The following is a 55,073-nucleotide window of genomic DNA, read 5'->3' as shown; positions in this document are numbered from 1 at the left end:
GTAGCGATCTCGATCATTGCCCACTCCCCCCCAATGCCAGGGGTACTTCCGCGCAGATCCGCCCGGATCAGGATCTGATGTTGCTCCTCTTCGGCTTGTCGCAGGGCCTGAAAGGATCCAACTGATCCAACCGTACGCTGCGCGTACTTTTTCCGCGTTACCGGCAGCTGGCTATCAGCAGGGGCCAGCTGACCGCACGATGCAGCCCCACGGGAACCTGCATTGCTGTTCGGTTGTCATACTGGCTTGTATGGCTGGCGAACTCAAGGCTTTTTGTCCGAAAGTCTAAGTGAATTTTCTCTTACTCCACGAAGGCTGGCTCTGGCCATTCGCTCGATCTCTTTTTTTCCATATCGCTATCGCTGCGGGCCGTGTCGTTCAGCATGGGACGATGCCTCGGCGTTGGCTGCACTGCGGCCGGCGGCAAGAGTGCCGGCCGCGTTGCATCGATCAGAGTCCTTCCGGCAGGCGCAGGCCTCCGTCCTCTATCGCGTAGGGAACGGCAGATTCGTTTGCCGCCTGATCCTGCGTGGTAGTTGCCACGGGGCAGCGATAGCGTTGCCGAATATCCAGCCGCTGGTCCGCCGTTCTGCAAGGTTCCCTGGTTGCCAAGGCAGCCAGATAGGCAGGCGATAGCCGGACAAAGTTGCTCTTGTCACGCCGGTTGCGATTGCTACCGTTACCGTCATCTCCACCGTCGTCGTCGCCTCCATTGCCGCCGGAGTTTTCGCTGCCGTCGGAGCCGCCGCCCGTGTTTCCGCTATCGTCGGAGCCGCCGTCAGCGCCGATGCCCCCGTCGCTCCCCACACCGCCGTCGCCATTGTCCGTAGCTGCAAGGATGGAGCCGGTGGCGGTTCGGTGGGTCACTTCGTAATTGTTTCCGCCGTTGCCATCGTCGATGGCCACCTCGTCGACCCGCAGGGTGCGTTCGCCGGCTTCGGCCGAATCGTATCGCTGAGTCGCCGTGAGCGTATCGCCGGTGGCGAGGCCGGCGACTCCGACCGTGCCGCTGGAAGCGACGGTGCCATCATAGGTCTTGCTGTCCGGACTGGCGCTCAGGATCAGCCGAGCCCTGTCGATGGTCAGGGTGCCGGGGAGGTAGCCGATGTCGTAACCGAGCTGGCTGGAGTAGAGGCCCGAGTCGATCGCATGGCTGCCGGCGTTGCGCGCCGGCTGGCTGGTGTTGATGGTGCCGTGGATCAGGTTGTGGTCGACTTTCGGAAAGCGGTGCCAGAAGTTCGGGGTTATCGAGCTGGCCGTGTAGCCGCTGCCTCCCGCCCAGACGCTACCGTCGTAGATGATGGTCACATCGTCGGCGACGACCGCCAGCGGTGTCATGAAGGCGCGCAGCAGGGGTGCGGTATGGCCTTCGTGGATGCGCCAGACTGCCGTGCTGCCGCCGCTGGCGGAGATGCTCCAGCCGGCGAAGCTGTCCTCGCGCATCATGTGTCCGTCGCTCAGGCCGCCGGCTCCGCCGGTGTCGCCAGTTCCGATACCGGGCAGGCCGCCAGCCGTTGTGGCGTTCCAGTAGCTCCTGGAAAGGCTGCCGCCGTTGTTGCCCAGCAAGGCGCCGACGTCGCGGCCAGTGGCGATGACAGCGCCGATCGCGTAGCTGGTGTCGATGCTGCCGCTGTTGTAGCCGACCAAGCCGCCGGCCTCGCTGGGGCCGGAGACGCTGCCGGAGGCGTAGGTGTTGGCGATCGAGCCTGAATTGGAGCCGGCCAGTCCGCCGCTGCGGGGGGCGGCGCCGATAACGCTGCCGAGCGCGAAGCTGTTTTCGATGTGGCCTGCATTGGCGCCCACCAGACCGCCGCCGTCGCCGCCGGAGGCGACATCGCCGGTGGCGTGGCTGGTATCGACATGCCCGACGTTATGGCCCACCAGACCGCCGACCCTGTCGACTCCGGCGACGCTGCCCGTGGCGTAGTTGGTCCTGAGCGTGCCGGCGTTGTAGCCCACCAGTCCGCCGGTGTTCTCCGCCCGGCCGGCGACATCGCCCGAGGCGCTGTTGCCGACGATCAGTCCGCTGCTGGTGCCCACCAATCCGCCGACATTGGCATTCCCATAGACGTTGGCGAAGTTGTGGCCGCCGACGACGATGCCGTTCGAGTTGAATCCCACCAGACCGCCGACGTTGACGTTTCCGCTGACGCTGCCGGGATGACTCGCGTAATCGCCCGGAATGCCGTCAATAGCGGCGCGGATATTGTCGAGCGACGCGAGCCCGCCGGGAACGACGATGCCGGGGCCGGTCGTGGCCAGCCTGCTGTCGACGAGTGTCCGCAGGCCGTCCAGGCTGTCGATGCCGGCGAGGCTGCCCAGACTGTAGCTGCCGGCGAAAAGCCTGCCGTCGTCGAATCCCGGCAGTCCCAGGCCGGTGGCCGTTTCCGCTAGGCCGCCGATGCTGTAACCGCCGGCGAACGAAGCGTGACCGTCGAGGCCGAGCAGGCTGGCCAGTTCCCCGGGCATGCTGATGCCGAAGCCGCCGCCCGCCACCAGGCCACCGAGATTGAGGCCTGCCAGGCCTCCGGTATCGACGTTTCCGCCGACCACGGCGTTGCTGTAGTTGGCGGCGATGAGACCGGCGAGATTGGCGCCTGCCAGACCGCCGACGCCGGTATTCCCGCCGACTTGTCCGAGGCTGTAGTTGCCCGCGACCATGCCGCCGTCGTTGCTCCCCACCAGGCCACCGACATGGGTGTCGCCCAGGGTGTCGCCGATGGCGAAGTTGCCCATAAGCACGCCCGAGTTGGAGCCTGCCAGTCCGCCGATGCTGGATGCCGTGCCGGTCACGCTGGCGCGGGCGAAGGTGCCGATGAGCTGGCCGCTGTTGCTGCCGACCAGCCCGCCCACGAAACTTTCGCCGCCGACAGCGCCGATGCCGTGGCTGTTGGCGATCAGGCCGCTGTTTTCCCCCACCAGTCCGCCGATGTACTGGTAACCGTTGACGTTGCCGATGGAATAGACCGAGTCGAGTGTGCTGGACGAGGCCTTGCCGACCAGGCCGCCAACGCGGCTCAGGCCCAGAATGCTGGTATCGGTCAGTCCCAACCGGCGTATGGTTGCGCCCTGTGTCGTGCCGAACAAGCCGACGTTGTCGCTCGTCGTCCGGTCGATGGTCAGTCCGGAAATCCTGTGTCCCAGTCCGTCGAAGATGCCGGTGAAGGGGGTTTCGCCGTTGCCGATCGGCTCGAAGCCGGCGCCGCCGTTCCAGGTACCGGTATCGCTGGCGGCGATGTCGTTGCCCAATGCGTAGCGGCCGCCCGGATCGCCGCCAGCGATGTCCTGCAGGGCCGCGAGATCCTGGATCAGGGTGTAGAGGTCGCCGTTCACGGAGAAGCGGGCGCCGTTGCCTGAAAGGGTGATGCTGGCGCCGTTGAACAGGCGGTAGCCGGCGTTGCCGCCGGGATTCAGCGCCAGGCCCGCGCCGTTGCCGGTGGCGTCGATATCGGCACGGATATCGATGTCGTTGTGCGCGGTGAGGGTCAGCGTGGTGACGGCACTCCAGCCGACGGCGGCATTGACCTCGATATCGCCGGGGCCGGTGCCGTCGTTGCCGCTCGCCACTTCGACGTTGGTGGCCGCCAGGTTGGCCGATAGCGTATCGGCGCCGATACTGCTGCCGGCCGGCGAGCCGCCGGCGCCGATGCTGAGGTCGCTCGGCTCGATGCGCCAGGTGCCGGTCTTGCCCGTGCCGGCCCTGGTGGTCACCCTGGCCGTGTCGGCGACCCGTACCGTGGCGCCGCTGGTTTCGATGAAGCCGCCGTCGCCCGTGTCCGGGGCCGAGGCGTCCAGGCTGCCACCGACCTGGACGATGCCCTGGCCCGTGTCGCCGAGCAGGGCGATCCTGCCGTTCCTGTTGCCCAGGGTCCGCGCCTCGATGACGCCTTCGTTGTTGACCACCGTCTTCAGCAGCGCATCGCCGCTCCCGGCGGTCATGACCACGCTGCCGCCATCGGCCGCGATCAGCTTGCCGTTGTGGGCCAGGGCATCGGCAGCGGCCCGGTCGACCTGGACATTGAGCAGGCCGTCGCCGGCGAAGTCGAGGGTTATCTGGTCGCCGGCGGCCAGGACCACGGTGCCCAGCTTCGCCTGGATGACTCCGTCATTGCCGACCTGGCCGCCGAGCAGGGCCACCGAGCCGCCGTCGCTGGCGGCGATGCTGCCCAGGTTATTGATGCCGGCCGGGCGGCCGTTGGCCTTGAAGCGGTAGCTGCCGGCCTCGAAGTCCTCGTTGCCGAGGTCCAGGGTCGAGGCGACCAGGCCGCCGACGTTCACGCTGGCGCCCTGGCCGAAGAGGATGCCGTTGGGGTTGATCAGAAATACCTGACCGTTCGCATCCAGCTTGCCGAGGATGGCGCTGCCATCGCTGCCGATCACCCGGTTCAGGGCGATAGCGCCGCTGTCCGGCTGCCGGAAGGTCACGCTCTTGTCCGCGCCGATGTCGAACCGCTGCCAGTCGATGGCCAGCTTCCGGCTGTTCTGCAGGATCTGCAGGTTGTTGCTCGCGGGTGTGCCGATGAGGCCGTCGCCCAGGACGATTTGTCCGCCTTCGGGCAGGTCGGCGGCCTGCAGGGGGAGTGGCGAAAGGCACAGGGCCAGGATCGGCAGGCGCAGCCTGCCGGGTTTGCCGCGCCTGACGGTGCGTTCGCTGGTGACGACCCAGGCGTTTTGCGCATGACTCCAGATGACGTCGAATATCCTGTTCATGGTGGCGTGTCCCCTTCCGATGGGCGTGCGTACGACTGTGGACATGATCGATGCGCCAGGGCCGTACTGCCTGCTCGGTGATGAGGCGCGCTCGCTTTAAAAATAGCGGACCAGTTGAGCCCAGAGGCGTGGCGTGCGATTGACATCGCTCTCGGTACGCTCGCTGCCGAGTTTCCAGGCGGAGACGACGCTGATCCGCCAGCCATGGTCGTTCCAACCGACGCCGACCCCGGCGCCGGAAAGCCTGCGGTGGTTGTCGCCGGCGTCCCAGGTGTCCTCGTTCAGATGCACCTCGCCGTGGTCGATGAAGGTGGAGAACTGCCAGGCCGGGGTCAGGGCGTAGCGCAGCTCGATGTTGGCCAGCCAGCCCTGGTCGCCGGTGGCTTCGCCCTGCGGATAGGCGCGCACGCCGTAGGGGCCGCCGAGCCAGAATTTTTCCGCGGAGTCGAGGTTGCCGTCGCTGAGCTGGGCCTGCAGGTGGATGTAGAGGCTGAGGCGTTCGGTCAGGCGTTGCAGGCGCAGGATGGCCGGGTTCCACTTGTTGAAGCTGCCCTGGGTGCGGGCGGTGGCCGCATCCAGCCGCTCCACGTCGCCGCTGTCGATGTTCAGATCGCCGTGGGTGTAGGTCAGGGCGAAACCGGTGACACCACCCAGGCTGTCCTGGGCGTTGCCGCTGAGGGTCGCGCTCCAGTTGCGCAGGCGCTTGTCGCTGCGGCTGGAGAACAGATCGATATCGTCTTCGAGGAATTTGTCCTCGAACTGCAGGTGGCCGTAGAGGTTGAAGGCGCGGCTGCGGATCAGCGGCTGCAGCACGAAGGCCGTGACGATGCGGGCATTGCCGTGAGCGTCCAGTTCGTCGAAGTCCTTGGACAGTTCGTAGTCCATGTCGGAGTAGGCCACACCGAGCTGGGTGCCGGCCGGACCGAGCGGTAGCTGATAGACGATGCGCCGGTAATTCTGGCCTTCGTCGGAGCGCATGCCGCGCAGGGTCAGCAGGTCGCCCAGACCCAGCGGACTGTTCAGGTTGAGAGTGAGGCCCAGGCGATTCTGGCCCATGAAGCGATTGCCATGGTTGTCCGCATCGAGGGAGCCGCTCAGCAGCGGGGCCGGGCGGGTCTCGACGATCAGGTCGGTGGTGCCGACGCTGGCGCCGGGACGCAGGGTGGACCTGACCTCGACGCCGGGGGTGTCCTGCAATAGCAGCAGGCTGCGCTCGAGCGCCTTGCCCTCGACCGCGGCCCCGCTTTCCAGGAGAGAGAGCGGCCTCGCGAGGACACGGTTGCCGACGTGCGAGCCGTTCTGCAGGCGGATCTGGCCGTAACGGCCTTCGAGCAGGGCGATCTCGACGATGCCCCGGTCGATCTCCTGGGGTGGCAGGTAGGCGCGGGCGAGCGGATAGCCGCGCTGGCGATAGTGGTTGGAGAGACGCCAGGCGGCCTGTTGCAACTCGGCAAGACCGAGGTCGCGGCCTTTCAGGTCATCGAGCAGGGGCAGGAGTTCGCTGCTCGGAATGGCCTGGTTGCCGCTGAGGCGAAATGCCTTGACCGACAGTTTCGGGCCGCCGGCGGTCACCTGCTCGTTGCCGCTTTCCGGCAGGGTCAGGTCGAGGCGCTGGGGCGTGGGGATGGACAGTGGCGTGGATTCTATGTCCTGGATCAGGCGGCCCGCATCGGGAAGTATGGCCGCGAGGACGCTACAGACAGGCAGGCACGTGCACAGGGCGAACAGAGGCCGCAGCGGATGGCGCATCGCTTGGATTCCTTTCCAAGAAGCTGGAGCATCCGGCCGACCTTCGGGAAGAACCGGATACGACTCGCTTCAATCCTTGAAGGTTGTGATTGCCCGGCCCGGGCTCTGTCAGCTTAAGAGCCCGCGGGCGACCGATCAAGGCGAGGTCGTCGGCATCGGACGGCCAGTGTGCCGGCCGGTGGGTTCAGGCCATTCGCAGATGGTTGTCCCAGAGGCCGGCCGGCAGTTCCAGGTGGCGGGTTTCGATCCGGGAGGCGCGGCAGTCGAACAGCCGGCAGCGGCTCTGTCCGGAACTGACGACGAAACCTTCGGCGACCGCGGCGACGCCGGCGCAGTCGGCCAGCGGCGTATCAAGGCGCAGCTCGGCGCTGTCCAGCTCCCAGATGAATACCCGGTTGCCCCGTGGTGCGGTCACGGCCACCAGGCGCAGGCCGTCGTGGATCGCCACGCTGGCGGTGTACTGGTTCATTGCCAGGCGCTGGGCCTCGCCGACGGGAAAGGCCTGGAAGGGCTGGCCGGGACGCTTGATCGCCAGTAGCGGCACGGCATCCTGCGGGTCGCCTTCGTATTGCTGGCCCGAAACCACGGTACCGTCGCCGGCCACGGCCAGATGGCGCACGCTGTTCATCGGCTCGGACAACCGTTCCTTGCCGAGCAGGACGCCGTCGCGGCGCAGCAGCACCAGGCTCGGCTCCATGGCTTCGAGGTTCATCTTCTCGCGGCTGTCGGCCTCGGTGCGAATGCCGCCGTTGGCCACCACCAGCGTTTCGCCGTCGGGCATCCACAGTAGCTGGTGCGGACCTATGCCATGGCTGGCGTGCTCGGCCACGCGCTGCAGGCGTTCCTCGCGCAGGCGATAGACGCCGATAACCCCGCGGCCGGGGTCGCGGGTATCGTTCTCGGTGCTGTAGAACCACTCGCCACCGGCGTGGAACACGCCGTGTCCGTAGAAATGCCGCTCGGCGGGGCTCGCCAGTGTCTGCAGCAGGCGGCCGTCGCGGGTGTCGACGAGGTAGCTCTCGCGGCTCGGCCGCCGGCCGACGAACAGCGCCAGCGGCAGGCGCGGGTGCGGTACCACGTCGTGGCAGCGCTCGTTCACCCGGGTGGCGAAGACCCGGCTACCGTCGAGCCGGTAGCCGGCCGCATGGTGATGGCCTTCGGCGTCGTCGCGGGCGGAGAGCAGCAGCGGCTGGCGGTCGCCGGACATCAGTCTCCAGCCGCCCAGGGTGGCGGCGGCGAGCAGGGCGCCGCCGCCGGCCAGCAGGTTGCGTCGTTTCATCGCCGTCCTCAGTCGCCGTCGTGGGCATTGAAGCCGAGCTGGATGTCGAGCGCCTTGGCCAGCTCGCGCTCGTGCAGACGGTGCAGGCGGTCGAAGCTGTCGTAGAGGGCGTTCAACTGGTCGCGTCCGGCCTTGTCGGCGAGCAGTTCGTCGAACGGACGCTGCAGGGCGGCGAGCCGCCCGCGGCTGTCGCCGAAAGCCCGGTCGAGGCGCTGGGCGAGTTCCGCCTGGTCCTCGTCGAGCAGGTTGCGGATGCCGTCCTGCTTGACGCCGAGCCACAGGCGCTCGGCCGTCGCCAGGCTGGCGGCGAGGTTCGAAAGCGTGGACTGGCTGCGCCAGGACTCGGCCTGCAACGGTTGCGGCACGCCCTTGCTCTGCCGGCCGAGCGGTGTGCCGAGCTTCTTCTTCAGGACATCGAGGGCGGTGACCTCTGCGCGCAGGATCTCGCCGATGGCTTCCTTGGCGTCGGCGTAGCGGCTGTTGGGAAAGCGTTTCAGGTGCACGGCCATGCCGGCGTCGCCCTGCCACTGCTGGAGGATTTCCGCGGAGAGGGTCTGCTGGTGTTTGCCGATGGCGGTCAGCAGCGGGCAGTAGCGCTGGCGCTGAGTGGCGTCGGTGAGGTCCAGGCCGTTGTCGAACAGCAGGTATTCGTAGGCGCTGAGGCCCTTGACCACCACGCTGGCCTGCTCCAGGTCGGCCTGGGTCAGTTGCGGTTTCTGCTGCAGCAGGTTTTCGACCTGGCGGGCGACCAGGTTTTTCTTGTCCGGCCAGAATTGTACCTGCCAGGCCAGGTTGCCCTCGGCCAGCGGCCCGAACAGCAGGGGTTGCAGGGCTGCCCAACTGTTCTGGGCGGTCAGGAAGATCTGCCGTGCCTGCTGCAGGTCCTCGTTGCCGGCGCAGAAGGAGAGGGCGCTGGCCGCCAGTTGGCGGTCGGCTTCGGCCCAGCCGCTGTAGGCCGGCAGCAGTACGCCGTCGCTCAGGGCGATGCTGGTCTGCTGAGCGGGCTCCTTGGGCGTGCAGGCCCCGAGCAGAAGGCCGGTCAGGGCGAGGAGGAGAGGAGTACTGCGGAACATGCTTCGGTTCCTTTTTCAGAGGGAGTTCAGAAAGGCCAGGAGTGCCGCACGCTGGCCTGCGTCGAAGGCCAGGACCCGATCCCGCGCCGCTTGCGCCTCGCCGCCGTGCCAGAGAATCGCTTCCAGCGGATTGCGTGCCCGGCCGTCGTGGAGGAGCTGGGTGTGGCCGCTCACCCGTCGCGTCAAACCGAGCCCCCATAGCGGCGGAGTCCGCCATTCGCGACCGCTGGCCTGGAATTCCGCACGATTGTCGGCCAGACCGTCGCCCATGTCATGCAGCAGAAGGTCGCTGTAGGGGTGGATCTTCTGGCTGGCCAGCGTCGCTTCGGCGGCGTCCGCGGCGGTGACGAAGGTCGGGGTGTGGCACCGCGCGCAGCCGGCGCCATGGAACAGCGCCTTGCCGGCCAGCACCTGCGGGTCGTCCACGGCGCGCCGGGCCGGTACGCCGAGGTGGCGGGTGTAGAACAGCACGCGGGCGAGCAGGTGGTCGTCGACCTCCGGCGTCCCGCCATCGGCAGCGGCCAGGCAGGCGCTCTGCGCCGGGGTGCAGTTGTTGCCGGGACGCAGGCGGCTGGAAAGTCCCAGATCGTTGAGGAAGGCCTCGGCGTTCTGCTGGCCGAGATTCGGCTGTCCGGCCTTCCAGCCGAAACGGCCGAGGGCGGTGTTCAGGGTGGCGTGGTCGCGAACCCGGTTGGGCCGGCCGGAGATGCCGTCGCCATCGGCGTCGTCGGGGTCGGCATTGGCGAGAAGGGCTGTGTCGGGAATCGCCTCCAGCAGGCCGAGGCCGATCATCGGTGGGGCGACGCGCAGGGAAAAGCGTGTGTCGGGATGCAGCGGACCGTAGCCCAACCGGTCTAGCTGCAGTCGTGGCCGGCGCAGCTCCACTGCGAAGCCGTCGGCGAAACGCAGGCTGTGGGTGTCGTAGCTCAGGCGCACCCGGGCCTCCGGGATCACGCCGGGCACCGCCATGTCCTGCAGTTGGGTGCCGTAGAGCGGTTCGGGAACCACGCCGAGGCGTGCGGCGATGGAGGCGGTTTCCGGCGTTTCCGGGATCGACAGGCGCAGCAGCAGGGACACGGCGTTGTCCGCCCGCGCCTCCGGTGGGTGGCCGCGGCCGTCGCGGATGTGGCAGTTCAGGCAGGCATTGGTGTTGAACAGCGGGCCGAGGCCGTCGCGGGCGGTGGTGCTGGACGGGGCGATCACCCAGGGCTTGCGGAAGAAGCTGTTGCCGACGGCGAAGTCCATGCGTTGCGAGGCCGTCAGGTTGGCCGCGGGCTGGGCGAAGGCGTCCCGGTCGCTGCGTCGGACGGTGGCGCTGCCGGCCGACAGGGCTTCGTCGGGTTCGGCCCGGCCGAAGTCCGGTGCCTGGCCGTCGCAGGCGCCGAGGCCGAGTGCCAGCAGCAGGGTGAGGCGGTGAAACGGTGACGGCATTGGCGGGGTTCCAGGCAAGGGCGCGGAGGGGGGATTCCGCACCCGGTGCGGCGGGGATCAGAAACTGTGGTCGGCACTGTCCGGATTCAGGTCGCCGATGCCCAGTCGAGCCGCGGCCTGCTCGATGGAGGAGGTCTGCTTGACCAGCGCGGCGATGGCGTCGCGCACCAGTTGCTGCCCGGCGGCGTTATCGGCGGCGATCAACTGGTCGAAGTGCTGATCCTTGGCGGCGTTGTCGACCAGCGCCTGCAGCCGGGCCTCGCTGGCCTCGAGATCGGCCTTCAGGGTGGCATCGGCCTGGGCGTCGGCCTTGGCGACCAGCGACGACAGGTTCGGGCCGCTCAGCAGGCTGCCGTCGAGCTTGCGGTATTCGCCCAGATAGACATTGCGGATGCCTTTGCCGTTGTAGAAGTGCGCGTTGTGGGTATTGTCGCTGAAGCAGTCCTGTTCATCCTCGGTGGAGTTGGCTTCCAGCGGCACCTTCATGCGCTCGCCGGCCAGTTCGCCGAGGGACAGGCTGCCCATGCCGAAAAGCATCTTGCGCAGGCCGTTGGCGGCCGGATCCTTTTCCAGGCTGGCGCGGTAGTTGTCGGCCACCTGGGGTTGCCACTGTTCGACCATGTATTGCAGGTCGCTGACCAGCAGGTCGGTGACTGCCTCGAGGTAGGCGCGGCGGCGCTCGCAATGGCCGCCGGTACAGGCCTCTCCGGCCTGGAAGTCGCTGGCCGGGCGTTGGCCGGCGCCGGGCGCGGTGCCGTTCAGGTCCTGACCCCAGAGCAGGAACTCGATGGCGTGGTAACCGGTGGCCACGTTGGCTTCCGAGCCGGCCAGTTCGTTGAGACTGGCCAGGGCTTCGCCGGTGATCTCGGTGACGTCGATCTTCTCCTCGCCCACCTGGATCTCGGTGTTGGCGATGATGTTGGCGGTGGCGCCGGGATTGCCGAGGGCGTGCTGGTAGTCGGCGGCGACATAGTCGATCAGCCCCTCGTCCAGCGGCCAGGCGTTGAGCTGGCCTTCCCATTCGTCGACCACCGGGTTGCCGAAGCGGAACACCTCGCTCTGCATGTAGGGGACGCGGGCCGCGATCCAGGCCTCGCGGGCGGCCTGCAGGGTATCGGCAGCCGGCTTGGCGAGCAGGGCGTCGATCGCCTGCTGCAGGGCCTTGGCCGTGCTCAGGGAGTCGCCGAACACCGCCAGCGCCAGGTCGGCATAGTGATTCACCACCGCCCTGGCGGCCGCTTCGTCGGCCAGTGGCGTGGCGGCGGGAGCGTTGGCTGCCGGGGTGGCGGTCTGGGCGGTGGTCCGTTCCTTGTTGTCGTCGCAACCGGCGAGCGAGATGGCGATGGCGAGCAGGCTGGCGGAGGCCAGGGAAATGCGGGGCATGCTGAAAGTCCTTGCGGCGGGCGCGATGCGCGGTCGCGGTTATAATGCGAAGGATTTGCATTTTTGAAAAGTGGACGATGGCCGGTTGCCTGCGCCGTGGCCGGCGGGAGTCAACTGACGGGGGCCTGGCGAAGCTGCAGCCGCCGGATGAAGGCGGCCAGCTCCATGGGCGGCAGAGGCTTGCTGTACAGGTAGCCCTGTCCCTCGTGGCAGTCCTGGCTCACCAGGTAGGCCTCCTGCGCGGCGGTTTCCACGCCTTCGGCGGTCACCTGCTTGCCCAGGCTGCGGGCCAACTGGATGATGGTGCGGACGATGGTGCCGGCGTCGTGATCGTCGTCGTTGAGCAGGTCCAGGACAAAGCTCTTGTCGATCTTGATCTTGTCCAGCGGCAGACTCTTCAGGTAGCTCAGCGAGGAGTAGCCGGTGCCGAAGTCGTCGATGGCGATCCGTGCGCCACAGCGGCGCAGACTGCGCAGATGCCGGGCGGCGACCTGGATGTCTTCCATCAGGCTGGTTTCGGTGACTTCCAGTTCCAGGCTGCCGGCCGGCAGCCGGTAGGTGCGCAGCAGCCGGTCGATCAGACGCGGCAGGCCGTCGTGGTGCAGTTGCACGGCGGACAGGTTGACCGCCATGTGCAGTTCGCAGAAGCCCTGGTCGTGCCACTCGCGCAGTTGCCGGCAGGCCTGTTCGAGAACCCATTCGCCGATGGGGATGATGCTGCCGCTGTGCTCGGCCAGCAGCACGAACTGGTCCGGCGGCACCAGGCCGTGGCGCGGATGGCGCCAGCGCAGCAGGGCCTCGACGCCTTCCACCCGCTGGTTCCGGTAGTTCAGTTGCGGCTGGTAGAGCAGTTGCAGCTCGCCGCGCGCCAGGGCCTCGTGCAGATCCTTCTCCAGTTCGCGCCGATGGCGCATTTCCCGATCGACGCTGGCGATGTAGAACTGGTAGCGGCCGTGCGAGCGCTTGGCCAGGGCCATGGTCTGCTCGGCCTTCTGCAACAGCTTCTCGGGAGAGCGGCCGTCCTCGGGGTAGAGGGTGATGCCGATGCTGGCATGCAGGTGGACGTCCTGCTGCTCCTGGCGGAAGGGGACCACCAGATCGTCGAGAATGCCCTGGGCCAGCTCGGCGGCCATGTAGGGCTCGTCGATATCGGCGCGGACCAGCACGAAACGGTCGCCGCCCAGGCGCGCCAGGGCCCCGGGGGCGGTGTCGTGGCTGCGCAGGCGGTCGGCCAGGGCGAGCAGCAGTTCGTCGCCGAAGTGGTAACAGAACTGCTCGTTGATCGACTTGAAATCGTCCAGGCCGACGCAGAGCACGGCGACCCGTCGCTTGTGGCGCCGCGCATCCAGCAGGATCTGGCCGAGCAGGCGCAATAAATGCTGGCGGTTGGGCAGGCCAGTAAGGACGTCGTAGTAGGCCATGCGCTGCAGGCTGTGCTCCGCCTCGTGGCGCAGGCGCGTGTTGCGCTCGATGGAGGCGAGCAACTGGTTGGCGGTGCGAATCCACAGGCCCAACTCGTCCTTTTCGTTGCCCTCCAGCATCGGCAATTGCCGGGCACCGGGATATTCCGGATCGATCTGCGCCAGATTGGCGATGATCCTGTCCAGGGGATTGCTCAGCAGCCGCTGATAGATCAGGTAGAGCAGCATCGCCAGGATGACGGCATGCAACAGGCCGGAGAAGAAGATGAGCTGTGCGCGAACCAGGAAGTCATGACCATGGGCGGCGGTATCCAGCGTGAGGTACAGCTCGCCGTCCGGTGGCCGGCCGGACAGGGGAATGCCGAAACGCCGCTCGCGGCCGAGCAGCACGTCGGTCAGGACTCGGGAAGGGAGGGCCTGTGGCTCGCGGGAGCCTTCGGCCAGGGCGGCTCCGGAGGTCGGGATTATGCCGGCCGAGGTGACCGCCCCGTACTGCAACAGGCCTGCGACGACCTGCAGGCCCCTGTCCCGGTCCAGGTCGTCGAGCGCCTGGGACGAGGGAGCACGGAACATGGCGAGGATCCGTTGCGCCTCGAGATCGATCTGCTGGCGGGTCTTCTGCAACTCGAAGGCGATCTGGGCGCAACTGAACAGCAGTCCGAGCAGAAGGGCGCAGAGCAGTACGACACGGAGCAGTTTTAGGGACAGGCTGTTGCGCAGAGCCGGCTTCACATGGGTGTCCTGGTGGAGTACCGCCTCGGTCAAGTATTGGCACGCTTGGAGAAGACGTCAAAAAACGCTTTTTTTGCAGTGCGGGATGGTTTTTCGCCGCCAAAAACGAGAAAACCCGACCGGAGTCGGGTTTTCCACGGCAGCCCGAATGGGCTCAGGCGGCGTAGTTGGCGGCCACGAAATCCCAGTTCACCAGGTTCCAGAATGCCTCGACGTACTTCGGACGCAGGTTGCGGTAGTCGATGTAGTAGGCGTGTTCCCAGACATCGCAGGTCAGCAGCGGCGTGTCGCCGGAAGTCAGCGGGTTGCCGGCGCCGATGGTGCTGGCCAGGGCCAGGGAACCGTCGGCCTTCTTCACCAGCCAGGCCCAGCCGGAGCCGAAGGTGCCGATGGCGACCTTGGTGAACTCTTCCTTGAACTTGTCGAAGGAACCGAAGGCCGCGTTGATGGCATCGGCCAGGGGGCCGGTCGGCTGACCGCCGCCCTGCGGCTTCAGGCCGTTCCAGTAGAAGGTGTGGTTCCATACCTGGGCCGCGTTGTTGAAGATGCCGCCGGAAGAGGTCTTGACGATGTCTTCCAGGCTCTTGCCTTCGAACTCGGTACCAGGGATCAGGTTGTTCAGGTTCACCACATAGGTGTTGTGGTGCTTGCCGTAGTGGTATTCCAGGGTCTCGGTGGAAATGTACGGCTCGAGGGCGTTTTTCTCGTACGGCAGCGGCGGCAGTTCAAAAGCCATGATTCAACTCTCCATTTTCATCAGGTCGTAGGACACGCGACATGGGCGCGGCCGGTTCGGGTGCTGCTTGGAGCGGGGCGCGAGGCGCCGTAGGTCAGGGATCATAGCACCGGGATTGCGACATATCCACGCAGCACGCATGTGGAAAAGCCCATGCTAGAGCCTCGTTCCGCAGGGGATGGCAACCCCCCTGCGCAAGTCCGAATCGCTATACTGCAGATCCCGTCGGCAGCGCCTTTGCGAAGATTCCCCATGCGCAACGATTCCTTCGATGAAGTGGAGCATATTCCCAGCCTGCGAACGGAGATTCGCGATCCGGCCGTACGCCATGCGGCGGTCGAGGAGACACGGCCGGCACGGCGTGCCGGCAATGGCTTCCTATGGGCGCTGATCGGCGCCTTGAGTCTCTCCCTGGCCGGGCTCGGCTGGTGGAGCCAGCAGCGTCTCGCGCTGATGGAGCAGCAACTGGTGGCGACCCAGGAGAGCTTCGCGCGGATCAGCGAGGATGCGGCGCTGCGTATCCAGAACATCAGCGGCAAGGTGGTGGCCGCCGAGTCCAGCGCGACCACCGGCAGCGAAGCCCTCAGAGTGCAGATCCGCCAGTTGGAGGAACGCCTGGCCGAGCGGGAAAGGCGCGAGCAGGCGCTGCAGGCCCGCCAGGAGGAGCAGGATCTGCGCCTCGGGCAACTGGCCGGCGAACTGCAGAAGCAGCAGGGGGTGACCGTGGAACTGCTGACCCGGCTCGACGAGCGGCTGCAGGCACTCGCCGGCGAGCAGGCGGCACTGAAGGGGCTGCAGGCCGAGCAGGAGCAGCGGCTGGCCGAACGATTGGGCGGCCTCGCCGGGGAGGTGGCGGCGCTGAAGGACCAGCAGGCCGGGCAGGAGCAGCGGCTGGCCATACGCTTGAGTGGCCTGGACGGGGAGGTGGCGGCGTTGAAGAAGCGTACCGATCCGGCCCAGGCCATCGGCCGTCTGGAACAGGAACTGCTGGTGCTGCGCAGCGAGCTGGAAAACCGGCCGCGCCCGCGTGGCGGTGTCGCCGACATCGCCGAGTTCGACGCCTTCCGCGCACAGACCACGCGCAGCTTCACCGCCCTGCAGAGCCAGATGCGCAGCCTGCAGCAGCAGTTGAACGGACGCTGAGACGAAGCGCCCCGGCCAGGCCGGGGCGCCGGTGGCGGACTACAGGGTCGGATAGTCCAGGTAGCCCTGCGGGCCGGAACTGTAGAAGGTTTCCGGATGCGCCTCGTTGAGCGGCGCATCGGCCGCCAAGCGCGCCGGCAGATCGGGATTGGCGATGAAGGGGACGCCGAAGGCCACGGCGTCGGCCTTGCTCTCGGCCAGCCAGCGGTCGGCCTGCTCCTTGGTGAAACGTTCGTTGGCGATCACCGCGCCGCCGAAGGCTTGCTTGATCTGTGGGGTCAGGCTGTCGGCGTCTTCCTTCTCGCGGGTGCAGATGAAGGCGATGCCGCGCTTGCCCAGTTCGCGGGCTACGTGGCTGAAGGTCTCGGCACGGTTGGAGTCGCCCATGTCGTGCAGGTCGGCGCGCGGCGCCAGATGCACGCCGACCCGGCCGGCGCCCCATACCGAGATCGCCGCGTCGGTCACCTCGAGCAGCAGGCGGGCGCGGTTTTCCAGGCTGCCGCCGTAGCGGTCGGTGCGCCGGTTGGTGCTGTCCTGGAGGAACTGGTCGAGCAGGTAACCGTTGGCCGCATGGATCTCCACGCCGTCGAAGCCGGCCTTCCTGGCGTTCTCGGCACCCTGGCGGTAGGCCTCGACGAGGCCGGGGATCTCGTCGGTTTCCAGGGCGCGCGGGGTCTCGAAGGCTTTCTGCGGGCGGACCAGGCTGACATGACCCTTGGGCTGGATGGCGCTCGGCGCCACCGGCAGTTCTCCGTTCAAATAGAGCGGATCGGAGATCCGGCCCACGTGCCAGAGCTGCAGGACGATGCGCCCGCCGGCGGCGTGCACCGCCTGGGTGACGTTCTTCCAGCCGGCGACCTGCTCATCCGACCAGATGCCGGGCGTGTCGGGGTAGCCGACACCCGTCGGGCAGACCGAAGTGGCTTCGCTGATGATCAGGCCGGCGCTGGCGCGCTGCACGTAGTATTCGGCCATCAGCGCGCCGGGCACGCGGCCGGGCTCGGCGCGGCAGCGGGTCAGCGGAGCCATGACGATACGGTTGGGCAGTTGGAGATCGCCGATCTCGATGGGGTCGAAGAGTGTGCTCATTGAGGGGTCTCTCTATAGGGTCGATCGGTGGGACAAGGCCGTCAGCCGGAGCTGTACTGCCGGCGGAAACGAATGGCCGCGCCTTACAGCGCGTCGTGCAACTGCTCGAGAAAGGCCTGGATGGCCGCTTCGTTGCGCTTGAAGAAGCACCACTGGCCGACCTTGCGCACGCTGACCAGCCCGGCACGCTGCAGTGTCGCCAGGTGGGCCGAAACGGTGGACTGGGACAGCCCGGCGCGCTGGTCGATCTGCCCGGCGCAAACGCCGAGTTCCAGGGAGTGCTGCTGATCGGGGAAGTTGCGCTCGGGCTCCTTCAGCCAGTGCAGGATCTGCCGGCGCACGGGATGGGCAAGGGCCTTGTAGATCTCGTCGAAGTCGTCGAGCATGGAGCGGGCCTGTCGGGGTGAATCGTGTTGGGGCGAAGCTTATATCTGTGTATCGCGATATATCAATGCTGGCGTTCGGCTGTCTTGGTTGCGCTCGGCGATCGGGACTAAAGTGTCGTCATGAACTATCTCGCCCATCTCCATCTGGGCGGCCCGCGACCGGCCGACCTGCTCGGCAGCCTTTACGGCGATTTCGTCAAAGGGCCCCTGCAGGGGCACTGGCCGGCGGATATCGAGGCCGCCATCCGCCTGCACCGGCGCATCGATGCCTTCACCGACAGCCATCCCCTGGTGCTGCGGGCCCGGTCGCGCTTTCCCGGGGCGCGGCGCCGTTATGCCGGCATCCTCCTCGATCTGTTCTTCGATCACTGCCTGGCCCGCTCCTGGGCGGATTATGTACAGGAGCCGTTGCCGACCTTCAGCGCGCGGGTCTATGCGCTGCTCGCCGGCGAGGCGCGGTTGCCGGGCCGGCTGGCCGAGCTGGCGCCGCGCATGGCGCAGCAGGACTGGCTGGGCAGCTACCGCGACTTCGCTGTGCTGGAACGGGTGGTGGCGGGGATGCAGCGGCGTCTGTCGCGTCCCGAAGGACTGGATGGCGCCCTGGACGAGTTGGAGCGGCTCTACGAGCCGCTGAGCGAGGATTTCCAGGCCTTCTATCCGCTACTGCAGGATTTCGCCCGCACGCGCGGGCGCGAATCCTGAGCCTTCAGGCGGCGACCGGCAGGGCGCTTCTGTCGCCGAACAGGCATCGAGCGATCGCCGTGTGCGCCTGGCGGCCCAGCTCGGTGCGGCTGAGGCCCTGGCTGTCCAGCGGCGGCAGCAGATGGATTTCCACTTCGCTGCGTTCGCTGCGCAGCAGACGCAGCAGATGCGAGAGCAGGTCGTCGTCGCCGATGAAGGGGGCGACCGGATCGGTCGCCCCGTCGCGCAAATAGCGGATCGCCACCGGCTGTACCGGCACCCGCGATTCCACCGCGCTGGCCAGCAGGCGGCTGTGGAAGCCGCGCAAGCTGCGCCCGTCGGTGGTGGTGCCCTCGGGGAAGATCAGTAGATCGTGGCCGTTGTGCAGGTGGCGCAGCAACTGGTTGCGGACCAGGCCGCTGTCGCCCGCGCCGCGGCGGATGAACAGTGTACCGGCCTTGTGTGCCAGCCAGCCGGCCAGCGGCCAGCTGCGCACCTCGGCCTTGGACAGAAAGGACAACGGGACGAGCCCGCCGAGCAGGGGGATATCGGTCCAGGAAACATGGTTGCTGACCCACAGCATGGGCCGATCCGGCAGCTTGCCGTGCAGGCTCAGGCGAAAGGGCAGGGCGGCAGCCAACTGGACGAGAAAGCGGCGGGTCAGTCGCTGGCGCAGGGCCATCAGATCGTCGCGCCTGAAGCGCTCCAGCAGGCTGACCCCGCCGGCCATGACCAGGCCGAAGGCGAGCACCACCAGCAGGCGGTAAAGGCGTATGTGGAAGTGGAGTTTCTTCATGGGCTCTCGCAAGGGCAGGGCCTCGACGGACAGGGCGCGGAAAAGGATGCGTTCCAGCCGTCGGGAAGAGTCAGACGGCCGCCTTGAAATGGCGGGCATAGCGCGGGCACAGCTCGTCGCGCTTGAGCAGGATGAACACGTCGGCCACCTGGAAGTCCGGGTCCCAGCAAGGTTCGCCGCAGACCTTGGCGCCCAGGCGCATGTAGGCCTTGAGCAACGGCGGCAGCTCGGCGGTGACGTTGCCGGGCAGTTCCAGGCGCGGCAGCGGGGTCTTGGGCTCGGCGCGCAACTGCTCGGTGCACAGGTAGCGTTCGCGCAGGCGCTGCATGACCGCCTGGGCCTGGATGCCGCCGTCCTTCATGGGGATGCTGGCGCAGCCCATCAGATAGCGGTAGCCGCCCTCGTTGAGTACCTCGGCCAGTTCGCTCCAGAGCACGGCGATGGTGGCGCCGTTGCGATAGCCGGGAGCGACGCAGGTGCGGCCGATCTCCAGCAGCGGCCCCCGCAGGCGGGCCAGGCCGTGCAGGCTGAATTCCTCTTCGCTGTAGAAGCGGCCGAGACCGGCGGCGGCCTGGTGGTCGAGCAGCCGGGTGGTGGCGACCAACTCGCCGCTGGCGAGGTCGCGCACGCCGATGTGGCTGCAATGCGGGTCGTAGTCGTCCATGTCCAGTCCCAGTTCGGCGCCTTTGAGTTTGGCGCCGAATTCCGTGCTGAACACACGAAAGCGCAGGGCTTGGGCCTCGCGCAGCGCGTGCGTGCCGAGCAGGCGCTCGGCACGCAGGTGGCGTTCTGGGGTCTTGCGTTCGGAGGTAATGGCACTGTGGGTCATAGGGGGTCTCCGTGAGCCGCCTGAAGCGCTTCGGCAGGAGCCGCGCGAGGCGGCGCGCTCCTGTCCGGCTGCTGACGTTGTGGGGTCGGATCGACTTGGTCGGGTACGCTCAAACTAGGCGGGGGCGGTGTCACGTCCGTGACGTTTGAGTGATCCTTGCGTGACAGGCCATGGCGAAAATGGCGGCAGAAAAGCGCTTGATATGTGTCACTGATAGGGCGCGGGTGACGGAGTATTCCGGCGGGTCTTCGTATCCGGCGAGGTATCCATGCGACGCGAGCCCCATGTGCCGTTCGGCGACGGCACCCATCGATGCCTGCTTTTCGACGATCCGCTCAGGGGGCGAAGGCCGCTTCCCGATCACCGTCACGGCCAGTCCCTGCTGCTCGGCCCGGGCGGCGACCCGATCCGCACGCCGCTGAGCCGCCGAAGCGCATCCCGCTGCGGGAACTGGCCTATATCTTCGCCTCGCACCAGGCCCCGGACAGCATCTCCTCCTTGGGCACGTGGCTGCTGCACACCAGGGCCAAAGTGCTCTGCTCGAGGTGCGCGGCATGCGGGGGGACATGAGAGTGCCGCAGCACGACCGTCCCTCCGTCGGCAAGGAGATGATCGAGGCCCGCCTCGGCTGGATCGAGCATCCGGAGTACGGTATCGATCTTCCGGGACCGGGCGATTACCAAGCGCCGAAATAGGCCGTTCCTTCACGTCCGGAGCATGTCCATTTCGTCATCCGGCCCATGCTAGGCTTCGCGCTCTGCCTGTCGCGAGGTCGATACATGTCCGCCATTGCTTTTTCCGTCCGCTTCCTGCTGGCCGGTCTGACGGCTGCCGTGCTCGTCGCCGGCCGGGCCGTCGCCGAGGACTGGCCGGGCGCCGACTGGACCCGCCGGCCCGTCGCTCCGGGGCCGGCGCTCGCGGCCTTCGAGGCCTATGCCTTCCCGCCGCGGGACGACGAGCGCAGCGGCGTGCGCAGCGACGCCGTGGTGGCGATCCGCGACGGTGTGCTGGTCTATGAGCGCTATGCCGCGCCGACCACCGCGGACACGCCGCATCTGGTCTGGTCGGTGAGCAAGAGCCTGCTCGCCTGCCTGCTCGGCGTCGCCTACGGAGAGGGACGCTTCGGGCTCGACGATCCGGCGGCGCGCTACTATCCGCCGCTCGCCGCCCATCCCGCCCTGCATATGCGCCACCTGCTCAACTGGACCTCCGGCCTGGCCTGGGAAGAGGACTACGAGTACTCGCCGCTGACCTCCTCGGTCATCGCCATGCTCTACACTCGCGGCCATGCCGATATGGGCCGTTTCGTCGCCCAGCACCAGGCGGGTGCCGCACCCGGTACGCACTTCAGCTATTCCAGCGGCGACAGTCTCTTGCTCGCGGCGGTGCTGAAGGGCATGCTCCCGGCCGAGCAGTATGCGGACTACCCCTGGGCGGTGCTGTTCGAGCCGCTTGGTATCGGCTCGGCGGTCTGGGAGCGGGATGCGACCGGCACCTTCGTCGGCGCCTCCTATGCCTACCTGAACGCCCGCGACCTGGCCCGGGTCGGCCTGCTGATGCTGCGCGACGGCCGCTGGGGCGAGCATCGCCTGCTGCCGGAGGATTGGGTCGCTTTCAACCGCTCGCCGGTACCCGGCTACCGGCCCCGTGCGGAGAGCCTGGTTCCGGGGGGACACTGGTGGCTGAACCTGCCGTTGGAGGGGGCGCCGCCGCCCTGGCCCGACGTGCCGGAGGACACCTTCGCCGCTCTGGGCCACTGGGGCCAGGCGCTTTACGTGCTGCCGAAGGAGAAGTTGGTGATCGTTCGCTTCGCCGACGACCGCGATGCGAGCTATCGGCACAACGACTTCCTGCGACTGGCCCGTGCGGCCTTCGTTGTCGGAGAGGCTCCCTGATGCGTCGTCGTCATGCCCTGCTGCTGGGCTCGGCCGTGCTGCTGGCGGTCGCCGTGGTCTGGCCGAACCGTGCGCACCTGGCCGCCTTCCCCGACATCATCGGTGCCTACAGCGCCAAGGAATACTGTTCCTGCCGTTACGTGAGCGGCAACCCGGCGGATTATTGCCAGGTCTATATCCGGCAATACATTCCGATCGACCTGTTGCACGATGAGCCGGCCAGTCGGACAGTGACCGCCCGCGGTCTGGGACGGACCCACAGCGCCGCCTGGCTCGGTCCGCGCGAGGGCTGCCGGTTGCTGGGGGAGACGCCGTCCGCGCCCTGAGCCCTCGCTCCGGAGCGCGTCGGCAAGCTTTCGGTTACGGCCCGGAGCGGTTATCGTCCTGCGCCGATCTTCAAGCGAGAGGTCGCATGGCTCAACCCTTTATCCATCTGGCGTCCATACGATTGCCGCCGGCCGGGGGGCGTTTTTTCCCGACGGGGGCATCGGTCGTTTCTGCTTCTCCTTCGGGCCCGGAGCCGTGATGCAGAGCGGTGCGGTCTTTCCCTGGCGGGGCGGCAATCGCTTCAGCCTGCTGGTCGATGGCGATGCCTTCTTTCCGCGCATGCTGGAGGCCATCGCCGGGGCCAGATGGCGGGTCGATCTCGAACTGTATCTGGTCGAGGATGGCCGCTGCGCCGGCCTGCTGGTGGATGCGCTGGTCGCCGCGGCCCGGCGCGGCGTGCAGGTGCGTTGCCTGTTCGATGGCTTCGGGGCGCTCGGTTTCGGTGCCGCCCTGCGCGTCCGCCTGACCGGGGCGGGTGTCGCCTTGGTGTTGTTCAATCCTCTGCGCTGGCATTTCGGCTTGCACAATCTGCATCGCGATCATCGCAAGATGCTACTGGTGGACGATCGCCTGGGCTATGTCGGCGGTACGGGCGCCACCGACGAGTTCTGGGACCCGCAAAATACCAGCGGCCTGTGGCATGAGGTCATGGTGGAAATCGCCGGGCCGCTGCTGGCCGACTGGCGGACGCTGTTCGATCATCAGTGGATGCTCTGCCACGAGTGGGGCCGCTGGCGCTCGCAGCGGCCGCCGAAGCCCCCGCGCATCCCGCCGAGTCCTTTGCGTCGCGAGGGTTCGGGCCGGCTCGCCTATGCCGAGGCGCATCAGCACCGCGATGTCCTGCAATCGCTGATCCGCAGTCTGCACCGCGCGAACCGGCGTATCTGGCTGGCCACTCCCTATTTCCTGCCGACCTGGAAGGTACGCCGCGCCCTGCTCAAGGCGGCCCGGCGCGGCGTGGAGGTGCGCCTGCTGCTGGCCGGACGCAATACCGACCATCCGCCGGTGCGCTATGCCGGCCAGCGCTATTATCGCCGCCTGCTGCAGGCCGGCGTACGCATCTTCGAATACCAGCCGCGCTTCCTGCACCTGAAGATGGTGCTGGTCGACGACTGGGTCAGCGTCGGCTCCTGCAATTTCGATCACTGGAACCTGCGCCTGAATCTGGAGGCCAATCTCGAAACGCGCGATCCGCGCTTCATCGCCGAGGCCGTCGAATGCTTCCTCGCCGACTTCCAGGTCAGCCATGAGGTCGACCGGCGACAGTGGCAGGCCCGTCCCTGGTATCGCCGGCTGCGTCAGCGGCTGTGGGGCTGGCTGGACCGGCTGGTGGTCGATCTGCTGGATCGCGGCGGTTGAATGGCCGGCGGCGGGTCGACGGCCGGGAAGCGGCAGGGTAGGGTGGGCCTCTCTGACGCACAGCCCTCCCGGTCCGGAGAGGTTCGTGCGCTTTTCTCGTCCCGTTCAGGAGTTTCCCATGTCCGCCAAGAAGATCCTCATGCTGGTCGGCGACTATGCTGAAGACTACGAAACCATGGTGCCGTTCCAGGCACTGCTGATGGTCGGCCATACGGTGCATGCCGTGTGCCCGGGCAAGCAGACCGGGCAGAGCGTGCGAACCGCCATCCACGATTTCGAGGGCGACCAGACCTACAGCGAAAAGCCCGGACACAACTTCGCCCTGAATTTCGATTTCGCCCAGGTGCGCGCCGAAGACTACGACGCACTGCTGGTCCCGGGGGGCCGGGCGCCCGAATACCTGCGCCTCGACGAGCGCGTGCTGGAACTGGTGAGGAACTTCGCCACGGCGAACAAGCCGATCGCCGCCGTTTGCCACGGCGCCCAATTGCTGGCGGCGGCCGGCGTGCTCGCGGGACGTTCGTGCAGCGCCTACCCGGCCTGCGCCCCGGAGGTGCGACTGGCCGGTGGCGAATATGTGGATGTTCCGCTGGATCAGGCCCACGTCGACGGCAACCTGGTCACGGCGCCGGCCTGGCCGGCGCATCCTGCCTGGCTGGCAAGGTTCCTCGAACTGCTGGGCACCCGGATCGTTCATGAAGGCTAAGGGGACCGCGAGGTACCGGCCGGGCCTGTGCCCGGCGTCGAGGTGCGCTCGGAATGCCTGTCGCGGGTAATTCAGGGTGGGTGTTGCATTTTTTTGGTGCGCGATGGATCTTGCTCGGCGAGCAGGGGGCCGTTTTGGTGCATGGGCTTCCCGGCTCCGTCACCTCCTGTGCGTGATATGGACGCTGAACGCTATGACGGGATCGCCTGGCGCGGTGGATATCGACCGAACGGCGGCACGGAGAGGCGCCGGGTGGGTACCGCTGCCGCTTCCGATCCGTCGCCGCTACCGCTGGCGTGTCTCCAAGCCATTGATAGAAATAGGAACTTGGCAACTGGCATGAGCTTTGCGAATTTCTTTTATGCACAGCCGAGGAGCATGCATGGATCGCCAATCTTTTGACGAAATGTACGATGCGAACGGCGTCTGCCGGCCGCATTACCGGGGCTTCGCCAACTGGCTGGAGAACACTTCCCAGGAGGTGCTGGCCCAGCGTCGGCGCGAGGCCGATCTTCTGTTTCACCGGGCGGGCATCACTTTCACCCTGTACGGCGACGCGCAGGGCACCGAGCGCCTGATCCCCTTCGACACCATCCCGCGCAGCATTCCCGCCAGCGAGTGGCGCGGGATCGAGGCCGGCTGCATTCAGCGGGTCCAGGCACTGAACCTGTTTCTCGCCGACATCTATCACGATCAGCGCATCCTCAAGGCCGGCATCATTCCTCCGGAGCAGGTGCTGTCCAACAGCGGCTACCAGCAGGTGATGCACGGGCTCGACCTGCATCGCGACATCTATGCGCACATCGCCGGGGTCGATCTGGTGCGCGACGGGGACGGCACCTTCTACGTGCTGGAGGACAACCTGCGCACGCCGAGCGGTGTCAGCTACATGCTGGAAGATCGCAAGATGATGATGCGACTGTTCCCCGAACTGTTCGCCGCCCAGCGCATCGCCCCCATCGACCACTATCCGAACCTGTTGCTGGAAGCCCTGAAGAGTTCCAGTCCGCTGGATAACCCCAGCGTGGTGGTGCTGACGCCGGGACGCTACAACAGCGCCTATTTCGAACACGCTTTCCTGGCCCGCGAGATGGGCGTGGAACTGGTGGAAGGGGCCGACCTGTTCGTCCGCGACGAACGGGTGTTCATGCGCACCACCGCCGGCGCCAGGCCGGTGGACGTCATCTACCGGCGGCTGGACGATGCCTTCCTCGATCCGCTGGCATTCAATCCCGAATCGGTGCTGGGTGTGCCGGGGCTGCTTTCGGCCTATCGCCGCGGCAGCGTGGTGCTGGCCAACGCCATCGGTACCGGGGTGGCCGACGACAAGTCGATCTATCCCTATGTCACCGACATGATCCGCTTCTATCTGGGCGAGGAGCCGATCCTGCAGAACGTGCCGACCTGGCAATGCCGCAAGCCGCAGGACCTGTCCCATGTCCTGGCCCATCTGCCCGAACTTGTGGTCAAGGAGACCCAGGGCTCCGGCGGTTATGGCATGCTGGTGGGACCGGCGGCCACCAAGGCCGAGATCGAGGCCTTCCGCGAGCGTCTCAAGGCGCGCCCCGAGGCCTACATCGCCCAGCCGACCCTGAGCCTGTCGACCTGCCCGACCTTCGTCGAAAACGGCATCGCGCCGCGGCACATCGATCTGCGGCCCTTCGTCCTGAGTGGCCGCGAAACCCGCCTGGTGCCTGGGGGACTGACCCGCGTGGCGCTGCGGGAAGGCTCGCTGGTGGTCAACTCGTCCCAGGGCGGCGGGACCAAGGATACCTGGGTCGTTGAGGATTGAAGGAATTATCGAGCATGTTAAGTAGAACCGCCGCCGATCTGTACTGGATGTCGCGCTATCTGGAGCGTGCCGAGAATCTCGCGCGGATGCTCGACGTCAGCTACTCCTTGTCCCTGATGCCGCAGGACGATCGCGGCAATGGCCTCGACGAACTGGCCATGCCGCTGCTGATCACCGGCACCCTCGAGGATTACCTGCAGCGCCACGGCGAACTGCACGCCGAGCGCATGCTGCATTTCTTCGCCCTCGACGCGAGCAACCCGGCCAGCCTGTTCAACTGCCTGGCCGCGGCGCGCAGCAACGCCCATGCGGTACGCGGGCGGATCACCGCGGACATGTGGGAGAACATCAACGCCACCTGGCTGGCCTTGCTCGATCTTGCCGAGCAGGGGCTGAGCGGCTACGGCATCAGCCGTTTCTGCGAGTGGGTCAAGGAGCGTTCGCACCTGTTCCGCGGCGCCACCTACAGCACCCTGATGCGCGGCGACGTGTACAGCTTCATCCTCCTGGGGACTTTCATCGAACGGGCCGACAACACCCTGCGTCTGCTCGACGCCCGTTACGAACTGCTCGGTGCGGACAGCGAGGACCCCAACGACCGCTCGGCCCGCGCCTACTACCAGTGGAGCGCGCTGCTCCGCGCGCTGAGCGCCTTCGAGGCCTTCGCCGAGATCTATCGCGGCTCGCCGCGGGCCGGCAAGGTAGCCGAGCTGCTGCTGCTGCGGGCGGAGGTACCGCGCTCGCTGCGGGCCTGCCTGACCGAGTTGCAGCATACGCTCGCCGACCTGCCTGGCGACAACGGTCGTCCGGCGCAGCGCCTGGCCGCCGAACTGGAGGCGCGGCTACGCTACACGGCGATCGAGGAAGTCCTGGAAACCGGAATGCACGCCTGGATCACCGAGTACATCGAACAAGTCCAGCAACTGGGCGACGCCATTCACAAGTGCTATCTGGAGGTGGCCTGAGCGGGCGCGCGCAAGCGCAGGGGCCTCTTCCCGTCCATCGCCAAAAAGAGGCTGGCGGGCGTTCGCCGGCCTCCTCAATGGCAATCGCCAGCCTCGGCCTGGCGGTATTCGATGATTTCGCTGACCCGGAAGCTGCCCGGGAAGTCCTGGCAGCCCCGGCAATCGAGCTGTGGTCCAGGGGTGCCGCGCAGGACCGCGAAGGCTTCCTCGTAGGGCTCGCTGACCAGGCTCGTGTACTGGGCCTCGAGACGGTGGCCGGTGGCGGCATCCGCGACCAGCCAGAGGGGCGCTTCCGCATTGCAGGGAACGAAGATGTGCATCTCCGGGAGCATGACCAGATGGCCCTGGTAACGTGCGGCCGACGACAGGCCGCCGTTCCCGGTCGCGGGGCCGCCTGCACAGCCGGCGAGCGACAGGGCGCCGGCGAGAAGGAAGAAAATCCGGTGCATAAGCCTCCTTGGAACTGATTTGATGCGCGTTAGCCTGATTGGGGAGGCTGCTACCCGCTTCAGGCGAGGTCAAGGGTTGGCGGGAAAGACCGGCGTCGTTTCCCTGTGGAGCGCGCCGGCCCGTAAGGGCGGATCGGCGCGCGAACTCGGGCGTCAGAGGGTTTCGGCCCAGAGATCGTACTCATCGGCATCGGTGACGCGCACGCGCACCTTGTCACCGGGTTTGAGCACCTGTGCACTGTCGACGTAGACATTGCCGTCGATCTCCGGGGCGTCGGCCCAGGAGCGGCCGACGGCACCCTGCTCGTCGACCTCGTCGATCAGCACCTCGATCTCCTGGCCGATCCGGCGTTGCAGGCGCGCCGCGCTGATCGCCTGCTGGTGGGCCATGAAGCGCTCCCAGCGTTCCTGCTTGACCTCTTCCGCTACCGCGCCTTCCAGTTCGTTGGCCGGTGCGCCATCCACCGCCGAATACTGGAAGCAGCCGACGCGGTCGAGCTGGGCCTCGCTCAGCCAGTCGAGCAGGTACTGGAAGTCCTCCTCGGTCTCGCCGGGGAAGCCGACGATGAAGGTCGAGCGGATGGTCAGCTCCGGACAGATCTCCCGCCATTTCCTGATGCGCGCGAGGGTCTGGTCCTCGAAGGCCGGACGTTTCATCGCCTTGAGGATCTTCGGGCTGGCGTGCTGGAGGGGGATGTCCAGGTAGGGCAGTATCTTGCCGGCGGCCATCAGCGGGATCAGCTCGTCGACGCTGGGGTAGGGGTAGACGTAGTGCAGACGCACCCAGACGCCCATCCTGCCGAGTTCCTCGCACAGTTCGAGCAGACGCGTCTTCACCGGCCGGCCGTTCCAGAAGTCGGTCCGGTACCTGAGGTCGACGCCGTAGGCGCTGGTGTCCTGGGCGATCACCAGGAGCTCCTGGACGCCGGCCCCGACCAGACGCTCGGCCTCGCCCAGCACCTCGCCCGCCGGGCGGCTGACCAGTTTGCCGCGCATGGACGGGATGATGCAGAAGGCGCAACTGTGGTTGCAGCCTTCGGATATCTTCAGGTAGGCGTAGTGGCGCGGGGTCAGCCTGATGCCCTGCGGCGGCACCAGATCGACGAAGGGATCGTGGTCGGCCTTCGGCGGCGCCACCTCGTGCACGGCGCTGACCACCTGCTCGTACTGCTGCGGGCCGGTGACCGCCAGCACGCTGGGATGCACGTTGCGGATGGCTTCCTCGGATACGCCCATGCAGCCGGTGACGATCACCTTGCCATTTTCCGCCAGGGCCTCGCCGATGGCATCGAGGGACTCGGCCTTGGCGCTGTCGATGAAGCCGCAGGTGTTGACCACCACCACGTCGGCCTCCTCGTAGGACGGTACGATCCGGTAACCCTCCGTGCGCAACTGGGTGAGGATGCGTTCGGAGTCGACGGTGGCCTTCGGGCACCCGAGCGACACCCAACCTATGCTAGGAACTTCTTTTGACATGAGTGCACCTCGGGGGCGGGATCGCGGTGAAAAAATGGGGGCGAGAGTATACAGCGATCCGTGGTTTTCCAATCCCCATCGCGTCGGTTCGGCGGGTCGGCTCCGGAACTGACCGGAAGTAGAGAATCGCCAGGAAACCGCGATGCGGCCGGCGATGGGCGGCGGTCCCGTGCCGGGCAGGGTGTGCTGTTCCATGTCAGGCTCGATGGGTGTGGCCGGCCACCGGGACTGAGCGCGGCGGATGCCGGTGGGGCGCCTATGCTCAGAGGTTGAGCGAATCCAGGCTCGCCCGCGTCCGACGCCCATTCAAGGAGGAATCCATGAAGCTGGAGCAGCCCCGCGAATCCATTGTTCGCAATGGTGGTGTCGTATGGAGACGTCCTGCATGACCAGGTCCTCCCTTTTCATTGCCGTGCTCGCGGCCTTGCTCGTCTGGCTGTTATCCCGCGAGACGGACGCATTGCGCGCCGAGCTGAAGCTCGCGACCGAGAGCGCCGAGCAGGCCATGCGACTGGCCGATCGTCGCCAGGCCGATATCGAGCACCTGAACGCCGCGCTCGGCAGCGAGCGCAGCGTTCAGGAGCGGTTGCGCCGGGAACAGGGCGACCTGCATACCCTGCTGGCCGGCCATCAGCGACAACTCGAAGCGTTGAGGGATGAAAATCGACGACTGCGCGACTGGGCCGCCAAGTTTCTACCTGCCGCCCAGCGGCCGGGCGAGCAGCCGGCCCCCGGCGATGCCGATGCCTATGACGAAGGACTATCCGGCAATTCCGCCAGACCGGCGACTGCCGTCGATTCGGCCGGGCATTAGCTGAGCCGGATCATGTGAAAGGTATCTGGAGGGAGGTACCGGCCATGTCTGGTGTGGTACCTATGGGGGAGAGGGGCGCAAGCTCTGCCGGAAGCGATATGAAACCCGACTCCACAGCAATCGGCCCGGGTTGCGTGAGCAACCCGGGCCGATCGTCGTATTTGGTTGCGGGGGCCCGCTTTGTACGTTATCGATACGCTTCAGATAGCCCCTTGAATGAGACGAAGAGCCCGCGAGTATGCGGGCTTTTTTGTGCGCGCAGATATGTATGCGGGCGACCTGACGGACACCCCTGCCGGCTACTTCCTGAATTTTCAGTTTGGCATCGGAAAAGGGTTAGAAAGGTAAGTATCAGAATGAAAACGCCTGAAAGGCCTGAATGACGTGGCTTGTAGCGATTCTGCAAAAGGTTGGAAACGGGTAAGAAATAGGTTGGACATTACCTTTTAGAAAGGTTAGAAACTCATTTATATGATTCTTTATAAATCAATGGCTTAGAGAAAAATTACCTGTCTTCCAACCATTTCTAACCGTCTGTCGGTAATGGCTGCAGCCTTAGTGCCATGCGGGTTTCAGCCATGCTGAGTGGATTTTCCAACCATCTAACCCGTTTCCGATGCCGTCCTGAAAAATGGCTGTCTGCTGGCTCCTCCCGTTTTCTGCCTTGAGCCTCCAGCCCTTACCCGTGAAGGGATCTGAAGGCTTTCCAGGCCCCTGATAACCCCCGCACAGCGCCCAGCCTGTCTGTCCTGCGCCCTGCTGAAGGCCTGAAGAAAAAGCGACACGTTTAGCCCGCAGGTGTCGTGGGGGGACAACTGCGCGCGCCGGGCCCTGCCCACCCAAGCTAGAGGGATACGCTCTCCAAGTCAGGGGGGTGTAGGCGGTAAGAGGACGGACGTTGTGTACTGATGAGAAAATAAAGAAAAGCCGCCACGAGGGCGGCTTGCATGAGATGAGAGTAAAGCCTTATTTCGTAAGCTTACTTTCTATGGGATTCGCTAACGCCAAGCTTTAGTCGACCATAGAGAATACAGCAAGTTACTGGTAGGCTAGAAGCGATTATTGAGCATCATGCTTGTGTAGGTAAATCTGCTAGTTCCAGCAGGTCCGCCCGATTCTGGTTTGCCAGCCAAATTAGAAAGCCACGATCGACTACATTGAGCTTCAAGTTGGTTTGGTCGTAGTCAAGGACAATTGGTTTGATTTCCTTTTTCACTTGAAGTGATGCGGTCGATTGCAGAGCCTGTGTCAAGTTTCCAATGTTCAAGGCTTGACCCTCTGGGTGGTGTTGGCGGAGAACATCGCGGATATGTCGATAAGTAAGACCAGACTCTAATAACTGGTTGTCAGCACTGAGCACTGGATATAGCAGCCACTTATACATTTGAAGTGCGGTTTCCTGAAAGCCGCCTGCAAATAGCGTAATAAACGAGTTATACCGTCCGGTCTGTTGATTGACGACTTCCCTGATGAGTGTGGGAACATCAATTGTGGAGCCAACATCAACACGTGTGCTCGACTGCGTGAGATTAATACCTTCTCGGGTGCATGCTTGATAGCATGCCTCTTGAACAATATAAACGCTATCGAGAGAGTTGGCGATAACGGTATCCTTGAACGATTGCGCAAAGCAAATGTTGAGCATGGCCTCCCCAGCTGAAATGACCTCATGAAGCTCTTCATGTGTCCAGCGGTCGGCATTGACGCCAATAATTCTTCCGGTGAGGTCACCATTGTAGACAGTTAGACGCCCTTCCTCGAGCCAGACACCAACTATGATAAAGCAAAGTGATGATTGCTCATGAAATGCCTTTAGTGCTACAGAAAAGTCCTTTTGCGTATCAATCGGTAGATAATGGAAATCTTCAAGAACAATAAACTTCTTGAAGCCCTTTAGTGCAGAGATTATGTCGTTAACATCCTCTGGATCAAGCTCTAATGGAGCGCTCGTTACCGATGTAGTATTTGTCTCCTCCTTATCTCCACCTGTCTCAGCCCCGACACCGAAAACAGACGCCTTGAAGGAGGCTACGATTTTATTTCGTCCTGCAGTGGTCCGAGTCGATGACTGGGTAACTTCGTAGCCAGCCCGCTTCAAAATGGCTGAATTAAGTTCAGCAATACCCCATTTGTTAGAGCAATGAACGACAATGTAATCCTCATCTTTGAGGCAGTGTTTTCGCAGCGAGGTTTTCCCCTGCTTGGAACTGCCATAGATAATAACGTGTCTATCGCGAGTCAGATTCGCAACAAAAAATTCGTCCACCTCATTCCGGGTAACGTAGTTCAATGGCAACTCGCGTCCAATACCATAGACGTCCGAAGCGCGATTCACAATTTCTGGCTTCATGTTATCTCCTAGAAACAACTGATTAGCTTGCCGCGAGCGGTAATTATGAGGCTCAAACACAAATAGACACCGGTTGGGGAATCCAATCGACAAATATGGTAGGTAACGTTATGAGGAACAGTACACTCCGCCACTTTTAGGGCTGTGTCCAGGAAGAGAGGAAATGTAAGGTAGTTATGTACTATGACGGCAACTCCATATGCGTACAGCGTTCAATTGGCAACAAGGGTAACCTAGCGCATGGAGGAAAAACAATCTGAGCAGCGACCACAGTCGCGCGCTTAGGATAAGAAAAGAGGAAGTCTGTTCTGGCCGATCTCTGCCTGTTTTGATCGGCCTTGTTTCCTGCATTTGACTATTTGTCAGTACGCGCGTCCTCTTAATACGAAGGAATAAGCTCAAGCCTGAGCGGCTAACTCATAAGGCCTGAACCTGATCACCTCCTCACCAACCCACTCATTCACCGCCAGCATGCGCGCCTGGATCGGCTCCAGCTCGTTGGCCGCGTATACCAGGGCCGCATCCTTCACCGAGCCGAAGCCGCCGGCGTTCTGCGGCACCACGCCCATCAACTGTGGCGGGATGCGCAGCCCGGCCAGCATGTCGTCGCGAGTGATGTTCTTGATGTTGCCGAACTCGTCCTTGGCCGCCACCTCGCTGACCGGGATGACTTGAATTCCGTCTTTCTTGCCGCTCGGTGAGTAGAGGAACAGGTTGCGGAAGTTCCCCGGCCCCTTGGCGCTGCGCAGTGCCTCGCGCAGGGCATTGACGTCCTTCTCGTTCTGCGCCGCGTCGCTCATGTAGAGGATGAACCCGGCATGCGAGCCGTTCAGGTAGTAGCGCCGGCGGAATAGGGTGGCCGACTCGTTGAGCAGCGCCGACTGCAGCGCCGCCAGCCATTCCGGCAGGCCATACACCTCTTGGTTGATATCGGCCTCGCGGATGTGACAGATGGTCCCTGCCTCGAACTCGTGCTCGTCCTGCCAGCCCCTGACCATGAAATAGCGGTCCAGGTCCTGGCCGCGGCGCATGTACTTTGCCAGCGCCGGCTGCAGCGACAGCGTGCCGCCCAGCCGGTTGCGGCGCCGCTCCAGGTAGGCATTGCCGCACCACAACCAGTCCAACGCGAACTGCTCGAACGCCTCCCGGTCCAGCAGCCGGTGGGGGATGAATGTGCGGCTGAGCATGTTGCGCTTGAAAGTCAGCCCGGACTGCAGGTAGACGCTCGCCCGGGTCGAGCGGGCCAGGCCGTCAAGGTTAATCGGCGGCTCGTACCAGCGGCCGTTGAACCAGCACTCCAGGTAGTCGAGGATCTCGCCGCCATCGAGGACCGGCGTCGGATCGCCGAAGGTGAAGGCCTCGACCCCGCCGGCCGGAGCGGCAGGCTTGCTGGGCGCGGGCGCGCGGAAAATCTGAGCCAGGCGGCTAAGTGCGTTCATCTCAACAAATCTCCATGATGCTGGTATTGGCGGCGGTCTGCCCCTCCAGCGGCTCGTTGTGCAGGGCGTGCATGAGGGCCCAGGCCAGGTCGGCGTGGCCGGTTGCGTCGGTGCGGCCGGCGACGTAGGTCATCTGCCGGCCGCTGGCGGTCATGGTCTTGCGGATCGCCATCATTGAACTGGTGAGGTCGGTCCAGCCGGCGTCGTACTCCAGCCGGCCGTTGTGGACCACGTCCCACGCCTTCATCACCAGGCGGGCCTTCACCTCTGGGCTGTACGAGAACGTGGTCAGGTTCGGGAAGAACGACCTCACCAGTTGGGCTACGCCGGTGCCCATGCCGGTGGTGTCGAGGCCGATGTAGGTCACCCAATAGCGCCGGGTCACTTGGCGGATGAACTCGGCCTGCGCGGCGAAATCCATGCCGCGGAACTGGTGCCGCTCGAGCACGCGGAACTTGCCGCCCGGCACCAGTGGCGGGGCGACCACCACCAGGCCGGCGCTGTCGCCTGTCTCGGCCGGGTCGTAACCGACCCACACCTGGCGATCGCCGAACGGGCGGGCGGCGAACGGCTTGAAGTCCTCGGCCCACTCGACCCAGCTGTCGACCTGGCATGGCTGCAGCATCGCCAGCGGGAAGATGCTCGCCCCGTCGTCGACGAACTCGCACATCAGCAGGTTGGCGAACTGCTCGGCGTTGTACTCGAAGCGCAGCTCCTCGAGGTCGAACAGGTCGCAGCCACGCCGCTCGGCGTCGAGGATGGTCACGATCTGCCGCCAGATCTTGTCCTCGCTCAGCCGACCCATGGCCAGGGCGTCGTGGCCGACGTCGAGCGTGAGGTGCTGCGCGGTCGGCTTGCCCTCGTTGAGTCGCTCGCCGGTCCACCAGCGGTAGGCCGGGTGCCCCTTGCTCGATGGCGTCGAGAAGTAGGTCTTGCGCCATTTCTTGTGCAGGGCCATGCCCGAGGCGACCTTGTTCAGCTCGTCGAAGCCGTGAACCCAGAAGAACTCGTCGAAGTAGAAGTTGCCGGAGCGGCCCTGCGCGGTGCGGTAGTTGGTGCCGAGAAAATGCAGCTCGGCGCCGTTCCACAGCACGATGGGGTCGCCGGTCAGTTGCCGGCCGAGCACTTCCTGGATGAAGGCCTGCATGTAGTTCTTGAACTGGTGGGCCTGCGCCTTGCTGGCCGACAGGAAGATCTGGTTGCGGCCGGTCAGCAGTGCATCGATCAGCGCCTCGCGGGCGAAATAGTAGGTCGCGCCGATCTGGCGAGACTTCAGCAGCATGCGCGTGCGCTGGTTGCCGGCCCGATACCAGTCGAGCTGGTACTCGAAACAGCCGTCGATGAACGCATCGCGAAGCTGTTCGATCTCCTCCTCGCCGAACTCGTTGCGCTTCGGTGGCGTCTTCGGCCCCTCGTTGCGCTTGGCGAGTTTCGGATTCAGGTCGGTTTCGGTACCGCCGCCCTGGTAGCGCTGGATGCGCGCCTGCCGCTCGAGCTGGCGGTGCAGCAGGTCGATTTCCTTGAAGTCGCCGCCGGTCTTGTTGTCCTTCAGGATCAACTGCACAAGCCGCGCCTCCAGGGCGCCGCCGATGCGCTCGACGCTGTCCGCGCGGTCCCACTCGTCGCGCGACTTCCAGGTGTGCAGGGTCTTTTCGTTCTCGCCGGTGGCTTCGGCGATCTCGCAGATACGCCAGCCCATCCAGTAAAGGAATTTGGCCTGGCGGCGAGTATCGAGGGGGAGGGGGGCGATGGCTGTCATGCGCCGATGCTGCCCGCGCGCGGGCGCCTGAGCAGTCGGCCGTCCCTGTAGCGCGCCGCGCTACAACCCCGTCTCGTTGCCGCTCCGGCGGGGCCTCCCGACTATGCCCTCACTGCATTGCCGCTACCGGCCCGCACTGAGGACAACCCCGCATGAAGAAATTTCGCTCCAAGTGGTTCCGCGTCGCCGTCGAGGGCGCGACCACCGACGGCCGCAACATCGAACGCGCCTGGATCGAGGACATGGCCGCCACTTACGACCGCGCCAAATACGGCGCGCGGATCTGGATGGAGCACTACCGCAGCGCCCTGCCGGACAGCCCGTTCCGCGCCTACGGCGATGTCCTGGCGGTCAAGGCCGAAGAGGTCGAGATCGACGGCGAGAAGCGCCTGGCCCTGTTCGCGCAGATCGAGCCGACCGACGACCTGGTCAACCTGGTCAACAAGCTGAAACAGAAGATTTTCACCAGCATCGAGGTCCTGGAGAAGTTCGCGGGCACCGGCAAGGCCTACCTGATGGGCCTGGCCGTCACCGACTCCCCGGCCAGCATCGGCACCGAGATGCTCGCCTTCGCGCAGCAGCATCCGGACGCCAACCCGCTCAAGGGCCGCAAGCAGAACGCCGACTCCCTGTTCAGCGTGGCCACCGAGACGCTGCTGGAGTTCGAGGAGATTGAGGACAAGCCCAGCGTCGGCGCCGCCTTGTTCGGCCGCGTGCAGGAACTGCTCAAGGGCAAGCAGGTGCGGGACGACGGCGAATTCGCCCAGATCGGCAAGGCCGTCGAGGCCCTCGCCGAGCACTTCAAAGAACAGGCCGAAATTTTCGCCGACGAGCAGCGGAACACCGCCGAGCTGACCACCACGGTGCAGCAGCTCTCCGCAGACCTGGCCGCCCTCAAGACAACGCTCGGCACCACCCAGGACCACCGCCAGCAGCAACGCCCGACCGCCAGCGGCGGCAACGGCCGCATCACCACCGACTGCTGATCCCCGTTTTCACCGGAGTACCCCATGCGCAACGAAACCCGCGAACTGTTCGACGCCTACCTGGGCCAGATTGCCCAGCTCAACGGCGTGGCGGACGTCAGCCGCAAATTCACCGCCACCCCGACGGTCGCCCAGCGGCTGGAAACCCGTATCCAGGAATCCAGCGAATTCCTGGGGCGGATCAACATGATCGGCGTGGCCGAGCAGAGCGGCGAGAAAATCGGCCTCGGCGTGTCCGGCCCGGTGGCCAGCACCACCAACACCGCCACCACCGACCGCGCTACCACGGACCTGTCCACGCTCGACGACCGCGGTTACACCTGCAGCCAGACCAACTTCGACACCCACCTGACCTACGCCCGGCTGGATGCTTGGGCCAAGTTCCCGGATTTCCAGGCGCGCGTGCGCGACGCCATCGTCAAGCGCCAGGCCCTGGACCGGATCATGATCGGTTGGAACGGCATTTCCCGCGCCGCCACCTCCAACCCGGCCACCAACCAACTGCGCCAGGACGTCAACATCGGTTGGCTGCAGAAGATGCGCACCGAGAACGCCGCCCGTGTGCTCGCCGAAGTGGTTGCGGACAGCGACGAGATCACCATCGGCGCGACCGGCGACTACAAGAACATCGACGCCCTGGTGTTCGACCTGGTCGCCGACATGCTCGAGCCCTGGTACCAGGAAGACACCGACCTGGTGGTCATCTGCGGCCGCCAACTGCTGGCGGACAAGTATTTCCCGATCATCAACCAGAACCACGCGCCGACCGAGCAACTGGCCGCCGACGTGGTCACCAGCCAGAAGCGCATCGGCAACCTGCCGGCCGTGCGTGTGCCCTATTTCCCGCCCAAGGCCCTGCTGGTCACCCGCCTGGACAACCTGTCCATCTACTGGCAGGAGGGCACCCGGCGCCGCCAGGTCGTCGACAACGCCAAGCGGGACCGCATCGAAAACTACGAATCGGTCAACGATGCCTATGTCATCGAAGACCTTGGCGGCGCGGCCCTGGCCGAAAACATCGTGCTCGTCTGAGGTGAACCATGACCAGCCCGTGCCGCCGTCATTTCCAGAAGGTCCGCGCCGCCCAGGCGGCCGCGACCACCGAACCCGCCCAATCCATGGCCGGCGCGACCGCCTACGAGTTGCAACTGCTGCAGCTCACCACGGACCGCGCCCGGCTCAAACAGATCCAGTCCGAACAGGGCAAGGCGGAGCTGAAGCGCGAACTGCTGCCGGCGTACCAGCCCTACGTCGAGGGCGTGCTGTCGGCCGGGCAGGGCGCCCAAGACGAAGTGCTGACAACCGTCATGGTCTGGCGCATGGATGCCGGCGACTACACCGGCGCCCTTGACATCGCCGACTACGTGCTCCGCCACGGGCTGGTCATGCCCGACCGTTTCGCCCGCACCACCGGCTGCCTGGTCGCCGAGGAGATCGCCAATGCGGCGCTCAAGGCGCAGAAGGCCGGCGGCGCCTTCGACCTGGCAGTGCTCGAGCGTACTCAAACACTCACCCAAGAGCAGGACATGCCCGACGAGGCCCGCGCCAAGCTGCTGCTTGCCACCGCCCGCGCCACCCTCGAAGGCGAAGCGCCGGGGCAGCCGCGCCTGCAGATCGGCATCGACCTCCTCAAGCGCGCCATCGACCTGCACGGCAGTTGCGGCGGCAAGAAAGACCTGGAGCGCGCCGAGCGGCTCCTCAAGAACATCGCGGCCCCGGCCGCGGACTGAGCGTCCCCACGCGAACCCGGCGGCGGGGGACCGATCCAGGCAGCACGCTGCCCCGGTGACGTCCCCCCCACCGCCGACCCGGGAGAACCCCCATGAGCGGATTCATCGCCAACGGCGGCACCGTCGAGCCATTCGTCCTGGACAATGACGGCTGGTTTCCGGACATCGACGCCGAACACCTGCGCGCTGCGGTCCGCATGGACGGCAGCATCACCAACGCCCGCCTGGAAGTAGCCGCGGTCGCCGCCATGCTCAGCGTCAACCGCGAACTGGCCGCCTACAAGGCCGCCGAACTGGCCAACGGTTACGCGGCCCTGGCCGACGTGCCGGCCGTGGCCATCGACGGCGAGAGCGAGCGCGTCCACCTCTACCGCCGCGCCGTCTACTGCAGCGCCGGCGCCGAGCTGGCCGAGCGCTATCGCAGCTACGACGCCACCGCCGCCGGCAACCAGCGCGCCGACGACCTCACCCCCAGCATCGACGAGTTCCGCCGCGACGCCCGCTGGGCGATCCGCGACCTGCTCGGCGTCACCCACACCACCGTGGAGCTGATCTGATGGCCACCGTCATCGCCCACCAGGGCGACACCCTCGACGCCCTTTGCTGGCGGCATTACGGCCGCACCGCCAGCGTCGTCGAGGCCGTGCTCGAAGCCAACCCCGGCCTGGCCGACCTCGGCCCGATCCTGCCCCACGGCCAGCGCGTGACCCTGCCCGAACAGGCCCCGCAGCCGCAGCGGCAGGGCCTCGTCAACCTCTGGGACTGACCCCCATGAACAGGATGAAACACATGCCCGACAAACCGGAAACCTGGGCCTGGCTCGCCGCCTGGGTGCAAAGCAACTGGCCGGGGATCTACGCGGGCGTGCTCGCCTTCGTCATCGCCGTCTTCCGCATCGCCTACACCGGAGGACGCCTGCGGCAGCTCGTGCTGGAGGCCCCTCTGTGCGGCTTCATCGGCCTGGGCGTCAGCTACAGCACCGAGCTGCTCGGCGTCTCGCCCAGCGCCGGCGCCTTCTTCGGCTCGATGGTCGGCCTGATCGGCGTCGAAACCGTCCGGGCCACCGCCCGCCGGCTGCTGGAAAAGAAGGTGGAACAGGCATGACGACGCTCCGCCTCGACGACCGCAACCTGGCGGTCCTGACCCTGCAGAAACAGCTCAACGCCCTGGGCGCCGGCCTCTACCCCGACGGCCACTATGGCGAGCAGACCGAACAGGCCGTGCGCGACTACCAGCGCCGCACCGGCCTGGTCGTCGACGGCATCGCCGGCCCGAAGACGATGGCCGCCCTGGCCGGGCAGGACATCGGCCACCTGCTCAAGCAACGCGATCTCGAACGGGCCGCCGAACGCCTCGGCGTGCCGCTGGCCAGCGTCCTGGCCATCAATCTGGTGGAGAGCAAGGGCAACGGTTTCCTGGACAACGGGCGCCCGGAGATCCTGTTCGAGCGCCACGTCATGCGCGAACGGCTGCTCGAGCACGGCTACATCCTGCCCAGTCTCGGCACCCCCGAGGCCACCGCCGCCGCCCTGGCCGAGCGCTACCCCGGCATCGTCAACGCCACGCCTGGCGGCTATGCCGGCGGCGCCGCCGAACATCAGCGCCTGGCCCAGGCCCGCCAGATCCACGACAGCGCCGGGCTGGAGTCGGCGAGCTGGGGACTGTTCCAGATCATGGGCTACCACTGGCAGCGCATCGGCTACGCCAGCGTCCAGGAATTCGCCCACTGCATGGCAGAGAACGAGGCGCAACAGTTGGGGGCATTCGTCCGCTTCATCGAAGCCGACCAGGCCCTGCACAAGGCTCTCAAGGCCCGGAAGTGGGCCGAGTTCGCCCGGCGCTACAACGGCGCGGCCTACGCTCGCAACCTCTACGACGTGAAGCTCACCCGTGCCTACGAGCAGTTCGCCTGGCTGCAGGAGGCCGCATGATCGCCCGTCTCCTGCAATGGGCTGGCCCGGTCTGCCTCCTCGCCGCCAGCCTCATCGTCTTCAGCGTCAGCCTGCAACGTGACCGCGCCGAGGCCACCGCCCAGCAGGCCATCGAACAGCGCGACCAGATCATCCGCCACGCAAACAGCTTGGCCGACGAGTTGGCAAAGGAGCGCACCGCCCAGGCCAAGCTGCGCACCACCCAGAACGCCCTGCGCAACGAACTGGCCCGCCGCCGCACCCAGATCGAGGAACTCAAGCATGAAAACCAGGAACTGCGCGAGTGGGCTGCTCAGCCTCTGCCTGCTGCTGCTCGCCGGCTGCGCGAGCGACCGGCCCTCACCGGCGCCGACGCTTACCGTGACTGGCTGTCCGGCCGTGGTGCCGTGCCGCCTGCCGGCGACGGCGCCGAGCGATAACGGCGACCTGCTCGACGACACCGAACGCCTCGAAGCCGCCTGGGCAGAATGCGCCGCCCAGGTCGACATGCTCTACCGCCACCAACAGACCACCCCATGAGATCCGCCATGGACCAGATCGCCGAAAACATCGACCGCCTCGAGGACCTGATCGCCGCGCTGCACACCCCGATGCCGCATCGCCTGCACATCCGCTGCCTGTGCGAGGCCTTGCCCGAAGTGGTCGCCGGCCTGCGCGCCGGCTACCTGGCCGCCGGCGGCGACAACCACTGGCATCAGGAGTCCCTATGAACAAACCCGAATCCCTGCGCGCCCACCTGCTGGCCGCCGTGCCCGAGCTGCGCCACGACCCCGACCGCCTGCTGATCGTCATCGACAAGGGCCGCATCCGCAGCACCGCCGCGCCGGGCCTGAGCTTCGAGTACAGCTACACCCTCAACCTGCTGCTCACAGACTTCGCGGGCCACCCGGACGCCATCGCCATCCCGCTGCTGGCCTGGCTGCAGGTCAACCAGTCGGAGCTGCTGGTCAACCTGGAGAAGGGCAAGGAAGCCATCCAGTTCGAGGCCGAGGTCCTGGCCAACGACAAGGTGGACCTGTCGATCACCCTGCCGCTCACCGAGCGGGTCATCGTGAAGCGGCAGCCCGACGGCACCCTGCAGGTCACCCACGCCGCTGAGCCGCAGTACACCGAGCAGTTGGAAAGCACCCACCTGCAGGTCTACGCCGACGGCGAGCTGATCGCCGAGTGGGACACCCCGGAGCCGACCGGCGTCGCCCTGGCCACCCCGCACCCGGGGCCGACCCGCTATGCCTGACGACCTGCGTGCCCTCGAAGACTGGGCCGGCGCCCTGCTGGCCCGGCTCGACGCCGGCGAGCGCCGCAAACTCACCCGGGCCATTGCCCGCGACCTGCGCCGCAATCAGCAGCAGCGCATCGCCGCGCAACGCGACCCGGACGGCACGCCCTATGCGCCGCGCAAGCCGCGCAAGGACCTGCGCGGTCAGGTCGGCCGCGTGCGCCGGCGGATGTTCGCCAAGCTCCGTCAGGCCAAGCACCTCAAGCTGCAGAGCACGGCGGACAGCATCGCCATCGGCTTCGTCGGCCGCGTCGCGCGCCTGGCCCGCGTCCACCAGTACGGCCTGCGCGATCGCGTCGAGCGCGGCGGCCCCGAGGTCCAGTACGACCCGCGGCAACTGCTCGGCCTGACCGACGCCGACCTGGAGCTGATCCGCGACCGCCTCCTCGAGCACCTGGCCGGCTGACCGCACCCTGTAGCGTGCCACGCTACAACCCCCGCCACGCGACAGCCGCGCCCACGCGCGGCCAGCATGGCGGCCATGAATACCGCCGACCTGACCCGCCGCCTCGAAAACTTGATCCGCCTCGGCACCGTCGCCGAGGTTGATCCGGACGTCGCTCGCTGCCGTGTGCAAACCGGTGGGCTGCTCACTGGCTGGCTGCCCTGGCTCGCCGAGCGTGCCGGCTTCGACCGTACCTGGAACCCGCCCAGCACCGGCGAGCAATGCCTGCTGCTGTCGCCCTCCGGCGACCCGGCCACCGGCATCGTGCTGCTCGGCCTGTACTCGACCGCCAGCCCCGCGCCCGACGACAGCCTGACCCGCCACCGCCGCACCTACCGCGACGGCGCGGTGATCGAGTACGACACCGAGAGCCACACCCTGCGCGCCACGCTGCCGGACGGTGGTCAGGCCGACATCGTCGCCCCGGGCGGCGTGACCATCCTCGGCAACGTGACCATCACCGGCCTGGTCACCGTGACCGAGGACGTGATCGCCGCCGGCATCAGCCTGGTCCAGCACGTCCACGGCGGCGTCATGCCGGGCGGCGCCACCACGGGAGGTCCGCAATGAGCGGCATGTCCCGCACCACCGGCCAGACCATCGGTGACCTCGAGCACCTGCGTCAGTCCATCGCCGACATCCTCGGCACGCCGATCGGCTCGCGCGTCATGCGTCGCGACTACGGCAGCCTGCTCCCCGAACTGATTGACCAGCCGCTCAACGGCGCGACCGTGACGCGCTTGTACGCCGCCATCGCCACGGCGCTGATCCGCTGGGAGCCACGCCTGCGCCTGACCCGCGTCCAGCTCAGCCCCGGCAGCACATCCGGCAGCGCGGCGATCGACCTCACCGGCACTCACGTCGACGACAACGCGCCGCTCAGCCTGCGTGTGCCGCTTTCCATGGGAGCCAGCGCATGAGCAACTTCGTCGCCATCGACTTGTCGCAGATCCCCGCGCCAGAGGTCGTCGAAACCCTCGACTTCGAGGCCATCCTCGCAGACCGCAAGGCCCGCTTGGTCAGCTATTACCCGGCCGGCGAGCAGGCCGCCGTCGCCGCCGAGCTGGAGCTGGAGTCCGACCCGCGCACCAAGATGCTGCAGGAGAGCGCCTACCGGGAAATCCTCCTGCGCGCCCGCATCAACGACGCGGCCCAGGCCGTCATGCTGGCCTACGCCACCGGCACCGACCTGGACCAGCTCGGCGCCTTGTTCGGCGTGCAGCGCCTGACTGTCACCGAGGCAGACCCTGACGCCGTGCCGCCGGTTGCCGCCGTCTACGAGGGCGACAGCGAGTTCCGCTACCGCATCCAGTTGTCGCTCGAAGGGCTGAGCGTGGCCGGGCCCGAGGGGGCCTACATCTTCCACGCCCTGAGTGCCAGCGGCCAGGTGCTCGACGCATCGGTGACCAGCCCGACGCCTGGCGTGGTGGTGGTTACCGTGCTGTCCCGCGAGGGCGACGGTACCGCCAGCAACGAACTGCTCGCCACCGTCGGGAGTGCGCTCACCGACGAGAACGTACGCCCGCTCACCGACTTCGTCGAAGTGCAGGACGCCATCATCGTTTCGTACCAGATCGAGGCGACGCTGTACTTCCTCTCCGGCCCGGACCGCACCGTGGTCATGGCCGCGGCCCAGGCGGCCATCGAGGCCTACACCGAGGGCCAGCACCGCCTCGGCCTCGACGTGACTCTGTCCGGCATCTATGCCGCCCTGCACCAGCCCGGCGTGCAGCGCGTCGACCTGGCCAGCCCGGTCGCCAACCTGGTGGTCGACCGGCAGAGCGCCTCCTACTGTACGGCCATCACCCTGACCGATGGAGGCCTGGATGAGTAACGTCCCCAGCCTGCTGCCGCCCAACGCCACGGCCCTGGAGCGTGGCCTCGTGCAGGCCTCGGCGCCGCTGGGCGAACTCCCGGTGCCGCTGCGCGAGTTGTGGAACCCGGACACCTGCCCCGAGCACCTGCTGCCCTGGCTGGCCTGGTCGCTGTCGGTCGACGAATGGGACGGCGCCTGGACGGTTGCAGCTCAGCGGCGCGTGATCGCCGCCAGCGTCGAAATTCATCGCAGGAAGGGGAGCGCTGCAGCGGTGCTCCAGGCACTCGGAGCCCTGGGACATCAGGGCCGTCTCGTCGAGTGGTGGCAGGAGACTCCGCCCGCCGCACCGCACACGTTCCGCGCAGAGGTCGAGATCGACGAGCGGGGCATCGACGAGGACCTCGCGCGCTCGATCGAGCGACAGGTCGCGATGACCAAACCGGTTCGCAGCCATTTCATCCTGCGCCTGATCGCCATCGGCCGGGCGGAGGTGCATGTGGCCTGCGCGGCCATCCATGGCGAGCGGACCACCGTCGTCCCGCCCATCGTCTCCGAGCTGCAGGCTGGCAGCCCGCAGTACCAGGCGGCCAGCCTGGTCACAGGCGAGTCGACCACCATCATGCCCCCCCTCGCCGCCGGGCTGCAGGCCAGTGTGCAGCAGTACCACGGGGCCGGGATGGTCGCCGGCGAGCTGACCACGGTTTACCCACCCCTCGCCACCGGGTTGCCGGTGGGTGGCCAGCAGTACCGCGCCGCCGGCATGGCCACCGGCGAAACCACCATCGTCCACCCCCATGGAGCCGCACTATGAGCGACCCGCAGGACTACTACGTTCTCGTTACCCAGACCGGCCTGGCCCTGGAGGGTGCCAGCCATGGCAACCAACAGCCGCTACGACTGGCCGAAATGGCCGTCGGCGACGGCCTGGATGCCGCCGCTATCGCGGATGGCGCCCTCTATTACGCCGAATACGATCCCGATGGCAGTGAAACCGCCCTGCGCCATGAGCGCTGGCGGGGGCCGCTGACCAAGATCGAGCAACACCCCACAAACCCGAGCTGGTGGATCGCCGAGGTGGCCATCCCCGACGAGGTCGGCGGCTGGTACGTCTCCGAGGCCGCGCTGTATACCGAGGATGGCGAGCTGTACGCCATCGCCAAATATCCGCCCTCGCTCAAACCGTTATGGACCAGCGGCGCCGGCCGGCAGATCTATGTGCGCCTGATTTTCCAGGTCACCCAGGTGGCCGAGGTCACGGTCGTCGTCGATCCGGCCGTCGTCTATGTCTCCCGCGGCTATGTCGACGATGCGCTGGCCGCGCTCGAACTGCGCACGCTGACAGCGCCGGCGACCGGCCAGCCCGGCCAGGTGCCCGTGCGCGCCGCCGAGCCCGGCTCGGGCAACCCCATCGCCTGGGTCGCGCCGGGCGCGATTGCGGGGGCGGCGCTGCGCAAAGACGCGGGATTCACTGCTGCGGTCGGTGCCCGCTATTACCTGGCGGACTCGATCGTCGTGACCCTACCGCAAGGTTCCGGGCTGCAGGCGGGGGACTCCATCGCTTTCGTCAAATCCATCGGCGCCGCGCCCCTGATTCAGGCACAGGTCGGCGACAACATTCGGCACGGCGAGCAGATCGACAGCGCCGTCACGTTCGACATCCAGTCCGAGATCATTTTCGTCTGGTCCGGCACTACCTGGGAGGTTTAGATGCCAATTTCACTGCTCACACAGTCCGGTCAGGAGTCGGGCTGGGTCCTGGGGGAAACCCGCAGAATTGCGGCCGCCGCCGATCTGATCGATGTGGGGGAGTCGGGAAAGGCGGTCAAGCGCGATGTCGCGCGCGCCATCCTGGCCAGCGAGTACCCCGATTTCTACAACCTGGCCGTCGATACCACCACAACCAAATTTTTCGCGACGCGCACGGCAACGGGCCTGACCGGCGTGAACGGCATCAACACCAGTGGCGCGGGAGTGTGGATCGCGACCGGGCCGGCCGGCGGTATCTCGCGGAGTACCAACGGCGGCGTGACCTGGACGGCGGTGACCAGTGGTGTCACGGCCACCCTCGGCCAGCCCAGCTACGGCGGCGGGAAATGGGTCATCCCCTACGCCACCAACAAGGTGCTGATCTCGGCCGACGATGGCGCGAGCTGGACGGATACGACCGTACAGGGGTCGTTCAGTTTCAGCGCTACCGGTAAAACGGCATACCTGAACGGCGCGTTCGTCTATAGCGACCTGAGCACGAAACTGTATCGGTCGACGGACGGGGTGAACTGGAGCGATGTGGGCGATACCGCCCGAGGGGGCGGGACATATATCAGATCGCTCGCGGTCGGCCAGGGGCTGCACGTCATCCTGGTCGACGGCAATCTGCCCCGCTACAGCAGCGACGGCGGGGTGAGCTGGAGCAGCGGCGCCAGTCGCGGCATCACGGACCCCGGCGGAGGGCTGTACTGGACCGGCCAATACTGGGTTTCCGGCGGATCATTAGTCGCCGCGGGGCCCATTACTGAGCCGGCCCCGTCCGCCGCTGGCTATGCATTTTCGCTTTCCGAGGCGCTGACCGGCCCGGTGCAGCGGCTCCATGTGTCGTTCACCGCAACGGGTCAGTCGGGGGCTAACTGGACCGAGAGCTATCACGCCGAGGTCATCTGTGCGGATGGCGCCGCCGGGGCGGTGCTCAAGTACGGCGGCTATGGCACTGGTACACGCTACCTGAGCAACGCCGATCTGCTCAAGCTGCTGAGCGGCCAGTCTCCAACGCGGGTGGCCGTATCGGGCGGTCCATCCTCGGTTTCCACATACGGCGTGACCGAAGAGGGCTCGCTGTATGCCCTCCTGTCGTCATCCAACCAGTTAGGACTGAGAACGCCGGGCTCGGTCGTGGAGATGACCTTGGATGCGTATGCCTATACAGCCAACCAGGTGACGAATGCCAACTGGTACACGCGAATCAAATAGATGGGGGAACCATGATGCTCGCATATCCGATCAAGCCCGATTTGACGCCTGGAGATCCTGTCGAACTGATCGATGGCGCGCCCGTATCGGCTACTGAGATGACGCTTTCCGTGCCGCCGGCAGTGCCGGAGGGGGTTGGCGTCTATTACGACCGCGCGACGAGACAATGGATCGTCTCGGCCGAACCGCTGGTCGAGGAGCCGGCGGATTACGGAACCATCGTCACCGTCCTGGCCTTCCGTCAGCGCTTCAGCCTGGCCGAGCGGCAGGCCATCGAGATGGGGGCGCTCGACGATCCAGCCGGTACGGTCGAGGAGCGCGCCCGGGCTGCCGCGCTGCGTGTCCACCAGGCAGACCTCGCCGCGGCGGCCTTCGTCGATCTGGGGGCAGTCGAAACCCGAGCCGGCGTGCAGCAGATGGAGGCGTTTGGCCTGCTTGCCGCGGGGCGTGCCGCCGAGATCCTGGACACACCCGTGCAAACGCATGAGCTGCCGTAGATGGCCAGCAAACTCGACCTTTATCGCCCCGACCACGGCCGCCGGCCGTATTGGCTCGGCCTGCTGATCGCGCTCGACCAGTTCGTCAACGCGGCGCTGGGCGGCTACGTCGACGAGACGCTGAGCAGCCGGGCGCATCGCGAGGGCTGGGTCCTGGCCGAGCGCCTGATCGACCGCCTGTTCTGGTGGGACCGTCAGGGCGAGATCCACCATTGCGAGCTGGCGTTCTATGGCGAGCTGGCCCGCGAGCATTTCCCGCCGGCGGTAGAGCCCGAGCCACTACCGGTCCGCCTCCTGTAGCGCGCCACGCTACAAGTCCCGCCGCTACCCGATCCGCATCACCCACGCCACCCTGCGCAGGACCACCCGCCTGCGCAGGAGCCCCCCATGCCCGGTGACTACCACCACGGGATACGAACCGTCGAACTCACCGACGGCACGCGCCCGATCCGTACCGTTTCCACTGCCGTCATCGGCATCGTCTGCACCGGCAGCGATGCCGATGCCGCGGCATTTCCGCTCGACACCCCGGTGCTGCTGACCGACGTCCAGACTGCCATCGGCAAGGCCGGCGACCTGGGCACCCTGGCCCCGAGCCTGGACGCCATCGCCGATCAGACCAACGCCGTCACCGTGGTGGTGCGCGTGGCCGACGGCGAGGGCGCAGACGCTGCCGCCCAGGCGGCCGACCAGGTCAGCAAGATCGTTGGCACCACCACGGCCCAAGGCCAGATGACCGGCCTCAAGGCCTTGCTGGCCAGCCAGGCCCGGCTCGGCGTCAAACCGCGCCTCCTCGGCGTGCCGGGCCTCGACAGCCTGCCGGTGGCCACCGAGCTGGCCAGCATCGCCCAGAAGCTGCGCGCCATGTCCTATGTCTCGGCCTGGGACTGCGCCACCAAGGAGGAGGCGGTAGCCTACCGCGACGGCCTCGGCGCCCGCGAAACCATGCTCATCTGGCCCGACTTTCTGGCCTGGGACACCGTCACCAGCAGCACCCTGGCGGCCCCGGCCGTCGCCCGTGCGCTCGGCTTGCGCGCCAAGATCGACAACGAGGTGGGCTGGCACAAGACCCTCTCCAACGTCCCGGTCAACGGCGTGACCGGCATCAGCGCGGACGTGTTCTGGGACCTGCAGGACCCGGCCACCGACGCCGGGTACCTGAACGAAAACGAGGTCACTACGCTCATCAGGCGCGACGGCTTCCGCTTTTGGGGCTCGCGCACCTGCAGCGCCGACCCGCTGTTCGCCTTCGAGAGCGCCGTCCGCACCGCCCAGGTACTGGCCGACACCATCGCCGAGGGGCTCTTCTGGGCATCCGACAAGCCCCTGCACCCGAGCCTGGTGCGCGACATCCTGGAAACCATCAACGCCAAATTCCGCGAGCTGACACGCCTCGGTTATCTCATCGGTGCCGAGGCTTGGTACGACCCGGCCCTCAACGACCAGACCACTCTGAAGGCCGGCAAGTTGTACATCGACTACGACTACACCCCGGTCCCGCCGCTGGAAGACCTGACGCTCCAGCAGCGCATCACCGATCGCTATTTCGCGGACTTCGCCAGCCGCATCACCGCCTGATAGGAGAGCGCCATGGCACTGCCCCGGAAACTGAAAAACCTGAATCTGTTCAACGACGGCAACAGCTACCTCGGCGTCGCGCGCACCATCACTTTGCCGCCCCTGGCCCGCAAGATGGAAAGTTACAGGGGCGGCGGCATGAACGGCCCGGTCAAGGTCGACCAGGGCATGAGCGACGATGGTATCCAGCTCGAATGGACGCTGGGCGGCCTCGACCTGGTCGTGCTGCGCCAGTTCGGCGCCACCACCGCGGATGCGGTGCTGCTGCGCTTCGCTGGCTCCTACCAGCGCGACGATACCGCCGAGATCAGCGCCGTCGAGGTCGTCGTCCGTGGCCGCCATGAGGAGATCAACCTGGGCGACGCCGAGCCCGGCGAAGACACCGAGGTCAGCATCGTCACGACCTGCAGCTACTACAAACTGATCGTCGACGGAAACACGGAAATCGAGATCGACCTGCTCAACATGATCGAGATCGTCAATGGCGTCGACATGCTCGCCGCCCAGCGCGCCGCCATCGGTATGTAACGCATGCCCGGCCACCATCCGCCGGCGCGCTCGCCGGCACCACTCAGGAGCACTGTCATGACCAGCACCACCAAGACCATCACCCTCGACACCCCCATCCAGCGCGGCGAGCAGATCATCACCAGCGTCGAGCTGCGCAAGCCCGACGCCGGCAGCCTGCGCGGCGTCAGCCTCACCGATGTGCTGCGGATGGACGTCAATGCCCTGATCACCGTGCTGCCGCGTATCAGCACGCCGGCGCTCACCCAGCCGGAACTGATGCGCCTGGACCCGGCGGACCTAGTCCAGTTGGGCAGCGAGGTCGCCGCTTTTTTGCTGCCGAAGTCCGCGCAGGTGGATGTCTCCCCCGGCATGTAGAGGACGCCATGGCGGACATCGCGGTGGTTTTCCACTGGGCGCCGGCGGACCTGGACCCGCTGAGCCTCACCGAACTGATGGAGTGGCGCGAACGCGCCCGCCAGCGTAGCGAGACAGGGCAGAAACATGGCGCGTGATCTGAGTTTGCAAGTCCGCCTGAGCGCGATAGACCGGATCACCGCGCCGTTGCGCCGCATCGTCCAGGGTAGCGGCGCCCTGGCCCAGGCGATGAAGGCCAGCCAGGACCAGCTCAAGGCCTTGAATCAGCAGCAGCGCGACTTGAGCGGCTATCGCCAGACGAATGTCGAGATCGCCCGGCAGACCAAGGCTATCCAGGCACTGCAGGCCAGGACCCGCGAGCACACCCAACTGCTGGAAAAGCAGCGGGCCGTGCATGTCAACCTCAAGGGCAACCTGAAGGCGGCCCAGACGCAGTACAACAAGCTGGCCAAGGCACTGATCGAGGGCAAGGGCGAGACGGCCAGCTTCCACTTCGAGCTGGAGAAGGCCCAGATCAAGCTGCAATCCGCCCAGCAGGCCTTCAACCGCTCGTCCAGCACGATCAAGACCTACAAGGACCGTATTCGCCAGGCTGACAGTCAGCTTGCCCAACTCGGCAGCCAGCAGCAGAACAGCCAGGAACGTCTGGCCGGCTACAAGCGGCGGCTCGACGAGGCCGGCATCGGGACGGAGCGCCTGGGCAGTCGGGCCCGGCAACTGCGCGGCGAACAGGAACGCCTCAACGCCGTGCTCGAGGCGCAGAAAGCCCGGCTCGCTGCCGTCACCGCGCAGCAGGAGCGGCTGACCAAGGCACAGAAGAGCTACGAACGCGCCCAGGCCGTGGCCGGCAAGATCGCCATCGGCGGGGCTGCCAGCTTGGCGAACGGCTACGCGCTGTCCCGCCCGCTGTCTGCCGTGATGGACGCCTACGCGCCAGCCGAGGACGCCGCAGCCCAGTTGCGCGCTTCGATGATGGGTGCCGATGGCAGCGTCTCGGCGGACTTCGAAAAGATCAGCGCCTTGGCCACCCGCTTGGGCGACCGCCTGCCCGGGACCACCGCGCAGTTCCAGGAAATGATGACCATGTTGCGCCGGCAGGGCATCAGCGCACAGTCGATCCTCGGCGGTACCGGCGAGGCGGCGGCCTACCTGGCGGTCCAGCTCAAGATGGGCAGCAGCGAGGCGGCCGAGTTCGCGGCCAAGATGCAGGACTCCACGCGCACGACTGAGGCTGACATGATGGGGCTGATGGACACGATCCAGCGCACCTTCTATCTCGGCGTCGATCCGACCAACATGCTCCAAGGGTTCGCCTCGATCTCGCCAGCGCTGTCGATGATCCGCAAAAGTGGGCTGGAGGCAGCCAACACCCTGGCCCCGCTACTGGTCATGATGGATCAGGCCGGTATGTCCGGAGAGTCGGCCGGCAACGCCCTGCGCAACGTGTTCCAGTCTGGATTCAAGACTGACAAGGTTGCCAAGGCCAACAAGATGCTGAAGAAGCTCGGCATCAGCCTCGACTTCACGGACGGAAAAGGCGAGTTCGGCGGACTGGAGAAGCTGTTCGCCCAGTTGCAGAAGCTCCAGAAGCTGACCACGGAAAAGCGCACCGCCGTCATCAGCGAGATATTCGGCGACGACTCGCAGAACCTGCAGGTGCTCAATACCTTGATTGACAAGGGCCTGGATGGCTACCGCGAAGTCGAGGCCAAGATGAAGGCCCAGGCCGACCTGCGCAAGCGCGTCGACGACCAGCTCAAGACCCTGACCAATGTCATCGACGCAGCCCAAGGCAGTTGGACCAACGCCATGGCTGAGTTCGGCGCAGCCGTGGCTCCGGAACTGAAGGGCTTGATCCAGTGGCTCGGCAACGTCGCCAGTGGCATTGGCGCCTGGGCGCGGGAAAATCCGCAACTGGCCGGGACGCTGGTCAAGGTGACAGCAGGCATCGGGGCTCTGGCGGCGGCTGGTGGTGCGCTGGCCATCGGCATGGCCGGGTTGATCGGGCCGTTCGCCATGGCCAAGCTCGGCCTCAGCGTCTTCGGCATCCAGGCCGGTAGCGCCATGGCGAGCACGGGGCTGTTGGGCAAGGCCCTGGGAGGACTTTCGACCAGCCTGTCGGGGCTGGGCGCGGCCTGGCAAGCCGCCTCGCTCGGGACCGTCCTCACCGCGCTACCGGGACGCCTCAAGGCCGCCGCCAGCGCGGCCAAGGCCTGGGTGGCCAGCGCCGGTAGCGCCCTGGTCGGCAGTTTCCGGGCGGCCGGCAGCTCCGCCCTGGCATTCGCCACCGCGCCCTTGCGGTGGGTGATCAAGGGACTGCGCGAGGCCGCGCTCGCGGCGTGGATGAATATCCGCGTCAACGGCTTGCTCGGCGCCAGTTGGAACGGCATCAAGGCGGGGGCCGGTGGCCTGCTGGCGGTGCTGCGCGGCGGCTTCTCCGCCGTGCTCGGCGGTGCCGCCGGCGCCTTGCGTCTGTTCGGGCAGGCCATCGTGTTCGCGGGACGTGCCCTGCTGCTCAACCCCATCGGCTTGACTATCTCGGCGCTGGCCCTGGCCGGCATGGCCTTGCTCAAGTATTGGCAGCCGGTCAAGGCCTTTTTCGGCGGCTTCTGGCAAGGCTTCACCCAGGGGCTCGAACCGCTGGCCCCGGCCTTCGCGGCGCTGGGGAGCGCCTTGGCGCCGCTCAAGCCGCTCTGGGACGGTATCGCCGGAGCCATGTCGGCCGCGTGGCAGTGGGTCAGCCGGCTGTTCGCCCCGTTCCAGGCGACGGCCACCGAACTCCAGAATGCCACCAGCCGGGGCCAGGCCTTCGGCCTCTGGCTGGCCGGGCTGGTCAACTCCCTGACAGCCATCGCCGGCAAGATGTTCGGCTTCGGGGTCGACATTGTGAAAGGGCTGATCAACGGCATTCTCAGCATGAAGAATACCGTCCTCGGTGTTATCGGTGGTATTGGCAGCAGCATCACCGGCTTGTTCTCGAAGGATCAGGAGATCCACAGCCCGAGCCGCGTATGGGCCCAGTTGGGCAACTACACGATGCAGGGCCTCGAACAGGGCCTGCTGAAGGGGCAGGGCGGGCCGCTCGGCGCCATCGCCGATCTGAGTCGGCAGCTCACCCAGGCCGGCGCGCTCACCGTGGGCCTGGGCGCGGCCGGCGGTGCGCTGGCGATCGACAACCGCCCGCCGCTGGCCGCTGGCGGTGCGGCGCCCATCGTCGTCCAGGGCGACACCATCACGATCAACCTCCAGGTTGGTGCCGGCGGCAACCCGGCCGACCTGGCGCAACAGATCAACCGCATCCTCGACGAGCGCGAGCGGGCCAAGGCCGCCCGCGTGCGCTCCCGCCTGCACGATCAGGAGTGACCCAGCATGATGATGGCCCTCGGGCAATTCGTTTTTTCCCTGTCGACCCTGGCCTACCAAGAGTTCCAGCGCCAGACAGACTGGCGGCATGGCTCGACCAGCCGCATCGGCGTCCGCCCGGCGCGGCAGTTCTTGGGGCCGGGTGACGACAGCATCACCCTGCCGGGCGTGCTGCTGCCCGAGCTAACCGGCGGCATCCCCAGCCTCGACGAGGTGCGCGAGATGGCCGACACCGGCCGCGCTTGGGTCCTGGTCGAGGGTACCGGGCGGCTCTACGGGCTGTGGGTCATCGAGAGCCTGAGCGAGACGCGCAGCCTGTTTTTCAGCGACGGCACTGCCCGGCGCATCGAGTTCAGCCTGGTGCTCAAGCGCGTGGACGACGACCGGATCGACCTGCTCGGAACGCTGGTCAGCACGGCAGCCAATCAGCTCCTCGAGGAGCTGCTATGACCGACGCCTACCCGTACCCGATCTGCCGCGTGGTGGTGGACGGCCGCGACATCACCGCGGCCATCAGCCCGCGCCTGATCGCCATCAGCCTCACCGACAACCGCGGCCTCGAGGCGGACACTCTGGACATCCAGCTCAGCGACCACGACGGCCTGCTCGCCATCCCGCCGCGTGGCGCTACCGTGCGGCTCTGGCTGGGCTGGAGCGACAGCGGGCTGGTCGACAAGGGCTCATATACGGTGGACGAAACCGAGCACAGCGGCGCCCCGGACGTGCTGTCGATCCGCGCCCGCTCGGCCGATCTGCGCGAGGGGCTGAAGACCAAGCGGGAAAGGAGCTGGGACCAGAAGGCCCTGGGCGACGTCATCAAGGCCATCGCCACCAGCAACGGCCTCACAGCCGTCATCGCGCCGGGCCTCGCGCAGATCCCGCTGGCCCACCTGGACCAGGCCAACGAGAGCGACGCCAACCTGCTGGCCCGCCTGGGCGAGCAGCACGACGCCATCGCCACCGTGAAGGCCGGTCGGCTGCTATTCATGTCGGCGGGCAAGAGCGCCACCGCCAGCGGCCTGCCGCTACCGCACATCACCCTGACCCGCGCCGATGGCGACCAGCACCGCTTCCTGCAGGCCGACCGCGACAGCTACAGCGGCGTGCGCGCCTACTACTACGACGTCAACTCGGCCGAGAAGAAGGAGGCGATCGCCGGCGAAAAGGACAATCTCAAGGACCTGCGCCACGTCTACACCGACCAGACCAGCGCCCTGAACGCCGCCCGGGGCGAGTGGAGCCGCCTGCAGCGCGGCACGGCGACCCTCAGCTACACCCTGGCCAGGGGCCGGCCGGACCTGATCCCCGAGCTGACCTACAGCCTGAGCGGCATCAAGGATGAGATCGCCGCCATCACCTGGCTGGGCTCGCATGTGGCGCACAGCGTCACGGCCGACGCCTACACCACCAGCCTGGAACTGGAGTCCAAGCTGCCGGACGGCGATGAAGTGCTCGACCTGGCGGAGGAGGTCGGCGACTACACCGGCGTGCTCGCCTGGTACCGGGACGAGAAGACCGGCAAGCAGCACAGGGTCACGGCTGGCGACCAGACCCGACCCAGGCGGCTGACGCACCTCTACGCCAGCAAGAGCAGTGCGGAGCGGGCGGTGGAGAAGGAGTGGAAGAAGATGCAGGCGGCCCGGTCGGGCGTTTGAGGTTGCCGCTTCAGTAAAGTGCAATGGTTGCACCATGCAGCCATTGCACTCATACTGCGCCCATGCCAACGATCAAACGCCTACCGACCTGCACTATCACCCTCTACGCGGGGGACCACCTGCCGCCACACTTCCACGTACGCATGCAGGACGGTCGCGAAACCCTGGTGGAAATCGCCAGCCTGTCCGTGCTGTCCGGTCGCATCGCCCGCCGCGAACTGGCGGCAGCCCTGGCCTGGGCCGCCGAGAATCAAGCGCTGTTGAGCGCCAAATGGGAGGAACTGAATCCATGAGCAACCGCCATTTCACCCTGACCGGCGTCGAAGTCGTAGCGCCTTCCACCCTGCACCTGGACTACGCCGATGGCGCACGACTGACGGTCGACCTGGCCGACACCATCGCCCGTCATCCCACCTTGGCCCCTCTGGCCGATCCGGCGGTGTTCGCCACCGCGGCAGTCGGCGAATGGGGCGGCAGCGTGGTCTGGAACAACGATGACGCCCTGGAGCTGGCCGCCGACAACCTGCGCGCCCGCGCCGTGGAACAAGCCGGCGGCTACTCGCACGAGCTGATCTGGAATTGGATGGCCCGGCACAAGCTGAGCCTGGATGGCGCCGCCGAGGCCCTGGGGCTGAGCCGCCGCATGCTCGCCTACTACCGCAGCGGCGCCAAGCCGGTACCGCGTACCGTGGCCCTGGCCTTGCTGGGCTGGGAAGTCGAGCAGCACAGAGCCGCTTGACCTGAAGAAAACCCTGGCTCAGGGCCGGGGTCTGCCTTCAGTTATATCCTGGCCGGGGGCCGGCCGGACCTAATCCCCGAGCTGACCTACACCCTGACCGGCATCAAGGACGAGATCGCTGCCATCATTTGGCTGGGCGCCCATTTTGCCCACAGTTTCACGGCTGCGCCTACAACACCAGCCTAGAGCTGGAATCCAAACTGCCGGACGCGGCCGAGATCTTGGATTTGGCCGAGGAGACGACCGACTACTGCAGGCGAAGCAAGCATGAAGAGAGCGCCCAGGGTTCTTCTTTTATATATGGGTTTGGAGGCCCAGGCAGTGGGGGGGATGATAGCGTATACTCATACCATTAGGCAGGTTTGCCAGGATACAGATGTAACGATAAGGAATTTTGGATGGGTGGTATACCGAAGCCTGATCCTTCGATCGTCAG

The 55,073-nt window shown here is 66.3% G+C and carries 57 protein-coding genes and 2 pseudogenes (2 of these 59 cut by a window edge); 42 read left to right on the top strand and 17 right to left on the bottom strand.

The window, feature by feature from the left end:
• Window positions 1-125, top strand: the 3' portion of a protein-coding gene (locus AVCA_RS17245; protein WP_041807600.1) for a hypothetical protein. It extends 106 nt beyond the left edge of the window; only the last 125 of its 231 coding nucleotides appear in the window; its start codon lies off the left edge, out of view; its stop codon occupies window positions 123-125.
• 325 nt (window positions 126-450) lie between these two features.
• Here the strand turns inward: AVCA_RS17245 and AVCA_RS17240 are convergent, their stop codons facing one another.
• From AVCA_RS17240 to AVCA_RS17205, 8 genes are all read right to left on the bottom strand, one after another.
• The gene (locus AVCA_RS17240) at window positions 451-4,710 is read right to left on the bottom strand and encodes a two-partner secretion domain-containing protein (RefSeq protein WP_012702308.1); all 4,260 of its coding nucleotides are present in this window, start codon (window positions 4,708-4,710) and stop codon (window positions 451-453) included.
• A gap of 96 nt (window positions 4,711-4,806) precedes the next feature.
• Window positions 4,807-6,459: a ShlB/FhaC/HecB family hemolysin secretion/activation protein gene (locus tag AVCA_RS17235; RefSeq protein WP_012702307.1), complete on the bottom strand. Its 1,653-nt coding sequence runs from the start codon at window positions 6,457-6,459 to the stop codon at window positions 4,807-4,809.
• Window positions 6,460-6,643: 184 nt separating this feature from the next.
• Window positions 6,644-7,738, bottom strand: coding sequence for a DUF1513 domain-containing protein (locus AVCA_RS17230; RefSeq protein WP_012702306.1), 1,095 nt, complete (start codon window positions 7,736-7,738; stop codon window positions 6,644-6,646).
• Between the two features lie 8 nt (window positions 7,739-7,746).
• Window positions 7,747-8,811, bottom strand: coding sequence for an imelysin family protein (locus tag AVCA_RS17225; protein WP_012702305.1), 1,065 nt, complete (start codon window positions 8,809-8,811; stop codon window positions 7,747-7,749).
• A gap of 15 nt (window positions 8,812-8,826) precedes the next feature.
• On the bottom strand, window positions 8,827-10,242 hold the full coding sequence (locus AVCA_RS17220) for a di-heme oxidoreductase family protein (protein WP_012702304.1): 1,416 nt from the start codon (window positions 10,240-10,242) through the stop codon (window positions 8,827-8,829).
• Between the two features lie 57 nt (window positions 10,243-10,299).
• Window positions 10,300-11,625 carry an imelysin family protein gene (locus AVCA_RS17215; RefSeq protein WP_012702303.1) on the bottom strand — a complete coding sequence of 442 codons (1,326 nt, stop codon included), beginning with the start codon at window positions 11,623-11,625 and terminating at the stop codon, window positions 10,300-10,302.
• 110 nt (window positions 11,626-11,735) lie between these two features.
• Entirely contained in the window at window positions 11,736-13,778 is a 2,043-nt protein-coding gene (locus AVCA_RS17210) for a putative bifunctional diguanylate cyclase/phosphodiesterase (protein WP_041807364.1), read from the bottom strand.
• A gap of 154 nt (window positions 13,779-13,932) precedes the next feature.
• A complete protein-coding gene (locus AVCA_RS17205; protein ID WP_012702301.1) occupies window positions 13,933-14,514 on the bottom strand; it encodes a superoxide dismutase in 582 nt (193 codons plus the stop codon).
• 252 nt (window positions 14,515-14,766) lie between these two features.
• Here AVCA_RS17205 and AVCA_RS17200 point away from each other — a divergent pair, with 252 nt between their 5' ends.
• On the top strand, window positions 14,767-15,657 hold the full coding sequence (locus AVCA_RS17200) for a coiled-coil domain-containing protein (RefSeq protein ID WP_012702300.1): 891 nt from the start codon (window positions 14,767-14,769) through the stop codon (window positions 15,655-15,657).
• 39 nt (window positions 15,658-15,696) lie between these two features.
• Here AVCA_RS17200 and AVCA_RS17195 read toward each other — a convergent pair whose 3' ends face one another.
• Entirely contained in the window at window positions 15,697-16,746 is a 1,050-nt protein-coding gene (locus AVCA_RS17195) for an alkene reductase (RefSeq protein ID WP_012702299.1), read from the bottom strand.
• Window positions 16,747-16,829: 83 nt separating this feature from the next.
• Complete coding sequence (locus tag AVCA_RS17190; protein WP_012702298.1) at window positions 16,830-17,132, bottom strand: ArsR/SmtB family transcription factor; 303 nt, start codon at window positions 17,130-17,132, stop codon at window positions 16,830-16,832.
• 120 nt (window positions 17,133-17,252) lie between these two features.
• Here AVCA_RS17190 and AVCA_RS17185 point away from each other — a divergent pair, with 120 nt between their 5' ends.
• On the top strand, window positions 17,253-17,834 hold the full coding sequence (locus AVCA_RS17185; protein ID WP_012702297.1) for an acyl carrier protein phosphodiesterase: 582 nt from the start codon (window positions 17,253-17,255) through the stop codon (window positions 17,832-17,834).
• Between the two features lie 4 nt (window positions 17,835-17,838).
• On the opposite strand, the gene AVCA_RS17180 is transcribed toward AVCA_RS17185, so the two are convergent.
• Together AVCA_RS17180 and olsB are read right to left on the bottom strand one after the other, a co-directional pair.
• Entirely contained in the window at window positions 17,839-18,609 is a 771-nt protein-coding gene (locus AVCA_RS17180; protein WP_012702296.1) for a lysophospholipid acyltransferase family protein, read from the bottom strand.
• Between the two features lie 70 nt (window positions 18,610-18,679).
• Entirely contained in the window at window positions 18,680-19,438 is a 759-nt protein-coding gene (gene olsB, locus AVCA_RS17175; protein WP_012702295.1) for an L-ornithine N(alpha)-acyltransferase, read from the bottom strand.
• A 566-nt stretch (window positions 19,439-20,004) separates the two neighbouring features.
• On the opposite strand from olsB, the gene AVCA_RS27295 reads away from it, so the two are divergent.
• From AVCA_RS27295 to AVCA_RS17140, 7 genes are all read left to right on the top strand, one after another.
• Window positions 20,005-20,133 carry a hypothetical protein gene (locus tag AVCA_RS27295; RefSeq protein WP_373860948.1) on the top strand — a complete coding sequence of 43 codons (129 nt, stop codon included), beginning with the start codon at window positions 20,005-20,007 and terminating at the stop codon, window positions 20,131-20,133.
• Between the two features lie 84 nt (window positions 20,134-20,217).
• Window positions 20,218-21,333, top strand: coding sequence for a serine hydrolase domain-containing protein (locus AVCA_RS17165; RefSeq protein ID WP_012702292.1), 1,116 nt, complete (start codon window positions 20,218-20,220; stop codon window positions 21,331-21,333).
• Window positions 21,333-21,659, top strand: coding sequence for a hypothetical protein (locus AVCA_RS17160; protein ID WP_012702291.1), 327 nt, complete (start codon window positions 21,333-21,335; stop codon window positions 21,657-21,659). Before AVCA_RS17165 ends, AVCA_RS17160 begins: the two co-directional genes overlap by 1 nt.
• A gap of 199 nt (window positions 21,660-21,858) precedes the next feature.
• Window positions 21,859-23,019, top strand: coding sequence for a phospholipase D-like domain-containing protein (locus AVCA_RS17155; protein ID WP_012702290.1), 1,161 nt, complete (start codon window positions 21,859-21,861; stop codon window positions 23,017-23,019).
• 118 nt (window positions 23,020-23,137) lie between these two features.
• Complete coding sequence (locus AVCA_RS17150; RefSeq protein WP_041807359.1) at window positions 23,138-23,725, top strand: DJ-1/PfpI family protein; 588 nt, start codon at window positions 23,138-23,140, stop codon at window positions 23,723-23,725.
• A 382-nt stretch (window positions 23,726-24,107) separates the two neighbouring features.
• A complete protein-coding gene (locus AVCA_RS17145) occupies window positions 24,108-25,517 on the top strand; it encodes a circularly permuted type 2 ATP-grasp protein (protein WP_012702288.1) in 1,410 nt (469 codons plus the stop codon).
• Window positions 25,518-25,531: 14 nt separating this feature from the next.
• Window positions 25,532-26,482, top strand: coding sequence for an alpha-E domain-containing protein (locus AVCA_RS17140; protein ID WP_012702287.1), 951 nt, complete (start codon window positions 25,532-25,534; stop codon window positions 26,480-26,482).
• 74 nt (window positions 26,483-26,556) lie between these two features.
• On the opposite strand, the gene AVCA_RS17135 is transcribed toward AVCA_RS17140, so the two are convergent.
• Window positions 26,557-26,931 (bottom strand): hypothetical protein, encoded by a 375-nt coding sequence (locus AVCA_RS17135; RefSeq protein WP_231876250.1) that lies wholly within the window; start codon window positions 26,929-26,931, stop codon window positions 26,557-26,559.
• A 153-nt stretch (window positions 26,932-27,084) separates the two neighbouring features.
• A complete protein-coding gene (gene rimO, locus AVCA_RS17130; protein WP_012702284.1) occupies window positions 27,085-28,407 on the bottom strand; it encodes a 30S ribosomal protein S12 methylthiotransferase RimO in 1,323 nt (440 codons plus the stop codon).
• Window positions 28,408-28,792: 385 nt separating this feature from the next.
• Here rimO and AVCA_RS17125 point away from each other — a divergent pair, with 385 nt between their 5' ends.
• Window positions 28,793-29,221 (top strand): hypothetical protein, encoded by a 429-nt coding sequence (locus tag AVCA_RS17125; protein WP_217652871.1) that lies wholly within the window; start codon window positions 28,793-28,795, stop codon window positions 29,219-29,221.
• A 1,069-nt stretch (window positions 29,222-30,290) separates the two neighbouring features.
• Here the strand turns inward: AVCA_RS17125 and AVCA_RS25360 are convergent.
• The 3 genes from AVCA_RS25360 to AVCA_RS17115 form a co-directional block, all read right to left on the bottom strand.
• Window positions 30,291-31,571, bottom strand: a complete 1,281-nt coding sequence (locus AVCA_RS25360) for a hypothetical protein (protein WP_012702282.1) — start codon at window positions 31,569-31,571, stop codon at window positions 30,291-30,293.
• Between the two features lie 398 nt (window positions 31,572-31,969).
• Entirely contained in the window at window positions 31,970-33,010 is a 1,041-nt protein-coding gene (locus AVCA_RS17120; RefSeq protein ID WP_012702281.1) for a phage portal protein, read from the bottom strand.
• Window position 33,011: 1 nt separating this feature from the next.
• The gene (locus AVCA_RS17115; RefSeq protein ID WP_012702280.1) at window positions 33,012-34,769 is read right to left on the bottom strand and encodes a terminase ATPase subunit family protein; all 1,758 of its coding nucleotides are present in this window, start codon (window positions 34,767-34,769) and stop codon (window positions 33,012-33,014) included.
• Window positions 34,770-34,921: 152 nt separating this feature from the next.
• On the opposite strand from AVCA_RS17115, the gene AVCA_RS17110 reads away from it, so the two are divergent.
• The 31 genes and pseudogenes from AVCA_RS17110 to AVCA_RS25345 form a co-directional block, all read left to right on the top strand.
• A complete protein-coding gene (locus AVCA_RS17110; protein ID WP_012702279.1) occupies window positions 34,922-35,755 on the top strand; it encodes a GPO family capsid scaffolding protein in 834 nt (277 codons plus the stop codon).
• A 24-nt stretch (window positions 35,756-35,779) separates the two neighbouring features.
• Window positions 35,780-36,787: a phage major capsid protein, P2 family gene (locus AVCA_RS17105; RefSeq protein WP_012702278.1), complete on the top strand. Its 1,008-nt coding sequence runs from the start codon at window positions 35,780-35,782 to the stop codon at window positions 36,785-36,787.
• An 8-nt stretch (window positions 36,788-36,795) separates the two neighbouring features.
• Window positions 36,796-37,485: a phage terminase small subunit gene (locus tag AVCA_RS17100; protein ID WP_012702277.1), complete on the top strand. Its 690-nt coding sequence runs from the start codon at window positions 36,796-36,798 to the stop codon at window positions 37,483-37,485.
• 92 nt (window positions 37,486-37,577) lie between these two features.
• A complete protein-coding gene (locus AVCA_RS17095; RefSeq protein WP_012702276.1) occupies window positions 37,578-38,042 on the top strand; it encodes a head completion/stabilization protein in 465 nt (154 codons plus the stop codon).
• Window positions 38,042-38,251 (top strand): tail protein X, encoded by a 210-nt coding sequence (locus AVCA_RS17090; protein ID WP_012702275.1) that lies wholly within the window; start codon window positions 38,042-38,044, stop codon window positions 38,249-38,251. Before AVCA_RS17095 ends, AVCA_RS17090 begins: the two co-directional genes overlap by 1 nt.
• Window positions 38,252-38,256: 5 nt before the next feature.
• Window positions 38,257-38,589, top strand: coding sequence for a phage holin, lambda family (locus AVCA_RS17085; RefSeq protein WP_012702274.1), 333 nt, complete (start codon window positions 38,257-38,259; stop codon window positions 38,587-38,589).
• Window positions 38,586-39,416 (top strand): N-acetylmuramidase domain-containing protein, encoded by an 831-nt coding sequence (locus tag AVCA_RS17080; RefSeq protein ID WP_012702273.1) that lies wholly within the window; start codon window positions 38,586-38,588, stop codon window positions 39,414-39,416. Before AVCA_RS17085 ends, AVCA_RS17080 begins: the two co-directional genes overlap by 4 nt.
• Window positions 39,413-39,757: pseudogene (locus AVCA_RS17075) on the top strand (Rz-like lysis system protein LysB); the annotation flags it as partial. The gene AVCA_RS17080 and the pseudogene AVCA_RS17075, both read left to right, overlap by 4 nt.
• Window positions 39,678-39,935, top strand: a complete 258-nt coding sequence (gene lysC / locus AVCA_RS26895; RefSeq protein WP_217652870.1) for an Rz1-like lysis system protein LysC — start codon at window positions 39,678-39,680, stop codon at window positions 39,933-39,935. The pseudogene AVCA_RS17075 and the gene lysC, both read left to right, overlap by 80 nt.
• Before the next feature lie 8 nt (window positions 39,936-39,943).
• The gene (locus tag AVCA_RS17070; RefSeq protein WP_236616250.1) at window positions 39,944-40,126 is read left to right on the top strand and encodes a hypothetical protein; all 183 of its coding nucleotides are present in this window, start codon (window positions 39,944-39,946) and stop codon (window positions 40,124-40,126) included.
• The gene (locus tag AVCA_RS17065; protein ID WP_012702270.1) at window positions 40,123-40,653 is read left to right on the top strand and encodes a phage tail protein; all 531 of its coding nucleotides are present in this window, start codon (window positions 40,123-40,125) and stop codon (window positions 40,651-40,653) included. The genes AVCA_RS17070 and AVCA_RS17065 overlap by 4 nt, the downstream gene beginning before the upstream one ends.
• A complete protein-coding gene (locus tag AVCA_RS17060) occupies window positions 40,646-41,101 on the top strand; it encodes a phage virion morphogenesis protein (protein ID WP_012702269.1) in 456 nt (151 codons plus the stop codon). Before AVCA_RS17065 ends, AVCA_RS17060 begins: the two co-directional genes overlap by 8 nt.
• Before the next feature lie 66 nt (window positions 41,102-41,167).
• Window positions 41,168-41,710, top strand: a complete 543-nt coding sequence (locus AVCA_RS17055; protein ID WP_012702268.1) for a phage baseplate assembly protein V — start codon at window positions 41,168-41,170, stop codon at window positions 41,708-41,710.
• Window positions 41,707-42,060, top strand: a complete 354-nt coding sequence (locus AVCA_RS17050) for a GPW/gp25 family protein (protein WP_012702267.1) — start codon at window positions 41,707-41,709, stop codon at window positions 42,058-42,060. The genes AVCA_RS17055 and AVCA_RS17050 overlap by 4 nt, the downstream gene beginning before the upstream one ends.
• Window positions 42,057-42,974, top strand: a complete 918-nt coding sequence (locus tag AVCA_RS17045) for a baseplate assembly protein (protein WP_012702266.1) — start codon at window positions 42,057-42,059, stop codon at window positions 42,972-42,974. Before AVCA_RS17050 ends, AVCA_RS17045 begins: the two co-directional genes overlap by 4 nt.
• Window positions 42,967-43,767: a phage tail protein I gene (locus AVCA_RS17040; protein WP_012702265.1), complete on the top strand. Its 801-nt coding sequence runs from the start codon at window positions 42,967-42,969 to the stop codon at window positions 43,765-43,767. The genes AVCA_RS17045 and AVCA_RS17040 overlap by 8 nt, the downstream gene beginning before the upstream one ends.
• Window positions 43,764-44,663, top strand: coding sequence for a phage tail protein (locus AVCA_RS17035; RefSeq protein ID WP_012702264.1), 900 nt, complete (start codon window positions 43,764-43,766; stop codon window positions 44,661-44,663). Before AVCA_RS17040 ends, AVCA_RS17035 begins: the two co-directional genes overlap by 4 nt.
• Window positions 44,664-45,920 (top strand): beta propeller repeat protein, encoded by a 1,257-nt coding sequence (locus AVCA_RS17030; RefSeq protein WP_012702263.1) that lies wholly within the window; start codon window positions 44,664-44,666, stop codon window positions 45,918-45,920.
• 11 nt (window positions 45,921-45,931) lie between these two features.
• Window positions 45,932-46,417, top strand: coding sequence for a hypothetical protein (locus tag AVCA_RS17025; protein WP_012702262.1), 486 nt, complete (start codon window positions 45,932-45,934; stop codon window positions 46,415-46,417).
• Window positions 46,418-46,717, top strand: a complete 300-nt coding sequence (locus tag AVCA_RS17020) for a hypothetical protein (protein WP_012702261.1) — start codon at window positions 46,418-46,420, stop codon at window positions 46,715-46,717.
• 87 nt (window positions 46,718-46,804) lie between these two features.
• On the top strand, window positions 46,805-47,995 hold the full coding sequence (locus tag AVCA_RS17015) for a phage tail sheath protein (protein ID WP_012702260.1): 1,191 nt from the start codon (window positions 46,805-46,807) through the stop codon (window positions 47,993-47,995).
• A 12-nt stretch (window positions 47,996-48,007) separates the two neighbouring features.
• Entirely contained in the window at window positions 48,008-48,523 is a 516-nt protein-coding gene (locus AVCA_RS17010; RefSeq protein ID WP_012702259.1) for a phage major tail tube protein, read from the top strand.
• 57 nt (window positions 48,524-48,580) lie between these two features.
• Complete coding sequence (locus AVCA_RS17005; RefSeq protein ID WP_012702258.1) at window positions 48,581-48,880, top strand: phage tail assembly protein; 300 nt, start codon at window positions 48,581-48,583, stop codon at window positions 48,878-48,880.
• Window positions 48,881-48,888: 8 nt separating this feature from the next.
• Window positions 48,889-49,017 carry a GpE family phage tail protein gene (locus tag AVCA_RS25355; RefSeq protein ID WP_012702257.1) on the top strand — a complete coding sequence of 43 codons (129 nt, stop codon included), beginning with the start codon at window positions 48,889-48,891 and terminating at the stop codon, window positions 49,015-49,017.
• A complete protein-coding gene (locus AVCA_RS16995) occupies window positions 49,007-52,243 on the top strand; it encodes a phage tail tape measure protein (RefSeq protein WP_012702256.1) in 3,237 nt (1,078 codons plus the stop codon). Before AVCA_RS25355 ends, AVCA_RS16995 begins: the two co-directional genes overlap by 11 nt.
• A gap of 6 nt (window positions 52,244-52,249) precedes the next feature.
• Entirely contained in the window at window positions 52,250-52,693 is a 444-nt protein-coding gene (locus AVCA_RS16990) for a phage tail protein (protein WP_012702255.1), read from the top strand.
• The gene (locus AVCA_RS16985) at window positions 52,690-53,898 is read left to right on the top strand and encodes a phage late control D family protein (RefSeq protein ID WP_012702254.1); all 1,209 of its coding nucleotides are present in this window, start codon (window positions 52,690-52,692) and stop codon (window positions 53,896-53,898) included. The genes AVCA_RS16990 and AVCA_RS16985 overlap by 4 nt, the downstream gene beginning before the upstream one ends.
• Before the next feature lie 62 nt (window positions 53,899-53,960).
• Window positions 53,961-54,191, top strand: coding sequence for a DUF4160 domain-containing protein (locus AVCA_RS25350; RefSeq protein WP_139239908.1), 231 nt, complete (start codon window positions 53,961-53,963; stop codon window positions 54,189-54,191).
• A complete protein-coding gene (locus AVCA_RS16980) occupies window positions 54,188-54,637 on the top strand; it encodes a DUF2442 domain-containing protein (RefSeq protein ID WP_236616248.1) in 450 nt (149 codons plus the stop codon). The genes AVCA_RS25350 and AVCA_RS16980 overlap by 4 nt, the downstream gene beginning before the upstream one ends.
• Before the next feature lie 30 nt (window positions 54,638-54,667).
• Window positions 54,668-54,879 (top strand): annotated as a pseudogene (locus AVCA_RS26890) (phage late control D family protein); the annotation flags it as partial.
• Between the two features lie 156 nt (window positions 54,880-55,035).
• Window positions 55,036-55,073, top strand: the 5' end (the start) of a protein-coding gene (locus AVCA_RS25345; protein WP_072432518.1) for a colicin E3/pyocin S6 family cytotoxin. The gene runs 199 nt beyond the window's last position; only the first 38 of its 237 coding nucleotides appear in the window; the start codon lies at window positions 55,036-55,038; its stop codon lies beyond the right edge, outside the window.

Origin of the sequence: Azotobacter vinelandii CA (assembly GCF_000380335.1) — a bacterium.
In the GTDB taxonomy this organism is placed as follows: domain Bacteria; phylum Pseudomonadota; class Gammaproteobacteria; order Pseudomonadales; family Pseudomonadaceae; genus Azotobacter; species Azotobacter vinelandii.
This window is presented reverse-complemented; position numbering and strand designations above follow the sequence as displayed.

Excerpts from the sequence above, each read along its gene's own strand:
- AVCA_RS17240 (WP_012702308.1), bottom strand. The coding sequence starts at position 4,710 with ATGAACAGGATATTCGACGTCATCTGGAGTCATGCGCAAAACGCCTGG.
- AVCA_RS17235 (WP_012702307.1), bottom strand. The coding sequence starts at position 6,459 with ATGCGCCATCCGCTGCGGCCTCTGTTCGCCCTGTGCACGTGCCTGCCT.
- AVCA_RS17230 (WP_012702306.1), bottom strand. The coding sequence starts at position 7,738 with ATGAAACGACGCAACCTGCTGGCCGGCGGCGGCGCCCTGCTCGCCGCC.
- AVCA_RS17225 (WP_012702305.1), bottom strand. The coding sequence starts at position 8,811 with ATGTTCCGCAGTACTCCTCTCCTCCTCGCCCTGACCGGCCTTCTGCTC.
- AVCA_RS17220 (WP_012702304.1), bottom strand. The coding sequence starts at position 10,242 with ATGCCGTCACCGTTTCACCGCCTCACCCTGCTGCTGGCACTCGGCCTC.
- AVCA_RS17215 (WP_012702303.1), bottom strand. The coding sequence starts at position 11,625 with ATGCCCCGCATTTCCCTGGCCTCCGCCAGCCTGCTCGCCATCGCCATC.
- AVCA_RS17205 (WP_012702301.1), bottom strand. The coding sequence starts at position 14,514 with ATGGCTTTTGAACTGCCGCCGCTGCCGTACGAGAAAAACGCCCTCGAG.
- AVCA_RS17200 (WP_012702300.1), top strand. The coding sequence starts at position 14,767 with ATGCGCAACGATTCCTTCGATGAAGTGGAGCATATTCCCAGCCTGCGA.
- AVCA_RS17195 (WP_012702299.1), bottom strand. The coding sequence starts at position 16,746 with ATGAGCACACTCTTCGACCCCATCGAGATCGGCGATCTCCAACTGCCC.
- AVCA_RS17190 (WP_012702298.1), bottom strand. The coding sequence starts at position 17,132 with ATGCTCGACGACTTCGACGAGATCTACAAGGCCCTTGCCCATCCCGTG.
- AVCA_RS17185 (WP_012702297.1), top strand. The coding sequence starts at position 17,253 with ATGAACTATCTCGCCCATCTCCATCTGGGCGGCCCGCGACCGGCCGAC.
- AVCA_RS17180 (WP_012702296.1), bottom strand. The coding sequence starts at position 18,609 with ATGAAGAAACTCCACTTCCACATACGCCTTTACCGCCTGCTGGTGGTG.
- olsB (WP_012702295.1), bottom strand. The coding sequence starts at position 19,438 with ATGACCCACAGTGCCATTACCTCCGAACGCAAGACCCCAGAACGCCAC.
- AVCA_RS27295 (WP_373860948.1), top strand. The coding sequence starts at position 20,005 with ATGAGAGTGCCGCAGCACGACCGTCCCTCCGTCGGCAAGGAGATGATC.
- AVCA_RS17165 (WP_012702292.1), top strand. The coding sequence starts at position 20,218 with ATGTCCGCCATTGCTTTTTCCGTCCGCTTCCTGCTGGCCGGTCTGACG.
- AVCA_RS17160 (WP_012702291.1), top strand. The coding sequence starts at position 21,333 with ATGCGTCGTCGTCATGCCCTGCTGCTGGGCTCGGCCGTGCTGCTGGCG.
- AVCA_RS17155 (WP_012702290.1), top strand. The coding sequence starts at position 21,859 with ATGCAGAGCGGTGCGGTCTTTCCCTGGCGGGGCGGCAATCGCTTCAGC.
- AVCA_RS17150 (WP_041807359.1), top strand. The coding sequence starts at position 23,138 with ATGTCCGCCAAGAAGATCCTCATGCTGGTCGGCGACTATGCTGAAGAC.
- AVCA_RS17145 (WP_012702288.1), top strand. The coding sequence starts at position 24,108 with ATGGATCGCCAATCTTTTGACGAAATGTACGATGCGAACGGCGTCTGC.
- AVCA_RS17140 (WP_012702287.1), top strand. The coding sequence starts at position 25,532 with ATGTTAAGTAGAACCGCCGCCGATCTGTACTGGATGTCGCGCTATCTG.
- AVCA_RS17135 (WP_231876250.1), bottom strand. The coding sequence starts at position 26,931 with ATGCACCGGATTTTCTTCCTTCTCGCCGGCGCCCTGTCGCTCGCCGGC.
- rimO (WP_012702284.1), bottom strand. The coding sequence starts at position 28,407 with ATGTCAAAAGAAGTTCCTAGCATAGGTTGGGTGTCGCTCGGGTGCCCG.
- AVCA_RS17125 (WP_217652871.1), top strand. The coding sequence starts at position 28,793 with ATGACCAGGTCCTCCCTTTTCATTGCCGTGCTCGCGGCCTTGCTCGTC.
- AVCA_RS25360 (WP_012702282.1), bottom strand. The coding sequence starts at position 31,571 with ATGAAGCCAGAAATTGTGAATCGCGCTTCGGACGTCTATGGTATTGGA.
- AVCA_RS17120 (WP_012702281.1), bottom strand. The coding sequence starts at position 33,010 with ATGAACGCACTTAGCCGCCTGGCTCAGATTTTCCGCGCGCCCGCGCCC.
- AVCA_RS17115 (WP_012702280.1), bottom strand. The coding sequence starts at position 34,769 with ATGACAGCCATCGCCCCCCTCCCCCTCGATACTCGCCGCCAGGCCAAA.
- AVCA_RS17110 (WP_012702279.1), top strand. The coding sequence starts at position 34,922 with ATGAAGAAATTTCGCTCCAAGTGGTTCCGCGTCGCCGTCGAGGGCGCG.
- AVCA_RS17105 (WP_012702278.1), top strand. The coding sequence starts at position 35,780 with ATGCGCAACGAAACCCGCGAACTGTTCGACGCCTACCTGGGCCAGATT.
- AVCA_RS17100 (WP_012702277.1), top strand. The coding sequence starts at position 36,796 with ATGACCAGCCCGTGCCGCCGTCATTTCCAGAAGGTCCGCGCCGCCCAG.
- AVCA_RS17095 (WP_012702276.1), top strand. The coding sequence starts at position 37,578 with ATGAGCGGATTCATCGCCAACGGCGGCACCGTCGAGCCATTCGTCCTG.
- AVCA_RS17090 (WP_012702275.1), top strand. The coding sequence starts at position 38,042 with ATGGCCACCGTCATCGCCCACCAGGGCGACACCCTCGACGCCCTTTGC.
- AVCA_RS17085 (WP_012702274.1), top strand. The coding sequence starts at position 38,257 with ATGAACAGGATGAAACACATGCCCGACAAACCGGAAACCTGGGCCTGG.
- AVCA_RS17080 (WP_012702273.1), top strand. The coding sequence starts at position 38,586 with ATGACGACGCTCCGCCTCGACGACCGCAACCTGGCGGTCCTGACCCTG.
- lysC (WP_217652870.1), top strand. The coding sequence starts at position 39,678 with ATGAAAACCAGGAACTGCGCGAGTGGGCTGCTCAGCCTCTGCCTGCTG.
- AVCA_RS17070 (WP_236616250.1), top strand. The coding sequence starts at position 39,944 with ATGGACCAGATCGCCGAAAACATCGACCGCCTCGAGGACCTGATCGCC.
- AVCA_RS17065 (WP_012702270.1), top strand. The coding sequence starts at position 40,123 with ATGAACAAACCCGAATCCCTGCGCGCCCACCTGCTGGCCGCCGTGCCC.
- AVCA_RS17060 (WP_012702269.1), top strand. The coding sequence starts at position 40,646 with ATGCCTGACGACCTGCGTGCCCTCGAAGACTGGGCCGGCGCCCTGCTG.
- AVCA_RS17055 (WP_012702268.1), top strand. The coding sequence starts at position 41,168 with ATGGCGGCCATGAATACCGCCGACCTGACCCGCCGCCTCGAAAACTTG.
- AVCA_RS17050 (WP_012702267.1), top strand. The coding sequence starts at position 41,707 with ATGAGCGGCATGTCCCGCACCACCGGCCAGACCATCGGTGACCTCGAG.
- AVCA_RS17045 (WP_012702266.1), top strand. The coding sequence starts at position 42,057 with ATGAGCAACTTCGTCGCCATCGACTTGTCGCAGATCCCCGCGCCAGAG.
- AVCA_RS17040 (WP_012702265.1), top strand. The coding sequence starts at position 42,967 with ATGAGTAACGTCCCCAGCCTGCTGCCGCCCAACGCCACGGCCCTGGAG.
- AVCA_RS17035 (WP_012702264.1), top strand. The coding sequence starts at position 43,764 with ATGAGCGACCCGCAGGACTACTACGTTCTCGTTACCCAGACCGGCCTG.
- AVCA_RS17030 (WP_012702263.1), top strand. The coding sequence starts at position 44,664 with ATGCCAATTTCACTGCTCACACAGTCCGGTCAGGAGTCGGGCTGGGTC.
- AVCA_RS17025 (WP_012702262.1), top strand. The coding sequence starts at position 45,932 with ATGATGCTCGCATATCCGATCAAGCCCGATTTGACGCCTGGAGATCCT.
- AVCA_RS17020 (WP_012702261.1), top strand. The coding sequence starts at position 46,418 with ATGGCCAGCAAACTCGACCTTTATCGCCCCGACCACGGCCGCCGGCCG.
- AVCA_RS17015 (WP_012702260.1), top strand. The coding sequence starts at position 46,805 with ATGCCCGGTGACTACCACCACGGGATACGAACCGTCGAACTCACCGAC.
- AVCA_RS17010 (WP_012702259.1), top strand. The coding sequence starts at position 48,008 with ATGGCACTGCCCCGGAAACTGAAAAACCTGAATCTGTTCAACGACGGC.
- AVCA_RS17005 (WP_012702258.1), top strand. The coding sequence starts at position 48,581 with ATGACCAGCACCACCAAGACCATCACCCTCGACACCCCCATCCAGCGC.
- AVCA_RS25355 (WP_012702257.1), top strand. The coding sequence starts at position 48,889 with ATGGCGGACATCGCGGTGGTTTTCCACTGGGCGCCGGCGGACCTGGAC.
- AVCA_RS16995 (WP_012702256.1), top strand. The coding sequence starts at position 49,007 with ATGGCGCGTGATCTGAGTTTGCAAGTCCGCCTGAGCGCGATAGACCGG.
- AVCA_RS16990 (WP_012702255.1), top strand. The coding sequence starts at position 52,250 with ATGATGATGGCCCTCGGGCAATTCGTTTTTTCCCTGTCGACCCTGGCC.
- AVCA_RS16985 (WP_012702254.1), top strand. The coding sequence starts at position 52,690 with ATGACCGACGCCTACCCGTACCCGATCTGCCGCGTGGTGGTGGACGGC.
- AVCA_RS25350 (WP_139239908.1), top strand. The coding sequence starts at position 53,961 with ATGCCAACGATCAAACGCCTACCGACCTGCACTATCACCCTCTACGCG.
- AVCA_RS16980 (WP_236616248.1), top strand. The coding sequence starts at position 54,188 with ATGAGCAACCGCCATTTCACCCTGACCGGCGTCGAAGTCGTAGCGCCT.